47 protein-coding genes (1 of these 47 running past the window's edge) are annotated in these 57,671 nt (G+C 68.5%); 33 read left to right on the top strand and 14 right to left on the bottom strand.

The window, feature by feature from the left end:
• The first annotated feature begins 361 nt into the window (after positions 1-361).
• The 20 genes from ACIRGA_RS27585 to ACIRGA_RS27680 all read left to right on the top strand — a co-directional run bounded on the left by ACIRGA_RS27585 (position 362) and on the right by ACIRGA_RS27680 (position 27,212).
• Positions 362-1,621, top strand: a complete 1,260-nt coding sequence (locus tag ACIRGA_RS27585; protein ID WP_400946011.1) for an ROK family protein — start codon at positions 362-364, stop codon at positions 1,619-1,621.
• Positions 1,618-3,120 (top strand): sugar ABC transporter ATP-binding protein, encoded by a 1,503-nt coding sequence (locus tag ACIRGA_RS27590; protein WP_400946014.1) that lies wholly within the window; start codon positions 1,618-1,620, stop codon positions 3,118-3,120. The genes ACIRGA_RS27585 and ACIRGA_RS27590 overlap by 4 nt, the downstream gene beginning before the upstream one ends.
• Positions 3,117-4,130, top strand: coding sequence for an ABC transporter permease (locus ACIRGA_RS27595; protein ID WP_400946017.1), 1,014 nt, complete (start codon positions 3,117-3,119; stop codon positions 4,128-4,130). Before ACIRGA_RS27590 ends, ACIRGA_RS27595 begins: the two co-directional genes overlap by 4 nt.
• A gap of 22 nt (positions 4,131-4,152) precedes the next feature.
• The gene (locus tag ACIRGA_RS27600; RefSeq protein ID WP_400946020.1) at positions 4,153-5,205 is read left to right on the top strand and encodes a substrate-binding domain-containing protein; all 1,053 of its coding nucleotides are present in this window, start codon (positions 4,153-4,155) and stop codon (positions 5,203-5,205) included.
• A gap of 40 nt (positions 5,206-5,245) precedes the next feature.
• Entirely contained in the window at positions 5,246-6,415 is a 1,170-nt protein-coding gene (locus tag ACIRGA_RS27605; RefSeq protein WP_400946023.1) for a Gfo/Idh/MocA family protein, read from the top strand.
• 109 nt (positions 6,416-6,524) lie between these two features.
• Positions 6,525-7,682: an inositol-3-phosphate synthase gene (locus ACIRGA_RS27610; RefSeq protein ID WP_400946026.1), complete on the top strand. Its 1,158-nt coding sequence runs from the start codon at positions 6,525-6,527 to the stop codon at positions 7,680-7,682.
• Positions 7,679-8,527, top strand: coding sequence for an SCO3242 family prenyltransferase (locus ACIRGA_RS27615; RefSeq protein WP_400946028.1), 849 nt, complete (start codon positions 7,679-7,681; stop codon positions 8,525-8,527). Before ACIRGA_RS27610 ends, ACIRGA_RS27615 begins: the two co-directional genes overlap by 4 nt.
• Positions 8,524-9,939, top strand: a complete 1,416-nt coding sequence (locus ACIRGA_RS27620) for an EboA domain-containing protein (protein ID WP_400946031.1) — start codon at positions 8,524-8,526, stop codon at positions 9,937-9,939. Before ACIRGA_RS27615 ends, ACIRGA_RS27620 begins: the two co-directional genes overlap by 4 nt.
• Before the next feature lie 4 nt (positions 9,940-9,943).
• Positions 9,944-10,807 carry a TatD family hydrolase gene (locus ACIRGA_RS27625; RefSeq protein ID WP_400946033.1) on the top strand — a complete coding sequence of 288 codons (864 nt, stop codon included), beginning with the start codon at positions 9,944-9,946 and terminating at the stop codon, positions 10,805-10,807.
• Positions 10,804-11,874: a metabolite traffic protein EboE gene (gene eboE, locus ACIRGA_RS27630; protein ID WP_400946036.1), complete on the top strand. Its 1,071-nt coding sequence runs from the start codon at positions 10,804-10,806 to the stop codon at positions 11,872-11,874. The genes ACIRGA_RS27625 and eboE overlap by 4 nt, the downstream gene beginning before the upstream one ends.
• Positions 11,871-13,244, top strand: a complete 1,374-nt coding sequence (locus ACIRGA_RS27635) for an alkaline phosphatase family protein (RefSeq protein ID WP_400946038.1) — start codon at positions 11,871-11,873, stop codon at positions 13,242-13,244. Before eboE ends, ACIRGA_RS27635 begins: the two co-directional genes overlap by 4 nt.
• A gap of 180 nt (positions 13,245-13,424) precedes the next feature.
• Positions 13,425-16,520 carry a ThuA domain-containing protein gene (locus ACIRGA_RS27640; RefSeq protein WP_400946041.1) on the top strand — a complete coding sequence of 1,032 codons (3,096 nt, stop codon included), beginning with the start codon at positions 13,425-13,427 and terminating at the stop codon, positions 16,518-16,520.
• Positions 16,520-17,524, top strand: a complete 1,005-nt coding sequence (locus ACIRGA_RS27645; RefSeq protein WP_400946044.1) for a sugar phosphate isomerase/epimerase family protein — start codon at positions 16,520-16,522, stop codon at positions 17,522-17,524. Before ACIRGA_RS27640 ends, ACIRGA_RS27645 begins: the two co-directional genes overlap by 1 nt.
• A 10-nt stretch (positions 17,525-17,534) precedes the next feature.
• A complete protein-coding gene (locus ACIRGA_RS27650) occupies positions 17,535-18,422 on the top strand; it encodes a sugar phosphate isomerase/epimerase family protein (RefSeq protein ID WP_400946047.1) in 888 nt (295 codons plus the stop codon).
• 14 nt (positions 18,423-18,436) lie between these two features.
• Positions 18,437-19,453: a multicopper oxidase domain-containing protein gene (locus ACIRGA_RS27655; RefSeq protein ID WP_063274000.1), complete on the top strand. Its 1,017-nt coding sequence runs from the start codon at positions 18,437-18,439 to the stop codon at positions 19,451-19,453.
• A 19-nt stretch (positions 19,454-19,472) separates the two neighbouring features.
• A complete protein-coding gene (locus ACIRGA_RS27660) occupies positions 19,473-23,438 on the top strand; it encodes a ThuA domain-containing protein (protein ID WP_400946052.1) in 3,966 nt (1,321 codons plus the stop codon).
• A 71-nt stretch (positions 23,439-23,509) separates the two neighbouring features.
• A complete protein-coding gene (locus ACIRGA_RS27665; RefSeq protein WP_400946055.1) occupies positions 23,510-25,405 on the top strand; it encodes an OmpL47-type beta-barrel domain-containing protein in 1,896 nt (631 codons plus the stop codon).
• 73 nt (positions 25,406-25,478) lie between these two features.
• Positions 25,479-26,342 carry a sigma-70 family RNA polymerase sigma factor gene (locus ACIRGA_RS27670; RefSeq protein WP_400946058.1) on the top strand — a complete coding sequence of 288 codons (864 nt, stop codon included), beginning with the start codon at positions 25,479-25,481 and terminating at the stop codon, positions 26,340-26,342.
• A 28-nt stretch (positions 26,343-26,370) separates the two neighbouring features.
• Positions 26,371-26,847 carry a carboxymuconolactone decarboxylase family protein gene (locus tag ACIRGA_RS27675; RefSeq protein WP_400946061.1) on the top strand — a complete coding sequence of 159 codons (477 nt, stop codon included), beginning with the start codon at positions 26,371-26,373 and terminating at the stop codon, positions 26,845-26,847.
• Positions 26,847-27,212, top strand: coding sequence for a DoxX family protein (locus ACIRGA_RS27680; protein WP_400946064.1), 366 nt, complete (start codon positions 26,847-26,849; stop codon positions 27,210-27,212). The genes ACIRGA_RS27675 and ACIRGA_RS27680 overlap by 1 nt, the downstream gene beginning before the upstream one ends.
• Positions 27,213-27,276: 64 nt before the next feature.
• Here ACIRGA_RS27680 and ACIRGA_RS27685 read toward each other — a convergent pair whose 3' ends face one another.
• The 3 genes from ACIRGA_RS27685 to ACIRGA_RS27695 form a co-directional block, all read right to left on the bottom strand.
• On the bottom strand, positions 27,277-29,022 hold the full coding sequence (locus ACIRGA_RS27685; protein WP_400946066.1) for a BCCT family transporter: 1,746 nt from the start codon (positions 29,020-29,022) through the stop codon (positions 27,277-27,279).
• Positions 29,023-29,224: 202 nt separating this feature from the next.
• Complete coding sequence (locus ACIRGA_RS27690) at positions 29,225-29,995, bottom strand: hypothetical protein (RefSeq protein WP_400946069.1); 771 nt, start codon at positions 29,993-29,995, stop codon at positions 29,225-29,227.
• A 23-nt stretch (positions 29,996-30,018) separates the two neighbouring features.
• On the bottom strand, positions 30,019-30,162 hold the full coding sequence (locus ACIRGA_RS27695) for a hypothetical protein (protein ID WP_400946072.1): 144 nt from the start codon (positions 30,160-30,162) through the stop codon (positions 30,019-30,021).
• A gap of 86 nt (positions 30,163-30,248) precedes the next feature.
• Between ACIRGA_RS27695 and ACIRGA_RS27700 the strand changes: the two genes are divergently transcribed.
• Complete coding sequence (locus tag ACIRGA_RS27700; protein ID WP_400946075.1) at positions 30,249-31,205, top strand: GlxA family transcriptional regulator; 957 nt, start codon at positions 30,249-30,251, stop codon at positions 31,203-31,205.
• Between the two features lie 8 nt (positions 31,206-31,213).
• Here ACIRGA_RS27700 and ACIRGA_RS27705 read toward each other — a convergent pair whose 3' ends face one another.
• A complete protein-coding gene (locus ACIRGA_RS27705; RefSeq protein ID WP_400946078.1) occupies positions 31,214-31,402 on the bottom strand; it encodes a hypothetical protein in 189 nt (62 codons plus the stop codon).
• Positions 31,403-31,559: 157 nt separating this feature from the next.
• Between ACIRGA_RS27705 and ACIRGA_RS27710 the strand changes: the two genes are divergently transcribed.
• Positions 31,560-32,129 carry a TetR/AcrR family transcriptional regulator gene (locus tag ACIRGA_RS27710; RefSeq protein ID WP_400946081.1) on the top strand — a complete coding sequence of 190 codons (570 nt, stop codon included), beginning with the start codon at positions 31,560-31,562 and terminating at the stop codon, positions 32,127-32,129.
• A gap of 18 nt (positions 32,130-32,147) precedes the next feature.
• On the top strand, positions 32,148-33,344 hold the full coding sequence (locus ACIRGA_RS27715) for an FAD-dependent monooxygenase (protein WP_400946084.1): 1,197 nt from the start codon (positions 32,148-32,150) through the stop codon (positions 33,342-33,344).
• Between the two features lie 85 nt (positions 33,345-33,429).
• On the opposite strand, the gene ACIRGA_RS27720 is transcribed toward ACIRGA_RS27715, so the two are convergent.
• The 4 genes from ACIRGA_RS27720 to ACIRGA_RS27735 all read right to left on the bottom strand — a co-directional run bounded on the left by ACIRGA_RS27720 (position 33,430) and on the right by ACIRGA_RS27735 (position 38,010).
• The gene (locus ACIRGA_RS27720; protein WP_400946087.1) at positions 33,430-34,686 is read right to left on the bottom strand and encodes a DUF222 domain-containing protein; all 1,257 of its coding nucleotides are present in this window, start codon (positions 34,684-34,686) and stop codon (positions 33,430-33,432) included.
• Between the two features lie 310 nt (positions 34,687-34,996).
• Positions 34,997-35,983, bottom strand: coding sequence for a hypothetical protein (locus ACIRGA_RS27725; RefSeq protein ID WP_400946089.1), 987 nt, complete (start codon positions 35,981-35,983; stop codon positions 34,997-34,999).
• 61 nt (positions 35,984-36,044) lie between these two features.
• Positions 36,045-36,794 carry an SDR family NAD(P)-dependent oxidoreductase gene (locus ACIRGA_RS27730; RefSeq protein WP_400946091.1) on the bottom strand — a complete coding sequence of 250 codons (750 nt, stop codon included), beginning with the start codon at positions 36,792-36,794 and terminating at the stop codon, positions 36,045-36,047.
• A gap of 10 nt (positions 36,795-36,804) precedes the next feature.
• Entirely contained in the window at positions 36,805-38,010 is a 1,206-nt protein-coding gene (locus ACIRGA_RS27735) for a glycosyltransferase 87 family protein (RefSeq protein ID WP_400946094.1), read from the bottom strand.
• Positions 38,011-38,144: 134 nt separating this feature from the next.
• Between ACIRGA_RS27735 and ACIRGA_RS27740 the strand changes: the two genes are divergently transcribed.
• The 4 genes from ACIRGA_RS27740 to ACIRGA_RS27755 all read left to right on the top strand — a co-directional run bounded on the left by ACIRGA_RS27740 (position 38,145) and on the right by ACIRGA_RS27755 (position 42,619).
• Entirely contained in the window at positions 38,145-39,050 is a 906-nt protein-coding gene (locus ACIRGA_RS27740) for an AraC family transcriptional regulator (protein WP_400946096.1), read from the top strand.
• Between the two features lie 78 nt (positions 39,051-39,128).
• The gene (locus ACIRGA_RS27745; protein WP_400946098.1) at positions 39,129-39,977 is read left to right on the top strand and encodes a carbohydrate-binding protein; all 849 of its coding nucleotides are present in this window, start codon (positions 39,129-39,131) and stop codon (positions 39,975-39,977) included.
• A gap of 193 nt (positions 39,978-40,170) precedes the next feature.
• Positions 40,171-41,514 carry an erythromycin esterase family protein gene (locus ACIRGA_RS27750; protein ID WP_400946100.1) on the top strand — a complete coding sequence of 448 codons (1,344 nt, stop codon included), beginning with the start codon at positions 40,171-40,173 and terminating at the stop codon, positions 41,512-41,514.
• Positions 41,515-41,635: 121 nt separating this feature from the next.
• Entirely contained in the window at positions 41,636-42,619 is a 984-nt protein-coding gene (locus ACIRGA_RS27755) for a sporulation protein (RefSeq protein WP_400946102.1), read from the top strand.
• A 39-nt stretch (positions 42,620-42,658) separates the two neighbouring features.
• Here the strand turns inward: ACIRGA_RS27755 and ACIRGA_RS27760 are convergent, their stop codons facing one another.
• The gene (locus ACIRGA_RS27760; RefSeq protein WP_400946104.1) at positions 42,659-43,246 is read right to left on the bottom strand and encodes a TetR/AcrR family transcriptional regulator; all 588 of its coding nucleotides are present in this window, start codon (positions 43,244-43,246) and stop codon (positions 42,659-42,661) included.
• Positions 43,247-43,522: 276 nt separating this feature from the next.
• On the opposite strand from ACIRGA_RS27760, the gene ACIRGA_RS27765 reads away from it, so the two are divergent.
• Entirely contained in the window at positions 43,523-43,774 is a 252-nt protein-coding gene (locus ACIRGA_RS27765) for a dihydrofolate reductase family protein (RefSeq protein WP_400946176.1), read from the top strand.
• Between the two features lies 1 nt (position 43,775).
• On the opposite strand, the gene ACIRGA_RS27770 is transcribed toward ACIRGA_RS27765, so the two are convergent.
• From ACIRGA_RS27770 to ACIRGA_RS27790, 5 genes are all read right to left on the bottom strand, one after another.
• Entirely contained in the window at positions 43,776-44,981 is a 1,206-nt protein-coding gene (locus ACIRGA_RS27770; protein WP_400946106.1) for an acyl-CoA dehydrogenase family protein, read from the bottom strand.
• Positions 44,982-45,176: 195 nt separating this feature from the next.
• Positions 45,177-46,373 carry a GNAT family N-acetyltransferase gene (locus tag ACIRGA_RS27775; RefSeq protein WP_400946109.1) on the bottom strand — a complete coding sequence of 399 codons (1,197 nt, stop codon included), beginning with the start codon at positions 46,371-46,373 and terminating at the stop codon, positions 45,177-45,179.
• A gap of 31 nt (positions 46,374-46,404) precedes the next feature.
• Entirely contained in the window at positions 46,405-48,105 is a 1,701-nt protein-coding gene (locus tag ACIRGA_RS27780; RefSeq protein ID WP_400946111.1) for an ABC transporter ATP-binding protein, read from the bottom strand.
• Positions 48,102-49,844, bottom strand: coding sequence for an ABC transporter ATP-binding protein (locus ACIRGA_RS27785; protein ID WP_400946113.1), 1,743 nt, complete (start codon positions 49,842-49,844; stop codon positions 48,102-48,104). Before ACIRGA_RS27785 ends, ACIRGA_RS27780 begins: the two co-directional genes overlap by 4 nt.
• Positions 49,841-50,743, bottom strand: a complete 903-nt coding sequence (locus tag ACIRGA_RS27790) for an alpha/beta hydrolase (RefSeq protein ID WP_400946115.1) — start codon at positions 50,741-50,743, stop codon at positions 49,841-49,843. The genes ACIRGA_RS27785 and ACIRGA_RS27790 overlap by 4 nt, the downstream gene beginning before the upstream one ends.
• A gap of 96 nt (positions 50,744-50,839) precedes the next feature.
• Here ACIRGA_RS27790 and ACIRGA_RS27795 point away from each other — a divergent pair, with 96 nt between their 5' ends.
• The 5 genes from ACIRGA_RS27795 to fxsT form a co-directional block, all read left to right on the top strand.
• On the top strand, positions 50,840-51,874 hold the full coding sequence (locus ACIRGA_RS27795; protein WP_400946117.1) for a PucR family transcriptional regulator: 1,035 nt from the start codon (positions 50,840-50,842) through the stop codon (positions 51,872-51,874).
• 173 nt (positions 51,875-52,047) lie between these two features.
• Positions 52,048-52,764, top strand: coding sequence for a S1 family peptidase (locus ACIRGA_RS27800; protein ID WP_400946120.1), 717 nt, complete (start codon positions 52,048-52,050; stop codon positions 52,762-52,764).
• A gap of 437 nt (positions 52,765-53,201) precedes the next feature.
• The gene (locus tag ACIRGA_RS27805) at positions 53,202-55,001 is read left to right on the top strand and encodes a hypothetical protein (RefSeq protein ID WP_400946122.1); all 1,800 of its coding nucleotides are present in this window, start codon (positions 53,202-53,204) and stop codon (positions 54,999-55,001) included.
• Positions 55,002-55,014: 13 nt separating this feature from the next.
• Positions 55,015-56,097, top strand: coding sequence for an AAA family ATPase (locus tag ACIRGA_RS27810; RefSeq protein ID WP_400946124.1), 1,083 nt, complete (start codon positions 55,015-55,017; stop codon positions 56,095-56,097).
• A gap of 1 nt (position 56,098) precedes the next feature.
• A protein-coding gene (fxsT, locus tag ACIRGA_RS27815; RefSeq protein WP_400946126.1) for an FxSxx-COOH system tetratricopeptide repeat protein crosses the window boundary here: on the top strand, positions 56,099-57,671 show its 5' end (the start). Its footprint extends 2,813 nt past the window's final position; only the first 1,573 of its 4,386 coding nucleotides appear in the window; its start codon is at positions 56,099-56,101; the stop codon falls past the right edge of the window.

Genomic DNA, 57,671 nt, shown 5'->3' on the forward strand with positions numbered 1-57,671 from the left:
GGGGGGCCGGCCCCGCCCCCCCCCCCCCCCGCCGCGGGGGGGGGGGGGGGGGGGGGGGGGGGCGGGCGCCCCCCCCCCCCCCCCCCCCCCCCCCCCCCCCCACCCACCTGGCCCACGCCTCAAGGCACGTTGGGCATCCACCTGATTCCGATGAGTAACGTCAAGATCGTACAGACTTTCGCTTGAAAAGTGCAAAAGCCTGTACCGATTTGGACGGCTATTCGGGTGATGGTGGGCTTTAGTCGACATTTCTGTCCTGTTGTCACCTTGACGGGTGACAGGCGCCACCCTACTTTCGCTGGCTAAGTAACAAAGTTTGTTACGGCCGATTCGTAAGTGGGGACTCGTCTGATGAGGCAGTGTGGCCGCGACTGAACCCGGGCTCGACCCGGTCAGCCCACGCACCGCGAACGGTGCCGATGGGTTCTCGGCGGGGAAACGTACCTCGAACCTCGCCGCGCTCCTGCGGGCGTTGCGTGCGGGACCGCTCTCGCGTACCCAGCTCGCGGCGCGCTGCGGACTGACCAAGGCGGCCGTCTCCGGGTTGATCACCGAGCTCTCCGAACGCGGTCTCGTCCGCTCCGCCGGACTCCAGGGCGGCGGCAACGGCAGGCCCAGCCAGCTGGTCGAGCTGAACGGCGCCAGCGCCTGCGGGCTCGCGCTCAGCGTCGAGGCCGACCGGTTCGCCGCCGTCGTCACGAACCTCGACGGCCGCGTCGTCGCCGAACGCGCCGAGACCGCCGACGTCGCCGCGCTCGGGCTTCACCGGAGCATGGACGAACTCGCCTTCCTCTCCCGGCAGGTGCTGCTCGACGGCCGTCCGGTCGGGGTCACCGTCTCGGTACCCGGTCTGGTCGATTCGGCCGCCGCCGTCCTCCGGTTCGCGCCGACCCTGCGCTGGCGCGACGCCGAGATCGCCGACCTCCTCGCCGCCCGGCTCGGCCTGCCGGCCGACGCCATCATGGTCGACAACGAAGCCAACCTCGGCGCGGTCGGCGAAGCGGTCGCCGGCGTCGGCCGTGGCGTGCGGGAGCTCTTCTACCTCAGTGGCGGCACGGGCGTCGGCGGCGGACTCGTATCCGGCGGCGCGATCCTGCGCGGTGCCAGGGGTTTCGCGGGCGAGGTCGGGCACATCACCGTCGACCCCTCCGGCGAGCAGTGCCCTTGTGGCCGGGTCGGTTGCCTGGAGACCAAGGCCGGGCTCAACGCCGTGTTGCGCGGCGCCGCCTCGCCCGGTGACCCGTTGCACGATCCCGCGCTCGGCGTCGACGGCCGGGTCGGGCTGCTCAAACATCGCGTGCAGCGCGGTGATCAGCGCGCGGTCGCGGCGGTTTCGGAGCTCGGGGTCGCGCTCGGCGTCGCGGTGTCCACCGTGGTCGACGTACTCGACCCGGACGTCGTCGTGCTCGGCGGTTATTTCGCCGAACTGGGTGAATGGCTGGTCGAGCCGGTGCGCCGCGAACTGTCCGCGCGTCCGCTCGGGCACGAGCCCGCCTGCCGCGTCGAGCCGTCGCCGCTGGGCACCACCGCCCCGCTGCGCGGCGCCGCACATCTTGCCACCGAACGGCTTTTCGCCGACCCGACGCTGGTTCCGTTCGAGACCGAGGAGGCTCCGGCATGACCCTGCTCTCCGTCCGGGGGATCGTGAAGACCTTCCCGGGGGTGCGTGCCCTCGACGGCGTCGATTTCGACGTCGAACCCGGCGAGGTGCACTGTCTCCTCGGCCAGAACGGCGCGGGCAAGTCCACGCTGATCAAGACGCTCGCCGGGGCACACCGTCCCGACGAAGGCGAGATCACCTGGCAGGGCGAGGCGGTCACGCTGCCGTCGCCGGTCGCCGCGCTGAAGATCGGCATCGCGACGATGTACCAGGAACTCGACCTGGTGCCCGGGCTTTCCGTGGCGGACAACATCTTCCTCGGCCGTGAGCGCTCGACCTTCGGGTTCACGCGGATCAGCGAGTCCCGTAACAAGGCAGCCAAACTGATGGCCCGGCTCGGACACCCCGAGATCGCGCCGTCGACCGAGGTCGGCAAGCTCTCCGCCGCGGGTCAGCAGCTGGTCTCGATGGCGCGGGCGCTCGCGTACGACGCGAAGCTGCTGGTGATGGACGAGCCCACGGCGGCGTTGGCGGGCGAAGAGGTCGACAACCTGTTCCGCATCGTCGGCGAGCTGACCGCCGAGGGCGTCGCGATCATCTACATCTCCCACCGGCTCGAAGAACTGCGCCGGATCGGGCACCGCGTGACCGTGCTCAAGGACGGCAAGACCGTCTCCACCGGCCTCGACGCCAAGGAGACGCCGACCTCCGACCTCGTCGCGCTGATGGCGGGCCGCAAGGTCGAGACCGTCTTCGGGCCGCGCCATCAGGAGCACGTGGACCCGGACAACGAGGTCCTCAAGGTGGAGAACCTGACCACCGTCGGCGAGTTCGAGAACGTGAACTTCACCGTGCACGCCGGGGAGGTCGTCGGGATCGCGGGCCTCGTCGGCTCGGGACGCAGCGAACTGCTGGAGACGATTTTCGGCGCGCGCAAGCAGGACACGGGTTCCGTGTCGGTCGACGGCGAGCCGGTCCGGCCGGGCAGCGTGTCCGCGGCGGTCAAGGCCGGGATCGGGCTGGCGCCGGAGGAACGCAAGAGCCAGGGGCTGCTGCTGGACCTGCCCGTGGTGCACAACGTGACCTTGGCGAGCTTGAGCAAGTACGCGACGTTCGGGTTCACCGAGCGAGGCAGGGAGCTCGACGACGCCGGGGAAAGCCTGCGGCGCCTCGATCTCCGGCCCGCCGACCCGCACCGGATCATCCGCACGCTGTCCGGCGGCAACCAGCAGAAGGCGGTGCTCGCGCGCTGGCTGGTCCGCGGCTGCCGGGTCCTGCTGCTGGACGAGCCGACGCGCGGGGTCGACGTCGGCGCGCGGGCGGAGCTGTACCGGCTGATCGAGGAGCTGGCCGCGACAGGGGTCGCGATCGTGCTCGTCAGCAGCGAGATCCCCGAAGTGCTCGGCCTGTCCGACCGGGTGCTGGTGCTGCGTGAAGGACGTGTCCTGGCTGAAAAGCCGTCTGCGGAGCTGACAGAGGCGGATGTGCTCGACGTGATTCTCGAAGGGAGTGCGGCGTGACCGACCAAGCCGAATCGGTGCGTGCGGAGAGCGCCGTGGAACCCTTGCCACCCAAGCAAAAGCGAAACTTCTCGCTCGACACCCGGCTGCTCGGGCTGGCCGGTGTGCTGGTGATCCTGTGCATCGTCGGCCAGGTGACCAGGCCCGACCAGTTCTTCACCGACGGGAACATCTCCACGATCCTGCGGCTCGCCGCGGCCATCGGGGTGGTCAGCGTCGGGATGACGTTCGTGATCATCGCCGGCGGCATCGACCTCTCGGTCGGGTCGATCGTGGCGCTCTCCAGCGTCTGGCTGACCACGCTGGCCACCCAGTCCTACGGCCCGTGGGTGATGATCCTTTGTGGACTCCTGGTCGGCCTCGGCTGCGGGCTGATCAACGGGATATTGGTCTCGTACGGGAAGATCGTGCCGTTCATCGCGACACTGGCGATGTACGTCTCGGCCCGTGGTCTCGCGGAACGCATCAGCGGCCGCCGCACGCAGGTGGTGTCGGAGGCGGGATTCCTGGACTTCTTCCGTGGTGACCTGCTCGGTATCCCGGTGCTGATCTGGATGTTCGCGCTGGTGTTCGCGATCGGCTGGGTGGTGCTGAACCGCACCACGTTCGGCCGCCGTACCTTCGCCGTCGGCGGCAACGCCGAGGCGTCGCGGCTCGCGGGCATCAACGTCAAGCGGCACACCGCGCTCGTCTACGGCGTCGCCGGGCTGTGCTGCGGAATCGCGGCGCTGATGGTCGTCGCCCGCACCACCGCGGGCGCCTCGACCAACGGCATGCTCTACGAGCTCGACGCCATCGCGGCGGTCGTCATCGGCGGCACGCTGCTCACCGGTGGCCGCGGCTCGCTCCTCGGCACCCTGATCGGCGTGCTGATCTTCACCGTGCTGTCCAACATCTTCACGCTCAACAACCTGGACACCGACATCCAGAACATCGCCAAGGGCGTGATCATCGTCCTGGCCGCGCTACTGCAGTTCCGCTCCGTCAAGAAAACAAAGACGAGTACTTGATCACCGTGGATGGAGAGTCGTCATGACCGAACAATCCCTGCAACGCCGCCGTTTCCTGCTGGGAGGCGCGGCCGTCGGAGCGGGTGCGCTGTTGACCGCGTGCACCTCGAACGAGGCGCCGGCGCAGAACAACGCGGCCAACGTGGCCAACGCCGGGGCCAACTCGCAGCCCGGAAGCCCAGTGACGATCGGCTTTTCGGCTCCGGCCGCGGACCACGGCTGGATGGCGGCCATCACCAAGAACGCCCGCGCGCAGGCGCAGAAGTTCAGTGAGGTCACGCTCAACGCGACCGAGGGCACCAACGACGTCAACCAGCAGATCTCCCAGGTGGAGACGCTGATCAACGCCAAGGTGAACGTGCTGGTGATCCTGCCGTTCGACGGCAAGGCGCTGACCGCGGTCGGCCAGCAGGCGATGGACGCCGGTATCCAGGTGATCAACCTGGACCGCGTCTTCGACACCCCGCTCGCGTACCGCACCTGGATCGGTGGCGACAACTACCGCATGGGCGTCAACGCCGGGAACTACATCGCCCAGCAGATGAAGGCGAAGAACATCGCCAGCCCGGTGATCGGCGAGGTCGCGGGCATCGATTCGCTGCCGCTGACCCAGGAACGCAGCAAGGGTTTCAAGGACGCCTTGGTACGTCAGGGTTTCCAGGTCGGGCCGCGCGTCTCGGCGCAGTTCACGCCGGAGTCCGGCGAACAGCAGACGTCGAACCTGCTGCAGTCCGCGCCCAAACTGGACGCGCTGTGGAACCACGACGACGACCAGGGCGTCGGGGTCATCGCGGCGATCAACAACGCCAACCGCAAGAACTTCCTGATGGTCGGCGGCGCGGGTTCGAAGAACGCGATGAACCTGATCAAGTCCGACGCCGAACCGCTGAAGGCGACGGTGCTCTACAGCCCGTCCATGGCGTCCTCGGCGATCTCGCTCGCGCGGCTTCTCGGCCAGGGCAAGGGGGCCGGCGATTTCGCCGAGCACGAGATCCCCGCCGAGATCACCACGTACTCCGCGGTGGTCACCAAGGAGAACGTCGACAAGTACATGGACGTCGGCTTCGACTCGTAAACCCGCGTACCCGACACACGCAAGCGGATCTAGGAGGGGCATGAGCACGGCAAAGGAAACGATCGGGATCGGCATGGTGGGCCACGCGTTCATGGGTGCGGTGCATTCGCACGCGTGGCGCAGTGTGCACCGGTTCTTCAGCCCACCGCTGATCCCGAGACTCGCCGTGCTCGGCGGCCGTGACGAGGTGCGGGCGAAGGCCGCGGCGGAACGGTTCGGCTGGGAAGACGTCGAGACGGACTGGCGAGCGCTGATCGCCCGCGACGACGTCGACCTGGTCGACATCTGCACGCCGGGCGACAGCCACGCCGAGATCGCGATCGCCGCGCTCGAGGCCGGGAAACACGTGCTGTGCGAGAAGCCGTTGGCCAACACCCTCGCCGAGGCCGAAGCGATGGCCGAGGCGGCGGCGAAGGCGCGGGCCAACGGCGTCCGCTCGATGGTGGCGTTCAACTACCGCCGGGTGCCCGCGCTCGCGCACGCCAGGAAACTGGTGGCGAGCGGGGCGCTCGGCGAGATCCGCCACGTGCGGTCGGTGTACCTGCAGGACTGGCTGTCCGACGCGCGGGCGCCGATGACCTGGCGGCTGCACAAGGACAAGGCGGGCTCCGGCGCGCTGGGCGACCTCGGCGCGCACATCGTCGACGCCGCCCAGTTCGTCACCGGCGACACGATCACCGGGGTTTCCGCGCTGACCAACACCTTCGTCAAGGAGCGGCCGGACGGCGACGGCGGCACCGGGCAGGTCACGGTCGACGACACCGCGCTGTTCCTCGGCCGGTTCACCGGCGGCGCGGTGGCGAGTTTCGAGGCGACCCGGTTCGCGCTGGGCCGCAAGAACGCGATGCGGCTGGAGATCAACGGGTCGAAGGCGAGCCTCGCGTTCGACTTCGAGTCGATGAACGAACTGTCCTTCTTCGACGGTGGCCAGCCCGCCACCGAGGCCGGGTTCCGCCGGATCCTGGTCACCGAACCCGACCACCCGTACGTCGGGGTGTGGTGGCCGCCGGGGCACCTCCTCGGCTACGAGCACACCTTCACCAACGAGGTCGCCGATCTGCTCACCGCGATCGGCGACGGCAAGGATCCCGAACCGTCCTTCGAGGACGGGTTGAGGGTTCAGCAGGTCTTGGCCGCGGTCGAGCGCAGCGCGGCTGACGAGGCGCGATGGACGACTGTGCCCGGTGTCACCGCGAAGGGGAGTAACTGAGCAAGAGATCCAGCCGAAAGTCGCATGACGGCTATCACTGCGACTTGGTTCGATCCGAAACATCCGACCATCGGAGGTTGGGGTTCTCGGGTTCTGGAAAGGTGGAGAAATGCCTGCTCACGAGCGTACGGGCATCTGGTTGATCGGGGCGAGGGGGTCAGTGGCCACCACGGCCGCAGTAGGGCTCTTAGCTCTCCGCGCGGGGGTGACCGGCGGTGGCGGCTGCGTCACCGAGCTGCCCGCGTTCGCCGGGGTTCCGTTGCCGGGCTGGGACGATCTGGTCCTCGGCGGGCACGACATCGCGCACACCCCGCTGGAGAAGCGGGCCGAGCAGCTGGCGCACGCCGGCGTGTTCGGGCACGCGGTGTTCTCGGCGGTCCGGTCTGGGCTGGCCGAAGTGGACGCCGAGATCCGCGACGGCTATCACCCGGCGACGCACACCGGGGCGCAGGCCGACGCGGCCGCCCGGCTCACGGCGGACATCCGAGCTTTCGCCGACCGGCACGACCTCGCGCGGGTCGTGGTTCTCAACGTGTCCTCCACCGAGGCGCCGTGTCCCCACCTGCCCGAACACGACGACCTCGACGCGCTCGAAGCGGCTTTGGCGGATCCGGCGCGGGCGGTGCTCCCGTCGAGCTCCCTGTCGGCCTACGCGACTTTGAAGGCGGGAAGCCCGTACGTCGAGTTCACGCCGTCCGCCGGGATCACCCTGCCCGCGCTGCGGCAGCTCGCCGAGCGGGAAGGTCTGCCGTACGCGGGTTGCGACGGCAAGACCGGTGAGACGCTGCTGCGCACGGTCCTCGCGCCGATGTTCAGCGCGCGGGCGTTGAAGGTCCGCTCCTGGGCGGGCACCAACCTGCTCGGCGGCGGCGACGGCGAGACCTTGGCCGACCCGGTGACCGCGAACAGCAAGCTGGAATCCAAGGCGCGCGGGCTCGCGGCGCTGCTCGGCGAGGACGTCACCGCGCCGCTGCACATCGACAACGTGCCCGACCTCGGCGAGATCAAGACCGCGTGGGACCACGTGTCGTTCGAGGGTTTCCTCGGCGCGCGCATGAGCCTGCAGTTCACCTGGACCGGCTACGACTCCGCGCTCGCGGCGCCGCTGATCCTGGATCTCGCCCGGTTGGTCACCGCGGCGCACGCCGGTGGCCAGAGCGGCGCGCTGACCGAACTCGGCTTCTTCTTCAAGGATCCGCTGGGCAGCGACGAACACCGGTTCGCCGAGCAGACCGCCCGCCTGATCACCTGGGCGGCCGACCTGTGAAGGCTTATGTGGAAATCGTGCGGGCGCCCGCCGCGCTGACGGTGCTCGGCGACACGGTCGCCGGATCCGCCGCGGCGGGGCTCAAGATGACCGGGCGACGGCTGCTGCTGCCGCTGTCCTCGGTCGCCTTCTACTGGGCCGGGATGGCCCTCAACGACTGGGCGGACCGGGAGCTCGACGCCGTGGAGCGTCCCGAGCGGCCGATCCCGTCCGGGCGGGTGAGTGCCGGCGCGGCGCTCACCACCGGGGCCGCGCTGACCGTTGCCGGACTTGGCCTGGCGGCGCTCGGCGGCGGCCGCCGGGCGATGCGCGTCGCGGTCCCGCTCGCGGCGTCGGTGTGGGCTTACGACACCGTGCTCAAACCGACCCCGGCCGGACCGGTGGCGATGGCGGCCTGCCGCACGCTCGACGTCCTGCTCGGCTCAGGCGACTCTCCGAAGAAGGCTCTCACCGCCGCGGCCGCGGTCGGCGTCCACACGCTCGGCGTCACGGCGTTGTCCACCGGGGAAGTGCACGGCGCGAACCCGGCGACCGCCCGGGCGGCCTTGGCCACGAGCTGCGCGGCGACAACGTTGGCATTGACCGGACCCGCACGTGGGGGCTGGCATCGCGCCGCCTCGATGGCGGCCGGTTCCGGCTACGCGGGCCTGGTCGGGAAGGCGCAGGCGGACGCCGTCCGCGACCCGTCGGCGAAGTCCGTGCGGTCGGCGACCAAGAGCGGCATCCACGGCATGGTCCCGCTGCAGGCAGCGATCACGGCGAAGGGCTCGGTACTGGGGGCGGCGCTGGTCGCGGCCGCGCTGCCGATCGCCCGCAAGCTGTCGAGGAAGGTGAGCCCCACATGACGGTGTTCTCTTTGGGATACGGCACCAACGGCTTCTCCAACCACCGCCTCGACGACGCGCTCGCGGTGATCGCCGACCTCGGGTACACCGGGGTGGCGCTGACTCTGGACCACGACCACCTCGACCCGTTCGCCGACGATCTGGCGCGCCAGGTCGATCACGTGGCCTCCCGGCTTTCGGCGCTCGGCCTGAACCGGGTCGTCATCGAGACCGGCGCGCGCTACCTGCTCGACCCGTGGCGCAAGCACTCGCCGACGCTGCTGTCGGACGATCCCGCGCTCCGGATCGACTTCCTGGCGCGGGCCTTGCAGATCGCCGGTGACCTCGGTGCGGATTGCGTTTCGTTCTGGTCCGGAGTGTCTACTGTGGACACGGACGTCGCCTGGTCCCGGTTGCGTGAAGGGGTCGCGGCGGTCCTGGAGCACGCCGCGCGGCTGAACGTGCGGCTGGCCATGGAACCCGAACCCGGCCACCTGGTCCAGCATCTCGGCCAGGTCCTGGACCTGCGCAAGGAACTCGGCGAGCCGGAACTGTTCGGAGTCACCCTCGACGTCGGGCATTGCGTCGCGGTCGAGCCGGTGAACGCGGCCGAGTGCGTCCGCCTCGCCGGTCCGCTGCTGTGGAACGTGCAGCTGGACGACATGCTGCCGAGGGTCCATGAGCATCTGGAATTCGGCGACGGGCATCTTGATCTGCCGGGGACGCTCGCCGCGCTGGCGGAGATCGGCTACATCGGGCTGGCCGCGGTAGAACTGCCCCGGCACAGCCACGCCGCACCGGACACGGCTCGGCGGGCTTTCGAAGCCCTCACCGCGGCGATGCCGCAGACCTGGTCGGCCAAGGCGGAACGGCGGATTCGCGAGAAGCCGTCGGTGATCGGCTCGATCTTCCCGGCCGTCGGCCGCGAGGTCGGCCGGGAGGCGCTGCGTCCGGACACCGATCCGCGGGGGCTGGTGCACGGCACCGTCGACGACCGGGCCCGGGTCCGGCTCGTGACGGTCTTGGCCGACGTGCTCGACGACGCCGCGCTGGCCGCGGAACTGCGCGATCTCTACCGCTACGGCGACGACGCCGAGCGGCGCGGGGTCCTGCGGGCGCTCAACGCGCTGGAGTCACCGGGCGCCGAAGTCACCGATACCGGGATCAAACTGGTCGAAGACGCCTTGCGCGCCAACGACATCAGGCTGGTCGCCGCCGCGATGGGTACCTTCGCCCGGTTCCTGGACGACCACACGTGGCGCCACGGCGTCCTCAAATGCGTCTTCGTCGGTGTGCCGCTGGCCGCCGTCGCGGACCTCACTTCCCGCGCGGACGACGAGCTTCGAAGAATGCTCGCCGACTTCGCCGACGAACGCAGGGCGGCCGGACGTGACGTACCCGCCGACGCCCTCGAACTCCTCAAGGAGAACTGAGCCAGTGCGTATCTTCGATCCCCACATCCACATGTCCTCCCGGACCACCGACGACTACGAGGCCATGTACGCGGCCGGTGTCCGCGCGCTGGTCGAGCCCGCGTTCTGGCTGGGGCAGCCGCGCACCAACGTCGGCTCGTACACCGACTACTTCGACGCGCTCATCGGCTGGGAACGGTTCCGCGCCGCCCAGTTCGGCATCCGGCACCACTGCACGATCGCGCTGAACCCCAAGGAGGCCAACGACCCCCGCTGCCGCGAGGTGCTCGACGTGCTCCCGAGGTACCTGGCCAAGGACGGCGTGGTCGCGGTCGGCGAGGTCGGCTACGACTCGATGACCAAGGAAGAGGACGAGGTCTTCTCGCAGCAGCTCGCGATGGCGCTGGAGCACGATCTGCCGGTGCTGGTGCACACCCCGCACCGCGACAAGCTGGAAGGCACCAAGCGCACGCTCGACGTCGTGAGCGAGGCCGGCGTCGCGCCGGAACGTGTCGTCGTCGACCATCTCAACGAGGTCACCGTCAAGCTGGTCAAGGATTCCGGCGCCTGGATGGGTTTCTCCATCTACCCGGACACCAAAATGGACGAGCACCGGATGGTCGAGATCCTGCGCCAGTACGGGCTGGACCAGATGATCGTCAACTCGGCCGCCGACTGGGGCCGGTCCGATCCGCTGAAGACCGCGAAGACCGGTCAGGCGATGCTCGACGGCGGCTTCACCGAGGCGGACGTCGACAAGGTGCTCTGGCAGAACCCTGTCGACTTCTACGGCTTGAGCGGCAGGCTCATGCTCGACCCGCTGCCCGGTTTCACCGGCGAGGCCGTGACTTTCGAGGGCAACTCGGTTCTGCGAGGTGCCCGCAAATGATCTCCTACTGTACGAACGTCCACCCCGCCGAGGACGTCGATGGCATTGTCACGCAGCTGGAGCGGTACGCGCTCCCGGTGCGTGAGCGGCTGGGCGCCGATCGGCTCGGCGTCGGACTGTGGCTCTCCGCGCCGGTCGCGCGCGGGCTCGCCGAAGACGCCGAGGCGCGCAAGCGTTTCCATGCCGAACTCGACGCTCGCGGGCTTTCGGTGTACACGCTCAACGCCTTCCCGTACGGCGGTTTCCACGACGACGTCGTCAAGCACGCGGTCTACCGTCCTGAGTGGACACACCCGGACCGGGTCGCGTACACGATCGACTGCGTGAACGTGCTGTCCGGACTGCTCGCCGACGATGCTTCTTACGGCAGCATATCGACGCTGCCGTTGGCTTGGCGTGAACCGTGGGACGAACAGGACGACCGCCGGGCGGCCGAGGCTTTCGGTCAGGTCGTCCGCGCGATCGGTGACCGGCCGATCAAACTGGCCGTCGAACCCGAACCCGGCTGCGTGCTCGACACCGTGGCCGACGCGCTGGGCTGGCTGTCCGGCCGCGTCGACCCGGAGTACGTCGGGCTGTGCCTGGACACCTGCCACCTCGCGGTCTCGTTCGCCGACCCGGCGGAGACGCTCAAGGCGATCGCGGAGTCCGATGTGGACATCGTGAAGGTGCAAGCCTCAGCCGCATTGCATGTCGAAGACCCGGCCGAAGCCCGTGACGCGCTGGCGGCGTTCGCCGAACCTCGCTACCTGCACCAGGTTCGCGAGTTTTCGGGAGGCGTCGTGCGCAAGGCCGATGACCTGCCCGAGGCGTGGACCGATCTGCCGGGAGAGGGGCCGTGGCGCGTGCACTTCCACATGCCGCTGCACCAGGCTCCGGCCGCGCCGCTGTCCACCACGACCGACGTCCTGCGCACCGTCGCCGCCGGGCTGCCCGGCGAACAGCATATCGAAGTCGAGACCTACACCTGGAGCGTGCTCCCGGACGCGGGCGACCTCGTCGGCGGGATCGCCGCGGAACTCGAATGGGCACAGGCGAATCTCGTCAAGGAAGGGGCGTCCGCGTGAAACCCTTGGTCGTCATCGACGTCGTCGGGCTGACCCCGAAAGCGTTGCGGGACATGCCGAAACTGTCCGCCGTCGCCCGCGACGGCTGGCAGGCCGAACTCGGCACGGTGCTGCCCGCCGTCACCTGCAGCGCGCAATCGACGTTCCTCACCGGGCTCATGCCCGCACAGCACGGGATCGTCGGCAACGGCTGGTACTTCCGCGAACTCGGCGAGATCTTCCTGTGGCGCCAGCACAACCGGCTCGTCGGCGGCGAGAAGCTGTGGGAGACCGCGCGGGCCGCGCACCCCGGCTACACGTCGGCGAACGTCTGCTGGTGGTACGCGATGGGGATGAGCACCGACGTCACGGTGACCCCGCGGCCGATCTACCACGCCGACGGCCGCAAGTCGCCGGACGCCTACGTGCGCCCGCCGGAACTGCACGATCAGCTGACCGGTGCGCTGGGGGAGTTCCCGCTGTTCCAGTACTGGGGCCCGACGGCTTCGCTCAAGTCGAGCAAGTGGGTCATCGGGGCGTCGCGGCAGATCCTGCGCGAGAAGCGGCCGGATCTGCTGCTGACCTACGTTCCGCATCTCGACTACGACCTGCAGCGCTTCGGCCCCGACGCGCCGCAGGCACGCAAGGCCGCGCGGGAATTGGACAACGCGTTGTCGCCGCTGCTCGACGACGCCCGCAACGCCGGGGCGACCGTGGTCGCGCTCAGCGAGTACGGGATCACGAACGTGCACCGGCCGGTCGACATCAACCGGGCGCTGCGGCGCGCGGGCCTGCTGGAGGTCTACACCCAGGCGGGCATGGAGTACCTCGACCCGTGGGCGTCGCGTGCGTTCGCCGTCGCCGACCACCAGGTCGCGCACGTCTACGTCCGCGATCAGTCCGATGTGGAGCGAGTGCGGTCGATCGTCGGCGAGCTGACCGGCGTCGACGAGGTGCTCGACCGCGAGGCGCAGGCCAAGTACGGGATCGACCACGAACGCGCCGGCGAACTCGTCGCGGTCGCCGAGCCGGACTCGTGGTTCACCTACTACTACTGGCTCGACGACGAGCGGAAGCCCGACTTCGCGCGCGGCGTCGAGATCCACCGCAAACCGGGTTACGACCCCGCCGAGCTGTTCTTCGACCCGGAGGACAAGTTCGCCAAGGCGCGGGCCGGGCTGAACCTGGCGAAGAAGTTCGCCGGGCTCCGGTATGCGATGGACGTCGTGCCGACCGATCCGCGCTGGGTGCGCGGCTCGCACGGACGGCTCCCGGATTCCACAGAGGACGGTCCGGTGCTGTTGTGCTCCGACCCGGCCTTCCAGCCGTCCGGCCGCGTCGGCGCGACGGACGTCCACCCGCTGTTGTTGGCATTGCAAGGATTGAAGTGAGAGGAGCGCTTCGGTACAGGGGGTCGGGGGGGGGGGGGGGGGGGGGGGGGGCCCCCCCCCCCCCCCCCCCCCCCCCCCCCCCCCCCACCACCGCAAGTCCTTCCTTGATCGCCGCCGCTCATCGAAAGGATCGCTACTGCTATGTCTTTGAAACGACGATTGGGTGTGCTCGTCACATCCATGGTCACGGCTCTGACAGGCGTCGCGCTACCGATGCAAACCGCATCGGCGCATGAAGCGGCGACCGTGCTCGTGTTCTCCAAGACCGCGGGCTTCCGGCACGACTCGATCCCCGACGGCGTCAAAGCGATCAAGGAATTGGGTGCGCAGAACCACTTCGCGGTGGAGGCCACCGAGGACGCGGCGGCCTTCACTGACGCGAATCTCAAGCGCTTCAACGCGGTGATCTGGCTTTCCACCACCGGTGACGTGCTGAACGCGGACCAGCAGGCCGCGTTCGAGAGGTACGTGAAGGGAGGCGGCGGGTACGTGGGCGTGCACGCCGCCTCCGACACCGAGTACGACTGGCCCTGGTACGGCGAGCTGGTCGGGGCGTATTTCAAGTCCCACCCGCAGATCCAGCAGGCGAACGTCAAGGTCGAAGACCACGAGCACGTGTCCACTGTGGATCTTCCGGGGACCTGGCCGCGTACCGACGAGTGGTACAACTACCGCGAGAACCCGCGCAGCGACGTCCACGTGCTCGCGAGCCTGGACGAGAAGAGCTACCAGCCCGGTGACGGCGCGATGGGCGACCACCCGATCGCCTGGTGCCACGAGAACTCCGGCGGCCGCTCCTGGTACACCGGCGGCGGGCACACCAAGGAGTCCTACACCGAACCGGCCTTCCTCAAGCATTTGGCGGGCGGCATCAAGTACGCCACCAAGCTGAGCGAGGCGGGCTGCGCCAAGCAGTCCGAGGAGCCCCCGGTCGACGCGGACTTCGACCAGATCACCCTGGCCAAGGGCGAGGAGAAGACCGGCGAGCCGATCGCGCTTTCCGTGCTGCCCAACCGCGACGTCCTGCACACTTCGCGCGACGGCCGCGTCTGGTACACCAGCTCGTCGGCGACGACCTCGCTGGCCGGGCAGATCCCCGTCTACAACCACGACGAGGACGGCCTCCAGGGTGTCGCGATCGACCCGGACTTCGCCAAGAACCGCTGGGTCTACCTCTACTACGCGCCCAAACTGAACACCCCGGCCGGTGACGCGCCGGAGAACGGCACCCCGGCCGACTTCGAGCCGTTCAAGGGCTACAACCAGCTCTCGCGGTTCAAACTGGGCACCGACAACAAACTCGACCTCGCGAGCGAGCAGAAGATCCTCCAGGTCCCGGCCGAACGCGGCATCTGCTGCCATGCCGGCGGCGAGATCGACTTCGACGCGCAGGGCAACCTCTATCTGTCCACAGGGGACGATTCCAACCCGTTCTCCTCCGACGGCTTCACGCCGATCGACGAGCGCGCCGACCGTAACCCGGTGTACGACGCGCAGCGCACTTCCGGCAACACCAACGACCTGCGCGGCAAGGTGCTGCGGATCAAGGTCGGCGCGAACGGCAAGTACACCGTCCCCAAGGGCAACCTCTTCCCGAAGGGCAAGGCCAAGACCAAGCCCGAGATCTACGCGATGGGCTTCCGCAACCCGTTCCGGTTCGCCGTCGACCGCAAGACCGGCTGGATCCACCTCGCCGACTACGGTCCCGATGCCGGCGCGGCCGACCCCAAGCGTGGCCCCGGCGGCACGGTCGAGTTCAACCTGATCAAGAAGCCCGGCAACTTCGGCTGGCCGTACTGCATCGGCGACAACCAGCCGTTCATCGACTACGACTTCGCCACCAAGCAATCCGGCGCCGCCTTCGACTGCGCCAAGCCGAAGAACACGAGCCCGCGCAACACCGGCCTGACCGATCTGCCGCCGGTGGAGAAGGCGTGGATCCCCTACGACGGCGGTTCGCTGCCCGAGTTCGGGACCGGCCCCGAGTCGCCGATGGGCGGCCCGGTCTACCAGTTCGACGCGAAGAACCCGTCGCAGACCAAGTTCCCGGAGTACTTCGACGGCAAGACCTTCGCCTACGAATGGGAACGCGGCTGGATCAAGGAGATCACCGTCGGCCCGAACGGTGAACGCGGCGCCATCAAGCCGTTCTTCGACTCGATGGACCTCGTCCGCCCGATGAACGTCGAGTTCGGCCCGGACGGCGCGATGTACGTCCTCGACTACGGCACCGGCTACTTCGGCGGCTCCAAGGAATCCGCCGTCTACCGCATCGACTACACCAAGGGACGCCGGACGCCGGTCGCCCAGGTGGCCGCGGACAAGACGTCCGGTCAGGCGCCGCTGACGGTCAAGTTCGACCCGGCGGGGACCAACGACCCCGACGGCGGAGCGCTCACCTACGCCTGGGACTTCGACGGGAACGGCACGACCGATTCCACCGAGGCCAACCCGGTTTCGCACACCTACGCCACGAACGGCCAGTACACGGCGAAGCTCTCGGTCACCGACTCCACCGGGCTGACCGGTTCGGCGAGCGTGGTGGTCACTGTCGGCAACACCGCGCCGGTGGTCACGCTGAAGACCCCGGTCAACGGCAGCGTGTTCAGCTTCGGGGACATGGTCCCGTTCAAGGTCGAGGTGACCGACGCCGAGGACAACCCGATCGACTGCTCGAAGGTGACCGTCGAATACATCCTCGGGCACGAGGGCCACGGGCATCCGTTGAGCCGCGCGACCGGCTGTGAAGGCACCATCGCCACGCCCGCGGACGAAGGACACGGCGCGGACGCCAACGTCTTCGGCGTCATCAACGCCAGCTACACCGACAACGGGGGCGGCAACGGCGTGCCCGCGCTCACCGGTGAAGCGGAGTCCATTCTGCAGCCGAAGCTGAAGCAGGCCGAGTTCTACACCCAGTCCAGCGGGATCGAGGTCGTCGCACAGGCCGGCGCCAGCGGCGGCAAACGCGTCGGCCACATCGAATCCGGTGACTGGATCAAATTCGACCCGGTGAACCTCACCGGCGTCAGCGGCATCGGCTACCGGGTCTCCTCCGGCGGCGCGGGCGGCACGATCGAGGTGCGCTCGGGCGCGGTGGACGGGCCGCTGGTCCAGACGGTCGCCGTCGCCAACACCGGCGGCTGGGACACCTATGCCGACATCCCGGCCTCCGCCATCACCGACCCCGGCGGCACCGGCCCGTTGTTCCTCGTGTTCAAGGGCGGTACCGGCGGCTTGTTCGACGTCGACGCGATCACTTTCGAGGAGAACTGATGAGCCGTCCGATCACCCTGTTCACCGGCCAGTGGGCGGATCTCCCGTTCACCGAGGTGTGCAGGCTGGCCAGCGAATGGGGCTACGACGGCCTCGAGATCGCGTGTTCCGGCGACCATTTCGAGGTCGATCGCGCACTGTCCGAAGAGGACTACGTGCCCGGCCGTCTCAAGCTGCTCGCCGACCACGGCCTCAAGGTGTGGGCCATCTCCAACCACCTCGTCGGCCAGGCCGTCTGTGACGACCCGATCGACGAACGCCACCAGGCCATCATCCCCTCCCGGGTCTGGGGGGACGGTGAGCCGGAAGGAGTCCGGCAGCGGGCGGCGAAGGAGATGGCCGACACCGCCCGCGCGGCGGCGAAACTCGGAGTGGACACGGTGATCGGCTTCACCGGTTCGAAGACGTGGAAGTACGTCGCGATGTTCCCGCCGGTTTCGCAGGCGGTCATCGACGACGGCTACACCGACTTCGCGGACCGGTGGAACCCGATCCTCGACGTCTTCGACGAGGTGGGCGTGCGGTTCGCCCACGAGGTCCACCCGTCGGAGATCGCTTACGACTACTGGACCACGAAACGTGCGCTCGAAGCTGTCGGCGATCGTCCGGCATTCGGGCTGAATTGGGATCCTTCGCATTTCATCTGGCAGGACCTCGACCCGGTCGGCTTCATCCTCGATTTCGCCGACCGGATCTACCACGTGGACTGCAAGGACACCAGGAAGCGGTTCGACGGACGGAACGGACGGCTCGGCTCGCATCTCCCCTGGGGAGATCCCCGACGCGGCTGGGACTTCGTTTCGACCGGGCACGGCGACGTGCCCTGGGAGGACTGTTTCCGCGCACTGAATTCGATCGGCTACGCCGGTCCGATCTCGGTGGAGTGGGAGGACGCCGGCATGGACCGGCTCCGGGGCGCGGCGGAAGCCGTGACCTATCTGCGGGGGCTCCTGTTCGACAAGCCGTCGGCGGCCTTCGACGCGGCTTTCAGCAACCAGAAGTGAGGGCGGTTTCATGTGCGGTGAAGAAGCTGAGCGGTTCCACTCTCGACGGACGCTCCTGCGAGGCGCGGCGACGGCGGCGGTCGCGGTCGGCGCGGCGGTAGCCCTGCCGAGCGTGGCCAGTGCCGCCACCGAGGCGGAGACACAGGGGGCCGGCCACCACGGTCGGGGCCGGGTCCCGGTGGACAAGATCAGCATCCAGCTCTACTCCCTGCGCACCGCGCTGCAGGCCGATCTGCCGGGAACCCTGTCCGCGCTGGCGGACATCGGCTACCGGAAGGTCGAACTGGCGGGCACCTACGGCCGCACGGCCGAGGAGTTCCGCGGTCTGCTGGACAAGAACCACATCAAGGCGACGTCCACGCACGTCGGCATCGACGGTGACCTCGACAAGACCATCGCGGACGCGAAGATCCTCGGGAACACCCGCGCCAACGTGCCGTGGGCGAACTTCGACACCCTCGACGGCTGGAAGCAGTTCGCCGGGCGGATGGACACGGCAGCAAGGCTTTTCCACAAGTTTAAAATCCCGCTGGGGTACCACAACCACGCGCACGAGTTCGCGCCCATCGACGGCGTTCGCCCGTATGACGTGCTCACCAGGAACACGAACCCGCGTTACGTGCACCTGGAGATCGACCTGTTCTGGGCGGTGGAAGGCGGGATGGACCCGGTTTCGCTGTACCGGCGGCACTGTCCGCGCGTGGTGCAGTACCACGTCAAGGACCGGACCGCGGCCGGCGAGATGGTCGACCCCGGCAAGGGCGTCATCGACTTCCCGGACATTTTCCGCCACACCCGTCCCCATCTCGCCGAATACATCGTCGAGCACGACAACCCCACGGATCCCCTGAGCACCGCCCAGACCGGATTCACCTATCTCCGTAACGTCCGCTTCTAGCCGGGGAATCCACAATGGACAACAAGAAACGCGGGCTGTCCCGCAGATCGATGCTCGCGGGCACCGCGGCCGGGGTGATCGCCCCGGTCGTGGTGTCGGCGAGCGCCGGCTCGGCACCGGCCGCCGCGGCGGGGATGACCCGCAACATCACCGTCTACGCCGACTACGTTCCCGGCTCGACCCGGGTCGGTTACGGGCTCGAGCCCGGCAAGCCGACGATCCCCGGGCCGCTCCTGGAGTGCTACGAGGGTGACACGCTGGTGATCGAGCTGGTCAACAACACCGACCAGCGCCTCTCGATCCACCCGCACGGCGTCAACTACGACACCAAATCCGACGGCTCGCCGTTCAACGATTCCTTCAACAAGCCCTACGAGACCAAGACCTACACCTGGAAGACCCGGACGGCGTATCAGGCGGCCAACGGTTTCTGGATGCCCGGCAGCGCGGGGTACTGGCACTACCACGATCACGCGTTCGGCGGCGACCATGGCACGGCAGGCCTGATGAAGGGCCTTTACGGTGGCTTGATCGTGCGTAAGCGCGGGGATCTGTTGCCCAGCAAGCAGTTCACCGTGGTGTTCACCGAAATGTGGATCAACCACCAGGTCGCCCCGAACACACCGATCTTCGAGGCGAACCTCGGCGAACGCGTCGAGTTCATCTGCATCGGGCACGGCAACCTGATGCACACCTTCCACCTGCACGCGCACCGCTGGGCGGACACCCGCACCGGCATGCTCACCAGCGCGACCGACAACGCCCCGATCCTCGACAACAAGACCCTGGACCCCGGCAACTCCTTCGGGTTCCAGGTGATCGCCGGTGACGGCGTCGGGCCGGGCGCGTGGATGTACCACTGCCACGTCCAGCAGCATTCGGATGACGGCATGTCCGGGGTGTTCCTGGTCCGCAACGCCGACGGCGGGATGCCCGCGGGTGCCCAGGAGGCGATCGACCGCTTCAAGGGACATCAGCACACCACCACGTCCACGCCGAACGCCACCGGCGCCTCGGCCCACCACCACTAGTCTTGAAAGGAGCGAGAACTTGAGACGAGTCTTTTCGCAACGTCGGCTCCGCAGACGTTCGCTGGCCGCGCTCGCGGTCGGCGCCGTCGTCACCTCCGGGCTTCCGCTGGCCATCGCACCGGTGACCGCCGAAGCCGCGACGAACGTCCCGGTCAACGTCCTGGTCTTCCACGGCACCGCCGCGGACCAGAAGGACCCCGTCCTGCGCGCCACGGACGCGATCGCGAGCCTGGGGCAGGCCAACGGGATCTCCGTTTCGTCCTCTTCGGACCCCGCGGTGTTCACGCAGGCGAACCTCGCGAAGTACCGCGGCGTCGTTTTCCTTTCCGCGCAGGGCATCACGCTCAACCGTGACCAGGAAACGTCGCTGCAGAACTACATGAAGGCGGGCGGCGGCTTCCTCGGCCTGTCGGACGCCGCGCGGGCCCAGGACGGTTCGCAGTGGTTCTCCGGACTGATCGGCGCCCGTCCGGTCGGGGCGCGTCCCACCCCGGAGGCGGTCGCCTCGGTCACCGCGAGCGCGGAGAACGCGCCCAACGAGAGCAAGGAAAAGCTCGCCGACAACAACGAGAACACCAAGTGGCTGGCGTTCCAGCCGACCGGCTGGGTCGCCTACAAGATGGCCGCCCCGGTCGCCGTGAGCAGCTACGACCTCGTGTCGGCGAACGACTTCCCCGGGCGTGACCCCAAGAGCTGGACCCTGCAGGGCTCGAACGACGGGACGACGTGGACCGATCTGGACACTCGCACCAACGAGACGTTCGCCGACCGGTTCGTGAGCCGCAAGTTCACCTTCGCCAACACCACGGCGTACGCGAATTACCGGCTGAACATCACCGCCAACGCGGGTGAACCGCTCATCCAGCTGGCGGATTTCAAGCTGTACAAGGACAACTCGACCACCCCGCCGCCCCCAGAGCCCGACCCGGCCCAGGCCACGGTCGACGTCCTCGACAAGGCGAACCCCGCCACGGCGGGCCTCCCGCAGAAGTGGGTCCGCACCGACCGGTGGCTCAACTGGGAGGTCAACCCGGTCGGCACGGTGCACACCGTCGCCCAGGTCGAGGAATCGACCTACAAGCCGGGCGTCGGCGCGAACGGCGCCTTCCACCCGATCTCGTGGTGCCGTGACTACGACGGCGGCCGCTCCTTCTACACCGGCATGGGCCGGACCGAGGCGAGCTACGGCGAAGCCCAGTTCCGCAGCCATATCCTCGGCGCGCTGAAGTGGACCACCGGCATGGTGCGCGGTGACTGCAAGGCGGGCATCGCGGCCAACTACAAGGTCGAACGCCTGACCGGGATCAACCAGCCCGGCCAGCTCGACCAGATGGGCGAGCCGCACGGGCTCACCATCGCGCCGAACGGCCGCGTCTTCTACATCGGCCGCGCCGCCTGCGCCGGCAACGTCGTGCCCGCGCCGAACGACTGGACCAACCCCGAGATCGGCGCCGGCTGCGGCACGATCCACCAGTGGGATCCGGTCACCAAGAAGCCGAAGCTGCTCACCACGCTGAAGGTGATGGGCAACCGCGGCAGCGGCGACGAACTGGTGAAGAACGAGGAAGGCCTCCTCGGTCTCGTTCTGGACCCGAAGTTCAGCGAGAACGGCTTCATGTACGCCTACTGGATGCCGCACGAGTCGGTCGACATCGACAAGCGGATCGGCAAGCGCACGGTCTCGCGGTTCACCTACGACCTGAAGAACCAGACGCTGGACCAGGCGACCCGCAAGGACCTGCTGTCGTGGGACGTCCAGGTCCACAGCTGCTGCCACGCCGGCGGCGGGATGGACTTCGACAAGGACGGGAACCTCTACATCGGTTCCGGCGACAGCAACTCGTCGCAGGGCTCCAACGGGTACTCCGGCAACAACTGGACCCAGGACTACAAGGGCGTCTCGTTCCAGGACGCGCGCCGCACCGCCGGTAACACCAACGACCTCAACGGCAAGATCCTGCGGATCCACCCGGAGCCGGACGGTACCTACACCAACCCGGCGGGCAACCTGTTCCCCGAGGCGAACGACCCCGGGAACAAGACCAGGCCCGAGATCTACGTGATGGGCGTGCGGAACATCTCGCGTCTGCAAGTCGACAAGAAGACCAACTGGCTGACCGCCGCGTGGGTCGGCCCGGACGCGACCTCGCCGAGCCCGGAACTCGGCCCGGCCAAGTACGAGACGGCCACGGTCATCACCGAGGCGGGTAACCACGGCTGGCCGTACTGCATGGGCAACAAGCAGCCGTACCGCGACCGCAGCAGCACGGACGCCGCGGTGCTCACCGGCTGGTACGACTGCGACAACCCGGTCAACACCTCGCCGCGCAACACCGGCCTGGTGAACCTGCCGCCGATCAAGAAGAACATGATCTGGTACGCGCCGGACGGCGGCGGACCGGTGTTCCCCAACCGGCCCAACAGCTCCGTCCCGACGTACAACGCGGCCGAGGCGACCTACACGCAGCCCTACCTCAAGGGCGGCGGCCAGGCGGTCATGACCGGGCCGACGTATCACCGCGAACTGGTCAACACCAACAGCGGTGTCGCGTGGCCTTCCTACTGGAACGACAAGTGGTTCATCGGTGACCAGAGCAACGGGCAGAACCGGATCGCGGTCACCCTCGACCCGAACGGCGTCGCGAAGCAGGATCCGCCGGTGTTCGCCGAGACCGTGCGGCAGATCATCCCGACCGGCGGTGGCGACACCAAGCTGAACCAGTGGATGGACGCCAAATTCGGTCCGGACGGCGCGCTGTACGTGCTCGACTACGGCGGCGGCTTCTTCACCCTGACCAACAACCAGAAGCTGCTGAAGATCAGCTACACCGGCGGCGAGGCGACCCCGTCCGCGGCCGCGATGTCGACGATGGTGCAGAACAAGCCGCTCACCGCGGCCTTCACCGGGTCGAAGTCCGGCGGCGTCTCCTACAAGTGGGAGTTCGGCGACGGCACGATCTCGACCCAGCCCGACCCGCGGCACACCTACCCGCGCACGGGGCTGTACACCGCCAAGCTGACCGTGACCTACGCGGACGGCGAGACGGTGACCACGCGGAACTCGGTCAGCGTCGGCTGTCTCGTGGCGGATTCCAGCCCCACGGTGACCATCGGCGACACCGATACCGGGGTGACCAACCGGAACGCGGGTGGCGGCTGCACGGTCGACGACATGATCGACGACGAGAGCACGTGGACCTCCCACGCCGGTTTCGTCAACCACGTCACCCAGGCCGTGGACCGGCTGGGCGATCTCGGGGTGCTGAACGCGGCCGAGTCGGACAAGATCAACGCCGCGGCCGCCGCGTCGCCCATCGGCAACAAGGGCGTCACCGGCTACGACGCGATCTACGACGGCACGCAGGAATCGTTCCGCAACTGGTCGCAGGCGCCGTCCGGGCAGTTCGCCATCCAGCCGGACGGGTCACTGCGACCGTCGGGCGGGCTCGGCATGCTGTGGTACTCGGCACGGCAGTTCGGCAACTTCTCGGTGAAGCTGCAGTTCAAGGACATCGCGCCGAGCGGCAGTGCCAACAGCGGTGTGTTCGTCCGGTTCCCGGATCCGCGGACCCCGCTGGAGCAGCGTCCGCCGGGCAGCTGTGGCACGGTCGGGTCGGCGAGGACGTCGCAGGCCTGGGTCGCGATCTACTGTGGACACGAAGTCCAGCTGTACGACGGGGCCACCGGTGAACCGCAGAAGACCGGGTCGATCTACAACTTCGACCCGCGTCCGCTGGACCAGGCGGGTGTGAAGCCGAAGGGGACCTGGAACGAGTACGAGGTCAAGGTCGTCGGGCAGAAGTACACGATCATCCGCAACGGCGTCGTGATCAACGAGTTCGAGAACGCGCCGGGTATCCAGTCGACGCGGGCGGGCGATCCGTCCACCGACTTCCGGCAGTTCGTCAGCGGGTTCATCGGTCTGCAGAACCACAGTGACAACGACCTGATGGAGTTCCGCAACGTCCGGGTGCGGCAGCTGTAGCGCGAAAGCCGGCCGGGCGCGCGGGTTTCGCGTGCCCGGCCGGTCTCCCTTGTACGGAAGGTTTCCCTGCGATGTCCCCAAGAACCCTCGTCGTGGCCCTGGTGGCCGCGACACTCGCGCTGGCGGGCCTGGTGTTACCGGGCTCGTCCGCCCCCGCCTCCGCCGCCCCCGTCCAGACCCTGGAATGGACCGCGGGCGACAGCACCGACCAGTACCTCAGCGCGCCCACCACCGCGGTGGCCGGTGAGACCACGATCGTCTTCAAGAACACCGAAGAACTCGGCTCGACGATGTCGCACACGCTGACGTTCGACACCGAGACCCCGGGCTACAACCACGACGTCAACCTCAACATCCTCGCCAACCCCTACGACGACAAGAACGGCGTGCACGAGGCCACGGTCACGCTGACCCCGGGCAAGTACCGGTACCACTGCACGATCCAGGGCCACACCAAGATGGTCGGCGAGTTCGTCGTCACCGACGGCGGCGGAGCCGACACCACTCCGCCGACCGTGACCGCGAACGTGACCGGCACCAAGGACACCGCCGGGAACTACGTCGGTTCCGCGACGGTGAACCTCGCCGCTTCGGACAGTCAGTCCGGTGTGGACAAGGTCGAGTACCAGCTCGACGGCGGTGCCTGGACCGCGTACACGGCTCCCGTGGTGGTCTCCGCCGCCGGCTCGCACATGGTCCACCACCGGGCTTCGGACAAGGCCGGAAACGTTTCCCCGGAAGGGATGTCGTCGTTCACCGTCGTCACCGGACAGCCCGGCGACACGACACCGCCGACGGTGACTTCCGAGGTGACGGGGACCAAGGACGGCGCGGGCAACTACCTCGACACCGCCACGGTGAAGCTCACCGCCACCGACGCGGGCTCCGGCGTCGACAAGGTCGAGTACAAAGTGGACGAAGGCGCGTGGACCGCGTACACCGCTCCGGTCGCGGTCTCCGCGCCCGGGATGCACATGGTGTCCTATCGCGCTTCGGACAAGGCGGGCAACGTCTCGCCGGAGGGCATGGCACATTTCACGATCATCAGCAGTGACACCACCGCGCCGACGGTGACTTCCGAGGTGACCGGGACCAAGGACACCGCCGGGAACTACGTCGGCAAGGCGACCGTGACCCTCACGGCGACCGACGCCGGTTCGGGTGTCGGCAAGGTCGAGTACCAGTTGGACGGTGGCCCGTGGCTGACGTACTCCGCGCCGCTCGCGCTGACCGTCGTCGGCGCGCACACGGTGAAGTACCGCGCCACCGACAAGGCGGGCAACGTCTCGGCCGAAGGCACGGCGACGTTCACCATCGTCGAAGGCGACGACAGCACCGCGCCGGTCGTCTCGGTGGTGGTGAGCGGTGATCTGGACGGAAGCTGGTCGTACATCGAGGACGCGACCATCAACCTGACCGCGACGGACACCGGGTCCGGAGTGGACAAGATCGAGTACAAACTGGACGGTGGGGCCTGGACGGTCTACACCGCGCCGGTGAAGGTGACCGCGCTCGGCACGCACACGCTGACCTACCGCGCGTCGGACAAGGCGGGCAACGTCTCGGCGGAACAGGGCGGCGCGTTCACCATCGTCGCCGCGCCGCCGGGCCCGGACGCCTGCCCGGACTCCGACGTCCGGGACACCGTGATCCTCGGCACGGCGGACAGCCAGGTCGAGAACCGGGACACCGGTGACGGCTGCACGATCAACGACGTGATCGACGACGAGTCGGACTACTCGTCGAACGACCAGTTCGTGACCTACGTGCGGGCCGTGACCCAGGAACTCCTCGACGGCGAGCTCATCTCGTCCGACGAGCGGAACCTGATCGTCACGGCGGCCATCGACTCCGGCATCGGCGGCTCGACAGCGGAACCGGAGCCGGAGCCCGGCAAGACGAAGAAGCCGGAGACGAAGAACCCCGGCATGAAGAAGACCGTGAAGACGCCGATCCGGGACGTCTGAGCGAAAGTCGGTTACCTTTCTCGCGTCGCGCTCGTCATGTCCATGACGGGTTCGGCGCGAGAAAGGTATCCACATGACCGGCGAAGCCCTGGCCAGCGCGTTCGAGGAGCAGCGCGGCCGTCTGGTGGCCGTGGCCCAGCGGATGCTCGGCTCCCGCACGGACGCCGAGGACGCGGTCCAGGAGGCATGGCTGCGCCTCGCCCGCCAGGACGCCGGCACGATCGACAACCTGTCCGGCTGGCTGACCACCGTCGTCGGCCGCGTCTGCATCGACGTCCTGCGCTCCCGCAAGACGCGTCCCGAAGAGTCCTACGACGAGCCGCCCGAGCTGCTGGTGCTCGAAGACTCGCCGGAAGAAGACGCGCTGCTCGCCGAATCGGTCGGGGTGGCGCTGGTCGTGGTGCTCGACACCCTCGGCCCGGCCGAGCGGCTGGCGTTCGTGCTGCACGACCTGTTCGCGGTCTCGTTCGCCGAGATCGGCGAGATCCTCGGAAAGTCCGCGGACGCGGCCAAGATGCTCGCCAGCCGGGCTCGCCGGAAGGTGCGGGGACAGCGTCCGGCCGACGAGCCGCGCCAGCGAGCCGTCGTCGACGCGTTCCTCGCGGCCGCGCGCGAAGGGGACTTCGAGGGACTGCTGGAGATGCTCGACCCCGACGTGACGTGGCGCTCGCAGAGCCGGCACGGCGAGATCGTGCGGCTGGGCGCGGCCGAGGTCGCCACCCGGGTCCAGCGGGGCGCCCGCGCCGTGGCGACCGTGCGCCCCGCGCTGGTCGGCGGCAAACCCGGCGTCGTGACCTGGGACAAGCGCGGCAGGCTGGGTGGCGTGATGGCGTGCACGATCGTCGACGGGCGCATCGTCGCGATCGATTCCGTGAGTGACCCGCGTCGCCTCGCGGCCATGGGTGTTACCTCTCTCGAGGCTCCCTCGTCGAAGTAAGTGAACACCGACGAGAAGGAGAAAACCCATGCAGGCAAGGCTGGAAGTCTTCAAGACCGCTCTCGCGCCGAAGCTGGTGAAGCACCTCGTCGCGGCGGGAAGGGTCCTCGAAGGCAGTGAACTCCCTGCTGCGACAAGGGAACTGGTGAACATCCGGGCCAGCCAGATCAACGGTTGCGCCGGTTGTCTCGACATGCACACCAAGGACGCCGCGGCGGCGGGGGAGACGACCGTCCGGTTGAACCTGGTCGCGTGTTGGCGGGAGGCGACGGTCTTCACCGAGGCCGAGCGCGCCGCGCTGGAACTCACCGAGGCGGGCTGCCGGATCGCCGACAGCGGCGGTGTCACCGACGAGGTGTGGCAGGCCGCCGCCAAGCACTACGACGACGAGCAGCTCATGGCGCTGGTGACCCAGATCGCGCTCATCAACGCCTTCAACCGGCTGAACGTCATCACCCGGCAGCCGGCGGGTGACTACACGCCGGGCCAGTTCGCGGGGCATTGATGGAGACCGCGCTGTGGATCGTCGCCGGTCTGCTGGCCGTCATGTATCTCGTGTCCGGCGTTGGGAAACTGTTCCTGCGAAGGGAAACGATCGCCGGAGTGGCTTCGGCCGCGGGATGGGTGCTGGATTTCGGCCCCGGCACGGTGAAGTTCATCGGGGTGGTCGAGATCCTGGGCGCGATCGGCCTGGTCGTCCCCGCGCTGCTCGACATCGCGCCGGGACTCGTGCCGCTGGCCGCGCTGGGGCTGGCGCTGGTGATGGCGGGCGCCGTGGTCGTGCGGCTGCGTCGCCGCGAGCCCATGGTCGCGTTGCTGGACCTGGGATACCTCGCGCTGTGCGCTTTCGTCGCCATCGGACGCGCCTGAAGTACATGAAGGCCCCCATCCTTGCGCCTGGGTACAGGATGGGGGCCTTCAGGTACTTACGAGATCAGGTGCGCTGTTTCGCCCGTCCGAGGATGCGGCGACGACCGTGGCCGTTGGTGCGTTCCTCGTGCAGTTCCTTCAGCGACAACATCATCGCGTCTTCCTGCTTCATCAGCGGGTCGTTGCGCAGGTCCTTCCAGACCGACACGCACAACCCGACCATCACGAACACGAACGGCACCGCGATCAGGATGGTGAGATTCTGCAACCCGGTCAGCGCCTTGTCCCCGCCGACCAGCAGCATCACCGCCGCGACGGCGCCCATCAGCACGCCCCAGAAGATGACGACACCCTTCTTCGGGTGCACGCTTCCGCGCTGGGACAAGGTGCCCATGACCACCGACGCCGCGTCCGCACCGGAGACGAAGAAGATGGACACCAGGATCATCACCAGGATCGCGATCGGGACGAACCACGGCAGGGTCTCGAGCAGTTCGAACGTCGCCGACTGGGCACTGCCCGCGCCCGCGATGTCCGTCCCGGCCCGCTGCCTGCTGATCGCCGCGCCGCCGAAGATCGCGAACCAGATCAGGCTCACGATGCTCGGGATCGCGATGACACCGAAGATGAACTGCCGGATGGTGCGGCCGCGCGAGATCCGCGCGATGAACATGCCGACGAAGGGCGTCCACGAGATCCACCACGCCCAGTAGAAGACCGTCCAGCCGCCGAGCCAGGTCTGCATCTCCTCGCCACCGGTCATCCCGGTACGGCCGGACATCTCCGCCAGCTCGCGGAAGTAGTCGCCGATCGCGCCGGGCACGATGTTGAGGATCAGCACGGTCGGCCCGACCACCAGCACGAACACCGCGAGCACCGCGGCGAGCACCATGTTGATGTTGGACAGCCACTGGATTCCCTTGGCCACCCCGGACACCGCCGACGCGATGAACGCGATGGTGAGGATCGCGATGATCGCGACCAGCAGGCCCTTGCCCGGGTCGTCGATCCAGCCGACGGCGCCCATGCCGCCACCGACCTGGAGCGCGCCGAGGCCCAGCGAAGCGGCCGAACCGAACAGGGTCGCGAAGATCGCCATGATGTCGATCGCCTTGCCCAGCGGGCCTTCCGTGCGCCGCTTGCCGATCAGCGGCGCGAACACCGAACTGATCAGCTGGCTGCGGCCCTTGCGGAAGGTGCTGTAGGCGATCGCGAGGCCGACGACGGCGTAGATCGCCCACGGGTGCACGGTCCAGTGGAACAACGTCGTCGCCATCGCGGTGTGGACGGCTTCGTCGGAGTTCGGTGCCGCGGTGCCCGGGGGCGGGCTCGCGAGGTGGGAGACCGGTTCGTACACACCGAAGAACATCAGGCCGATGCCCATGCCCGCGCTGAACATCATCGCGATCCACGACGACGTCCGGAATTCGGGCAGTTCCTTGTCTCCGCCCAGCGGGATCCGGCCGTAGCGGCTTATGGCCAGACAGACCGCGAAGAGCACGAAACCGCTCGCGGTCAGTACGAAAGCCCAACCGCCGTAAGGGATCACGGCGTCGTTCAGCAGGGTCGACGCGACACTCGCCAGGTTTTCCGGGGCCAGCACGCCCCAGACGATGATCGCGAGCGCGAGCACCGCCGCGACACCGAACACGGTCCGGTCGGTCTCCGCGGGTCGGTCGGCGGCGAGGTCGAGCGGGACGTGCTCATCGGGCGGATGCCCCGGACCCGTCGTGTCCGGCGCGTGGGCGAGGTCCGACGCGGTCTCCGCGACGACCTCTTCTTCCGCTTGTTTACCGTCCTGCGAACTCATGTTCAGACACGCGCCGACGACGGCGCGATCTCCTTCCGCCCGAGTTAACCCGTTTGCACCACTGCACCCTAACCAGAAAACTGGTAACCGGCAGAAAATGCGGGCGAAGAGGTTTAAACCGGTGATTGCGGGCCTGACCTGGGTGGATGGAGGCCTTCGCCGTCGATCTCGGCGGGGAACGTGTCGCTCGTGACACCGGTGGTCAGGAGCTCGGGCCGAGTTTCTCGCAGAGAGCCCTGCTGAACTGCGGTTCCTTGGCGAGGATTTCCTCGCAGCCCTCGGTTTCGACGCTCGTCACCGCCTGCCATCCCTCGGGCACCCAGCGGTAGAGCACGCGCAAGGACGGGCTTCGGTAGAAGTTCGTGCGGTCGACGACGAGCCACTGCTGGTCGCAGGCGCGCGTGTTGGTGTCGACGGCCTCGCCGCGGGTCTGCGCGATCCAGGCGGGCCCGCAGTGATCGGCGGGCGGGTCGCAGCCCAGCGCGCCGCAGTGACCCCAGGTGCCGTCCCGCAGTTTGTTCCAGGGGGCGTCTCCCGAGTTGAGCATCAGCGTCCGGCTCGCGATCGGGGCCGAGGCGGTGAGCTTGATCTCGGACGGCACGGTGTCCCGGCAGTCGGCGGCTCCGGCAGTGACGACGACGTTCGCGTAGATGGTGCTGTTCTCTTCGATCAGGCCTTCGATCCGCGGCTCATGGCCGCAGTTCGGGAGCCGCACCTGGAGCAGGAGGGTGCGGTCGTCCGGGCCCGTGCGGACGCCCGTGGTCGTGACGGTCAAGGTCGCCTCGGGGAGCACCGCTTCGGCGGAAGGACGCGGTGCCGGGTTCTTCGGTACAGAGCTCGTCGGTACGGGGCTCGTCGGCGCCGGAGCCGTGTCCGCGTAAGGAATGTCGGCCGCCAGCACGGTGGCGAAGAGTGCTCCGCCGCCGAGCAGTACGGCCGCGCTCCACAGGACAAGACGTCGTCTGCCGGCCATCAAACCCCCAGTTTCGAGGGAGTTTAGACCGCGGCGCCCCCTCTCCAGAAGGGCCGGCCGAGCGGATCGCCGCCGGCGTTGTCCGGGCGGCCCTGCCGCGCGTGATTGCGCTCCAGCAGGTAGGTGACGAGGGCGATCAGGGCGAGGGTGACGATGAGTGCGGTCATGGCAGTAAGTTTGCGCCGCTCGACATCCTGCCAAAAGTGGCAGTTCTGTCGTTGTGCGACAAAATCCTGCCAGCTATGCTCCGGGCATGCTGAAAAGCGTCGCTGTGGTGCTGCTGGACGACTTCGCCCCCTTCGAATTCGGCGTCGTCTGCGAGGTGTTCGGCTACGACCGCACCGATGACGGAGTGCCACTGCTCGACTTCCGCGTGTGCGGGGAGCGGGCAGGGGAGCCGCTCAGCCTCGGCCACGGTGTCAAGGTCACCCCGGAACACGGTCTCGAAGCGACCGGGGACGCGGACCTCGTCGTCGTCCCCGCTTGCGACGTGCGCGACGAATACCCGCCGGCGGTGCTCGAAGCGCTCCGTGCGGTTTCGGCGCGGGGAGCGACGCTGCTTTCGGTCTGCACCGGCGCGTTCGTTCTCGGCGCCGCGGGCCTGCTCGACGGGCGGCGGTGCACGAACCACTGGCGGCACAGCACGAGGTTCCGGAAGCGCTTCCCGCAGGCTCAGCTGGATCCGGACGTCCTCTTCGTCGACGACGGCGACATCATCACCAGCGCCGGAACGGCCGCCGGCATCGACGCGTGCCTCCATCTGATCCGGCGCGAACTCGGCTCCGCCGCGGCCACCGCGATCGCCCGGCACATGGTGGTGCCGCCGCAACGGGAAGGCGGGCAACGCCAGTTCGTCGAGGTGCCGATCCCGGAGTGCACCGGGGACAGCCTGCAGCCGGTGCTCACCTGGATGCTCGACACCATCGACCACGAACATCCCGTCGCCGACCTGGCCCGCCGGGCCCGGATGTCCGAGCGCACCTTCGCCCGCAAGTTCGTCGCGGAGACGGGCACCACGCCGCACCGATGGCTTTCGACGCAACGGGTTCTGCACGCGAGGTCCCTGCTGGAGGAGACGTCGATGAGCATCGACGAGGTCGCGCGCCGCTGCGGCTTCGGCTCAGGAGCCTTGCTGCGTCACCATTTCCACAAGGTCGTCGGTGTTTCCCCGCAGGACTATCGCCGAACCTTCGCGCCGCAGCGCGTTTGACGCTCGCCCTACTCCTTCGGCGCCTTGTTGAACAGGCCGAGGGATTGTGCGAAGGCCGCACCGCCCGCCAGCAAGACGAGCGGCAACGTCTTGGCCCAGAACGCGCCGACGTCGAGCGAGATGAGCAACGCGAGCAGCCCGCCCGCCAGTGCGGCCAGGACGAGCATTCCGAGTGCGAGGCGGGGTTTCGAGACCATGTGTCCTCCAAGACGGGTTCGGAAGAGCAAGCCTCGTGAGGGTTTCGATCGGAAACGAGGTCATTTTTGCCGCGTGGTCGAAGCCGGCGCGAGTTTGCGCCGCGGCCGGATCCGGGCATAGGATCAGGGCAGTCGTACAGGACGAACGCCCTAGGAGATGACGGTGGCAGGATCCCCGGCCGCGGCGCGTGGCAGGCTCGTTCGGCAACGGTTGCTCGAAGCGGCTGTCGCGCTCGTGCCCGAACTCGGCTGGTCCGCGGTCAGTACGCGGATCCTGGCCGAGCGCGCGGGGGTCACACCGAGCGTCGTGCACTACCACTTCCCGTCGCTGCAGGCATTGATGATCGAGGCCGTGCTCGGTGCGATGCGCGAAGTCGCGGTCGCTTTCGAGCCGGCGCTGGAAACCGTCGAGACGCCCGTGGACGCGGTGGACGCGCTGCTGGCGTCGGTCGGCGAATACTCCGGCACCGACCCGATGTCGTTGCTGTTCGCCGAGGCCTACCTCGCCGCGACCCGCGACGACACCTTGCGCCAAGGCATCCGTGACCTGCTCGCCGACCTGCGCACGAGGTTCGGCGGCTGGCTGGCGGAGCGGGGGGTGGCCGACGCCGAAGACACGGCGGCGGTGCTCCTCGCCGCGGTGGACGGGCTGCTGTTGCATCGGGCGCTCGGACCGGAGTCCGGCCGGATCGTCTCTCCGGCCGTCCTGCGCAGGCTGGTCGGCTGAACGAACGGGAGGAACCCCATGAAGGTGGCGATCTGCGGTGCCGGGATCACCGGCCTGGCGCTGGCGCACCGGCTCGCGACGCTGGACGTCGAGGTCGTGGTGCTGGAACGGGCCGCGGGCCCACGGGAGCAGGGCTACATGATCGACTTCTTCGGCCCCGGCTTCGACGCGGTCGAGGAGATGGGCCTGCTGCCACAGGTCGAGGAGTCGGCGTATCAGGTGGACGAGGCGAGCTTGCTGGACGAGCGCGGCCGTCGCCGGGCGGCGATCGACTACGTCCAGTTCGCCAAATCGGTGCGGGGGCGGCTCTGCAGCATCATGCGTCCGGATCTGGAACGTGTCCTGCGCACCGGGCTTCCGTCCACGGTGGACGTCAGATTCGGTGCCGGGGTCACCGGAGTAGAGGACCTCGGCGACCGGGTGCGGGTCACGCTGGCGGACGGCGAGACGCTCGAAGCCGATCTGCTGGTCGGGGCGGACGGGATCCATTCGACCGTGCGGCGGCTGGTGTTCGGTGAAGAGAGCCTGTTCTTGCATCATCTCGGGTTCCATACGGCGGCCTTCGTTTTCGAGGACGAGGAGATTCGTGCGCGGGTGGGGGAGCGGTTCTGCCTGACCGACACCATCGGGATGCAGATGGGTTTCTACGGTCTCCGCGACGGCAAGCTCGCTGCGTTCGCCGTGCACCGCACGACGGATCCGGCCCTGCCGGCCGACGCGCGAGCGGCGCTGCGCGAGACCTACGGCTCGCTCGGCTGGGCGGTGCCGAAAGCGCTCGATCTGTGTCCGCCTTCCGACGAGGTGTACTACGACCAGGTCGCGCAGATCGAGATGCCTTCCTGGAGCCGTGGGCGGGTCGTGCTCGTCGGCGATTCCTGTTACGCCGTCTCCCTTCTCGCCGGGCAGGGTGCTTCGCTGGGGATCGCGGGCGCCTTCGTGCTGGCCGAACAGCTCACCCGGGCACCCTCGATCGAGACCGCGCTCGCGGAGTACGAGCGCCTGGTCCGCCCGGTGGTGACCGAGAAGCAGCAAGTCGCCCGCCGGGGCGCGCGATGGTTCCTGCCCGCCAACCGTTTCCTGCTCCTGGCGCGCCGGGCGTTCCTGCACATGGCTCGGCTTCCGGGACTCGAACGAACGCTCGCGGCCGCCGTCACGGGGAAGTCGACGGCGTTGGTGACGAACTTGAAGCGCGGGGCCGAGATCCGGAGCCGGTGACTTTTGGGCACGGCGCTGCATGGTTCGGCGACGTTCTGTCGCGTCGAGGACCGGCGACTCGGTTTCGGAAGGTGCATGGGCTGGCCTATGTCCGTAGGTGCATGGTGTTGCGCCTCGGTGTCCCGGTCGGGTCGAGGTAAGCGGGCGGAGTGAATTCCGGTAGCCCGTCTTGGGAGATCCGGACCTTCCAATCACTGCGGTGGATCAGCCGGTGATGCCTCGTGCATAACAGCACGAGATTGTCGATCTTCGTTTCGCCGTGGTGCCGCCAAAAAACAATGTGATGAGCCGTGCACCGGGGCACGGGCATGTCACAGCCCGGGAACGCGCAGCCGCCATCGCGGATGGTCAACGCGTACTTCTGCGCCAGCGACACGGTCCGTTTCGACCGGCCGATGTCCAACGGCTCGCCCGCCGTGCCGAGAACACCGGGCCGCACGCGGGCGTCGCAGGCAAGGATGCGGGCATCAGTGGCACTGATCGGCCCCACCAGGTCCAGGTGGGCTTCACCGATGTCCCGCATCAGGTCGTCGTAGGACATGGTGATGAGGATGTGCGTCGCCTCACCCGCTTGGCCGGGAAGATTACGGCTGGTGGTCTTCAACCGCACGTAGTCGGTGAAAGCATCCCCGAAGCGCTCATCCTGAGTACGGGGGTCCCGCACCCCGTCGATGGCCTTGTGCGGTTTGGCCATCGGGTCCAGGTCGGACTTCAACCGAGCGTAGGTTTCCAGGTCAAGCCTCGCCTTGAGACCCAAGGTGCCGTCGCGGTGCTTCACGAACCGCAACTCCGGCCGGGTCTCTTTCGGATCCTCGTTACGGGGCTCTTTCCCGTCGGGGTCGAGTTTGTCCAGCAGGCGGCGTCCGGCACGGGCGATCTGCTTCGGCCCCGCACGCCGGGCCAGCTCGACCAGGATTTTCTCCCCGCCCCGCACCTTCTCGTCCGGCACGGTCGACGGAATCCGCGCGAGCGTCGTGATGATCGCGTCGATCTGGCCACCGCCGATCGCACCCTCCGCCGCAGCCTCGGCCGTCAACGGCGCCAAGGGTGGTTCGGGGTCCCCACCAATAGACGGACTGGGATGCAGCGCCAGCACGCGGTCGGCGCGGGCACTGGCTTCTTTGTCCGAGACCAGGAAGTCTTCGAGAATCAGGCCGGTCAACGTCGCATGTCCCGAACAGCCGCGCACGCCGCGGGAATTGATTTCCGCGAGGATCGCGTTCTGCTCGGCATCCAGTTGGCGTTTCAGGACTTCGAGTTCCTGTTTACGGGCGTGCAGCGTGGCCGTGTCGACGCGCCACCACTCGGTGCGTGTCGTCGGGGAGGTGTTGTCGCTGGCCACGGGATCAACGTTACGCCGTGTCGAACACCTGTGCTATAGCATATTCAGACTATAGGCGGCTTCAAGTGGTCAGTGAGCCATCCGGGCCAGGTAAAAGCTTGTTGAAGACTTCGGTGGGTATGAGTCAACCGAGTGTTTTCGCGTGATACTTGCCGATGATGAGGTCGCATTCCCTTAAGCCGGCGCCGATCGGTCGTCAGCCTCGGCGCTTCGCCTGCGGGAACAGCGTCTGCCAGATCGTTTCGAAACGGCGTCTCAACAGAAGGAGAGGCCTGCGCCTTTGCGATAACCGAAAATCGGTCGTCCAGCGCTAACCCGAGCACCTTCGCGTGAACGTCGCGATAACGCCGGTGTAGTCGTACGAAACCGCGATAACGCCATCATCGGTGACCACCGGCCTCCCGAACGCCCCGTCGGGGTCGGTGAGCAGCGTGTGCGTGAGCGCGCCGTTTTCCCAGACACCGACCGCGTACTGCTTGTCGGCGGTCCGGTAGGTGCCGGAGGTCAGCGTGCCCGAATCGACCACGGATTCCCGCGCCCGCACGTCCAGCCTGCGCACGAGCTGCCCGGCGGTGTCCCATTCGACCGTCACGAACTTGCCGTCCTCATAGACCTCGCCGGAGATGCGGCCGCCGCGGAAGGCGTCCACGTAGTCGGTCTTCAACGACAGCTCGGTCAGCGACCCGCCGGCTTCGCGGACGAAGTAGGCGCGTCGCTGCCCTTCGGCGCGGATGAGGATCCGGCCCTGCTCGTCGATGTCGACGGGGCTCACGTACGAGTAGACCGCCGGGTCGGGATTGATCACCAGCGCCGTGCCGGGGGCGGAAGCGGGCCACAGCACCAGTTCGAAGGTGTCCGCGAATCTCGAGGCCATGCCGACGATGTCGCCTGCGTCGTTGATCGCCTTGGCCCGCCCGGCCCGATATCCCTGCGGCAGCGGCAACTGTTCGTACCGCCCGTTCCGGTGGACGACGGCGCCGTTCTCGAACGAGTCGACGATCGTGGTGCCGACCGACACTCCCGAAGCGTTGATGTCCTTCAACATGGTCTGGTGGCCGAACGCCTGACCCAGGACCTCGGCGGTCCCGCCATGCCATCGGACGCCGTCGGTGGTCGAGCCGCTGCCGACGAACCAGCCGCCGTTCGCGGCGCCGCTGATGTATCCCGTGGTGCTCCCGGCGGGCAGCGGCAGGGTGCCCGGTGTCCAGGCGCAGCCGGTGTCCGCACTCGCGGTGCCGGTGCTCAGGCCGGCGAACACCAGGGCCGCGGTCAGGATGATCTTGGTCGTGCGCGTCATGTGCGGAACGCTAGGCGCGGAGAGCGCCGGTGTTCCACGTCAGATGACACACAACCCGTGATCACCAGGTGGGACGCGCGGAGACGCCTCCGTCCACGGTGAGGTTGTGCCCGGTGATCCACGACGCGAGCGGCGAGGCGAGGAACAGGCAGGCGTTCGCGACGTCGCCGGGGGTGCCGAGCCTGGTCAAGGGCGCGGCCTGTCGCCAGCGGCGGACGCCCTCGGGCCAGGCGTCGCCGAGGCCGGGGCGGTCGATCAGGCCGGGGGACACGGCGTTGACGCGGAGGCCTCGCGGGCCGTATTCGAGTGCGGCGGCGCGGGCGTGCATGACCAGGGCGGCTTTCGCGCTGCTGTAGTGCGCGTGCCCCGGCGCGGGCTGGGCCGCTTCGATCGAGGCGATGTGGATGACGCTCCCGCCGTCCATCACTTCGGCCGCGGCTTGGGTACACGAGAACGCGCTGGTGAGGTTCGCGTCGAGGACGGCGCGCCAGCTCTCCGCCGACACCTCCGGCAGGGGTTCGATCGGCTGGATACCGGCGTTGTTGACCAGGGTGTCCAGCCGGCCGGTCCAGGCGGCGACGGCGGCCACGAGCCGCCGGCATTCGCCGTCGTCGGTGAGGTCGGCGGCGAACGTCCGGGCGGTGCCGCCCACCTCCTGGATCCGCTCGGCGACGGCGAGCGCCGAGGCCTCGTCGCGGTGGTAGTGCACGGCGACGGCGCTCCCCGCCTCGGCGAAGCGCACGGCGATGCCGCGGCCGATCCCGCCGCCGGCCCCGGTGACGAGGGTGGTGGTGCCGGTCAGGTCGAGCATCGAGGTCCTTTCAGGCGGGCCGATCCGCAGGTACGGCGTCAGGGCGCTTCCTCAGCGCCAGCACACCCGCGACGGCGATGAAGGTCAGACCCACGAGGACATAGCAGTTTCCGAGCCACTGCTGAGCGGTCGACCAGGTCTGGCCGGGCCGGTCGAAGGCCGGGAAGTACCGGAACGGTGCCGCGACGAAGATCGTGGCGACGACGCCGGTGACGGCGAGCCAGGCCGCCGCCCGGCGTCGATCCCGGCGATGGAGCACCACGCAGGCGGCCGTGGTGAACAGTGCCGGGGCGATCCACACCCAGTGATGTGACCACGACGTCGGCGAGATGAGCAGGGCGAACGTCGCGTTCAGCAGCAGCGCCCGCACCGGCGCCGAGCGGTACATGGTCACCGTCACCAGCACCAGCAGCACGCCGGTGAGGACGATCCACAGCGGTTTCGCCGCGGACTCGAAGCCGAACCGCGCCAGCACGGCCTGCAGGGTCTGGTTGGTGTGGAACGAGGTGCCGCTGATCCCGGACGCGCCGGCGAGCCCGCCGAACCAGTAGCGCGCGGAGGCCTCCGGCGCGACCGCGAACGCGACGGCCGAGGCGGCCACGAACGTGCCCAACGCGGTCAGCGCGCCGCGGAAGTCCTTGCGCACCAGGAAGAACAGCAGGAACGCCATCGGTGTCAGCTTGATCGCGGCCGCGAGACCGACGCCGATACCCCGGTAGCGGCCCCGTGCCAGCAGGCAGTCTGCGGCGACCAGGCCCATCAGCAGGAGATTGATCTGGCCGAAGCCGAGTGTCTGGCGCACCGGCTCGAGGAAGAGCGCCGGGGTGATCGCCAGCGACGCGACGAGCAGTGCCTTCCGCCGGTCTCCCGACGGCCACAACGATCGAGTGATCCCGTAGAAGGTGATCCCCAGCGCGGCAAGGCTGAGCGCGAACAGCAGGAGCACGGCGCCGCTCCATGGCAATAGTGCCAACGGGGTGAGCACCAGCGCGGCGAACGGCGGATAGATGAACAGCAGGGGGATGCCGGCCTCGGAAAGCGGCAAGGCGCCGTAGAGGTCGCCGCCGTTCCACAGGGTGTCGACGCCGAAGCGGTAGATTTCGAGGTCGCTGTGGGAATCGCCCGTCGTCGCCCAGGCCACGAGACAGGCCAGCGCCACTGCGGCGAACGCGCCGAGCGACCACCGGGCCCGACCGCGCGACTTGGTGGGAGACATCGCGTGGTGACCCTTCGGACGTGCGTCGATGATCTCGACTGTACCGGGCGGGCGAGAAGCGACTTCCGTCGGCAGTCACCGCACCCGCATTGGTCTAGACTTTTCTTTCCCAGCGTGGTGAAAGGGACCGGTCCATGCGCGGAACGACGGTGTTGCCGAGGACGCCTTGCCTGAAACCGAAGGCGGGGGAATTGCCACTGCATCGGCTGGAGGTCCGCGCGCCGGACGCCCTGCCGTTCACGGTCGGCACCTTCGACACGATCGGGCCGATGTCGCGGGCGGCGTTCCCGCATCGGCACACCTTCTACGAAATCGTCCATGTCACCGGCGGTACCGGCGACCACGTCATCGATTTCACCCGCTGGGAATTGGGGCCGCCACAACTCGCGGTCATAACGCCGGGGCAGGTGCATCATTGGGATGCCCGTGATCTCAGCGGATTCGTCGTGTTGTTCACCGACGATTTCCTGCTCGAACATCCGTCGGATCGCGAAACCCTGCGAAGGCTCAGCCAGCAGCCGTGGCGGCTCGACGAACGCGCGGCCGAGGAGACGGCACGGCTGGTCGCCGAACTCGACGAGGAATTCCGTTGCGGCGGCCAGGGTACCGATTCGGTGCTGCGCTCCCTGATGCACGTGCTGATCGTGCGGGCGGGACGGCTGCCGGGCCTGGCGGATCCGCGTCCGCCCGCCAGGGCGCAGGCGGTGGGCACGGAATTCGCCCGGTTGCTCGGCCGTCCCGATCTCGGATTGTGGTCGGTCGGCGCGCTCGCGGAACGTATCGGGGTCACGCCGGGATATCTCACCGACGCGGTGAAAACGGCGACCGGCCGCACCGCGGCACAACTGATGCGCGAGGCGCGGACAAGAGAGGCGAAACGGTTCCTGCTCGGCACGGATCTCACCGTGCGGCAGGTCGCCAGCCGCGTCGGTTTCGCGGATCCCGCGTATTTCTGCCGGTTCTTCCGGCGGGAAACGGGGTTGAGCCCCGGTGATTACCGCCGGACCGGAGACGCGCCCCCGGAGATTCACCACGACTGACCAAGTCAGTCCATCGTCCGCCGCTGATCTTCTCCATACCGTCGAGGGTGATTCCCGAAGCCCCCACGAGGAGCAGGTATGGACGAAGAAAACAAGCTCAGCCGCAAGACTGTGCTGAAGGCCGCGATCGCCGCGGGTGTGGCGGCTCCGGTCGCGTTGATCGGCGGTCCCGCGCTCGCGCGCACCACCGTCGCGACCGGTCAGGCACCCGCGCTGACCCCGTACTGTGACGACGGGGACGACCCGACCATTCCGCAGACCGAAGGTCCTTACTTCAAGCCGAATTCCCCGCAGCGCACCTCGCTCGTCACGCCGGGTACGCCGGGAACGAGGCTCACCGTGTCCGGCTACGTGTTCGGGCTCGGCTGTCTGCCGATCGCGCGGGCGCTGCTGGACTTCTGGCAGGCGGACGTCAACGGCGCCTACGACAACGTGGGGTACACCTTCCGCGGTCACCAGTTCACGAACGACCAGGGCGCCTTCTCGCTGAGCACGATCGTGCCCGGCCTGTACCCCGGCCGTACGCGGCACATCCACGTCAAGGTCCAGGCCCCCGGCAGGCCGGTGCTGACCACGCAGCTCTACTTCCCCAACGAGCCGCGCAACAACACCGACACGATCTTCGACCCGCGGCTGCTGATGACCGTGCGGGACGCGGGCACGGCCAAGGAGGCAGCGTTCGACTTCGTGCTGAACGTGCCGCAGACGCCGACGTCGACCCGGCCGACGACCTCGAATCCGACGACCTCCAACCCGCCCACTTCGACCTCCAACCCGCCCGGCGGGACGACCTGGGCGGCGGGAACCGGCTATTCCGCGGGCGCCCGGGTCACCTACAGCGGCCGCGGTTACGTGTGCTTGCAGGCGCATACGGCCCAGCCCGGCTGGGAGCCGCCGTCGACACCCGCGTTGTGGCGCGCGGAGTGACGAGCAGCCGCTGCGGAGGGAGATAAGAGGCGGGTGGACTCCCGCCGCCGGGACCCACACTCCGGCGGCGGGGTCCACCCGCTTTTCGCGGGGTGGGGAAAACCCCACCCCAAGTAGGAGCTTTACTGCAGCGCGCCGACCCCCGGCCGCGGACGATGATCGACTTCGACATCGGAGCGAAGGGGTGAGCGGTATGAAGGACAGCCGGAAGCGGTGGGGGAGACGGGGAGTGGTCGCCGCCGCGGTGGTGATGGCGGGAGCGGTGCTCGCTCCCATGGCGAGTCCGGCGTTCGCGGCGGAGACGACGTCGGCCTGGTGGGATCCGGTGCGGTCGCTGGACCGGGCGGCGTATCCGCTGCGCTCGACCGAGCCCGGCCGGAACACCGCCGATCTCCGGGCGCTGGGCGGGATGATCGGCGGCGCGAAGGTGGTCGGCCTCGGCGAGGCGACCCACGGCTCCCACGAGTTCTTCACCATGAAGGAGCGGGTGTTCCGCTATCTCGTCGAGGAGAAGGGGTTCCGGGCGTTCGCGCTGGAGCTCAGCTGGTCCGCCGGCCTGGAGATCGACGAGTACATCCAGACCGGGCGCGGCGACGCCCGTGAGATCGCGAAGCGCACGCTGGCCGGGTCCCCGTGGGACCGCGAGGAGTTCGTCAGCCTGATCCGGTGGATGCGAGATCACAACCGCGCGCATCCGGATCGCACGGTGCACTTCGTCGGCGACGACCTCGGCGCGCCTTCGGTGAACGACGCGTTCTTCGCGCGGATCACCGACTACGTGCGCCAACATCACCCGGAGGCGCTGCCCCGGCTCAACGAGCTGTACACGGGGCTGCGCCCGATCGACGACGCGTTCGTCTACCTGCGCAAGCCCCTCGACGAGCGGCTGCGGCTCGCGACACAGGCGGAGAAGGCCTTCGAGCTGGTCAAGGGCCTGACCGGTGCGGACGCCTACGGCTGGACCGAGCAGCACGCCCGGTTCGTCGCGCAGACCGCCCGCTTCCTCGCCGTCGACCTCACGGATCCGAAGGGGCTGCCCACCTCTCAGATCCTGCGCGACCAGGCCATGGCGCAGAACGTCGCCTGGTGGCAGCGGCGGACCGGCCACAAGATCCTGCTCTCCGCGCACAACGCCCACGTCGCGTACGTTCCCGACCTCCCGGAGAGCTACCCGAAGACCCAAGGCGCGTTCCTGCGCGAGACGCTGGGCCGGGACTACCTGCCGATCGGGTTCAGCTTCGACCGCGGTTCCTTCCTGTCGAGGGACAAGGCGCTCGAGGGCGATTGGAAGCCCTTCTCCGTCCCCGCCGCGCCGTCCGGCTCGAACGAGCACACCCTCGACCAGGTCCGTTTCGAAGACTTCTATCTCGACGTCCGCACCGCTCCGCCGTCCGCCCGGACCTGGCTGGACACCGCCCGGCCCACCCGCACCATCGGCACGGTGTTCCCCGTCGATCTCGCGGCCATCTCGCTCGGGCGCTCCTACGACGTCGTCATCCACCTGCACGACGTCCGCCAGGCCGATCTGAGAAGGTAGTGACGTCGCGCCCGTTTAGGGGTTTTTAACCCGGTTTTCCTGGCGTGCCGCGGCGGATCTCGGTAGTAGTCGAAGTGTTCCGGTACCCCCTGTTCCAGTACCCAGCGGAGGAAAATCCCTGATGTTCAAACGGATGCTCAGCGCCTTCGGGGTCGGCGGCCCGTCCGTCGACACCGTGCTCGACTCGCCGCACGCCGTGCCCGGCGAGGTGATCACCGGCCAGGTCCGCATCCAGGGCGGTTCGAGCGACGCCCAGATCGAGGAGATCCTGCTTTCGCTGGTCACCCGGGTCGAGGTCGAGCGCGGCGATCACGAGCGCGCCGGGACCGCGGAGTTCCTGCGGGTCAGCGCGGGCCACAAGGTGAAGGTGACGGCGGGACAGCTGACGACGATCCCGTTCCGGATCGCCCTGCCGTGGGAGACGCCGATCAGCGCGGTGGGCGGGCGTGAGCTGCCGGGCATGGTCGTCGGCGTGCGCACCGAACTCGTCATCGCCGGCGCGCCGGACAAGGGCGACCTCGACCCGGTGCTCGTCGGGCCGCTGGAATCGCAGGACCGGGTGCTGGAGGCGTTCGGCGAGCTGGGCTTCTCCTTCCGCAGCGCCGACGTCGAAGCCGGGCAGTTGCACGGTGTCCGGCAGGAGCTCGGGTTCTTCCAGGAGATCGAGTTCTTCCCGCCCTCGCGCTACGCCGGCCGCGTCAGCCAGGTGGAGCTGACGTTCGTCGCGAGCCCGGACGACCTCGTGGTGGTGCTGGAGGCGGACCGGCGTGGCGGCATGTTCCGCTCCGGCGGTGACTCCTTCGGCCGCTTCCACGTCTCGCACGAGGAGGCGCTGCGCACCGACTGGGCCGCGGCCATCGACGGCTGGCTGGCCAAGGTCGCCGAATCCGGCGGTGGGCACGCCATGTTCGGCGGGCACCAGGAGCACTACGGCCACGACTACGAGCACCACGGACATCACGGACAGCACGGCCACCACGGCAGGCGCGGTCCGGGGATGGGCGGCATGGTCGCCGGCGCCGCGGCCGGGGTGGTCGGCGGCATGATCCTCGGCGAGGTCATGGAGGACGTCTTCGACGGTGGCGACGAGGGCTTCGAGGAGTGATCCGGCTCCTGGGCACACCGGCTCCGGCGTGCCCAGGAGTCACTTCGCGGTCAAGGGAGACAAAGCGGCGTCGACCGCGTCGGTGAGCCGGCGTGGATCCTTCTCCGCCCTGGCCACCACGTGCAGGCCCTGCATGACGACGAGCAGGAGCCGTGCCTGCGCCCCGCAGTCGATGTCGGGGCGGACCTCTCCGGAGCGCTGGGCGGCTTCGAGTCCTTGCGCGATACCGGTTTCCAGCGCCTCGAATCCACTGTGGACGATCTTTTCGGCGGCTTCGTCGGCGGGTAGCAGTTCGGCGGCGGTGTTGCCCAGCAGGCAGCCGCGTCCCGGGTGCTCCCGCGCCGCTTCCAGGACGCTGAGCAGAAGTTCGCGCAGATGCGTGAGAACGGGACCTTCGGTGAGCGTGGCCGCCTGACTTTCGGCACCGCCCGCGTAGCGTTCCAGTGCCCGCAGGAAAAGGGCGTGCTTGTCGCCGTACGCGGCGTACAGGCTTCCCGGCAGGATCCCGAGTTCCTCCTTCAGATCCCGCATCGACGTGGCCGTGTAGCCCCGCCGCCAGAAGACCTCGAGCGCTCCTCCGATCACCTGGTCCTCATCGAAGGACCGCGGCCTTCCCGTGCGTGACATGGTCGCATCCTACGACTTCTTGACAGTGCGTTCAAGAAGTGTACGTTGACTTCTTGTCCAAGCGTTCAATAAGTCCATCCGAGGAGTTTCCGTGGGGCGTCTCTTCTTGCACATCAACGTTTCGCTGGACGGCTACATCGCCGACAGCGCGGGCGATATCGACTGGGGGTTCGCCGACGACGAGTTTCAGACGCACATCGACGAATTGCTGGAGTCGATCTGCCGAAGTACGTCCTGTCACGCACGCTCCGTGCCACCTCCTGGCACAACTCGCACCTGGTCGAAGACGCCTCCGCGCTCGCCGATCTCGAAGGCGACATCGCCCTCTTCGCTGGGGGAGGGGCCGCGACTGCCGCTGCCCGGCTCGGGTTGCTCGACGAAGTCCGGCTCGTGGTGAACCCGGTGCTCCTCGGCGGTGGGACGCGACTCTTCGATGGTGAGTACGCGAAGACGGCTTTCACGCTCGTCGATGATCGCCGGTTCGCTTCGGGTGCGCTGCTGCTCACCTACGCCGTCGAGGCGGGGTAGCTCAGGTGTACCAAGTGGGTTCCGGGAGTTCGTTCAGCAGCGCGTAAGCGCCGACTTCGCGCCGTTTGTAGGCGACCGGGTCGTGCAGCGAATGCGTGCGCAGGTTCCGCCAGAAGCGGTCCAGGCCGTATTTCGTGGCGCTCGCACGGGCGCCGGTCAGCTCGAAGATCTTCGTGCCGATCTCGAGCCCCGTTTCGATCACGCGCTGTTTGGCGGCGGCGATGAGGACCGCGATCTCGCCGCGTGCTTCGGGGGTCAGGTCTTCACGCGGCGCGTGCAGCACGGCCGAAATCGCGGTCCCGGCCTTGTCCACCAGCGCTTCGGCGGCCCACAGCTTCGCTTGGAGGTCGCCGTAGCCGTCGAGGATGTACCACTCCTCGCCGGCGGACGTCTTGTCGTCGCCGCCGTACGGCCACGCACGCGTGTGCTCGCGCGTGTACGCCAGCGCGGTTTCGAGGGCTCCCTGCGCGATACCGAGGTAGAAGTTGGCGAACACCAGCTGGATCGCCGGGACGTTGAGCGTGTTGTAGGTCAGGGGGTGGAACTTCTTGTCGACGTAGCCCGCCGCGCTAGCCCACGGGACGCGTACGCCGGCGATGGTCACGCTTCCCGATTCGGTGAGCCGCTGGCCGACGTTGTCCCAGTCGTCGTGGAAGACGATACCGTCCTGTGTGGACGGAACGATGGCGAAGACGTGGTCTTCGGTGCCATCCAAGACGCCTTCGAGCACGGTCAGGTCGGAGACCTTGCCGCCGGTGGAGAACGACTTGTGTCCGTTGTAGACGATCTCGTCGCCGTCCTCGGTGATCTTCAGGTCGGAGTCGCGGGGGTTGACCGCCCCACCGAAGAAGAAGCTGTTCCGCGTATACAGTTCTTCGACCGCGGCGACCTGGTCTTCGGTCGCGACCAGCCGCGCGGCCCATGCCCAGAGATAGTGGTAGCCGAGCAGCTGGCCGATCGAGCCGTCGCCGCGCGCGACCTCGCGGGTCACGCGGTAGGCGGTCTCCCAGCTTTGGCCGCCACCGCCGTGCTCGACCGGGCCGAGCAGTGTCACCAGGCCGGAATCCTTGAGCAGCTGGACTTCCGCGTAGGGTGTTTCGTTCTTCCGGTCGCGCTCGGCCGCGTCCACCGCCAGTTCGGCGGCGACCTTTTTCGCCGCGGTCAGCCATTCACTGGCGGATCGGACCCGGTTCTCGGTCGTGGTCATGGGTGAATTCCGTTCTGTGCGAGGGCGAACGGGAATTCCGGGCAGGGCGGAGTGCCCGGAATTCCCGGGTGGTTCTCAGAGTGGGCGCGGAGACTTTTTCAGGCCGGACAGAGGATGCCTTCCATGCGTCCGAGTAGAGCAGTGGCACTACGGGGTGTCAACGAACGTCCGCGCTCTGAGATCGCGCCCCCGCGATCAGAACCAGTGCAGGCAGTGCGGAGCACGCTCCGTCCGGAAAAGAGCGTCGGCGAGCGCGGCCGCCTCCGGGCGGTGGGCGCGGATGTGCCCCGCCCGCACGAGCGTGCTCGGCACCGTGCCGCCGAGGTAGATCGAGCCCAGGTCGCTCACGTCCAGGGACAGGCCGGGTTCCCGCTCCGTCGGGACACAGTCCGCCTCACCGTTCCGGACGGTGAGCAGGTAACGGCCGTGCTCGCCGAGCGCCGGGTCGTCGACGTCGAGGACGAGTTCGCCGTCCGTGGACCAGCGGCGGGCGGTGAGCGCGCGGGGGACGTCGAGCAGCCGCACCCAGAGCCAGTCCGTGTCGCCGCCTGCTTCGCCGGCGCGGAAGTCTTCGAGCTGCCATCGCAGCGGATGGTCGGGCGGGCAGTGCTTGAACACGATCTCGGTGACGAGGTCGTGTCCGAGCAGGAACCTGGCCAGCGCGGTGGACACCGCGTCGTCGGTGGCGATGGTCTCGTCGACGGTCAGGGTGCCGGGTTCGGTGAGCGAGTAGGAGGCGTACCCGTCCGGGACGCCGTCGGCGTCGCGATGAACGGCGATGTAGCGCGACGCCCGGGAGATCGGCGGCTGTCCCGCTCCCAAGGACCACCAGCGGTGCGGGCGCGACAGCGCGCCGGGCCGGGCGCGGCGATACCGGTCGTAGATCTCTTCCAGGATTTCGCCGCATTCGGCCCGGCGCAGCAGTTCGACCGAGCCGGTGGTCACCTCGCCCGCCCGGGGGACGGCGAGGGCGGCCTGATGGCGTGGCACCGTCAGACGCCGGGTGTAGGTCGCCGGTCCGTAGCCGAACCGGCGGTAGATCAGGGCCTCCGACGCCAGCAGGACGGAGAGGAATTCGCCCCTGGCCCGGAATTCGGCGAGCTGGTGCCGCATCATCGCGCTCAGCACGCCTTGCCGCCGGTGCGAGGGAAGGACACCGACGGCGGTCACCCCGGCGGCCGGGACGACGACCTCGCCGGGCAGCGTGAGCTCGAAGGAATACGCGGCGGCCGTGCCGACGGGCCGCCCCTCCTCGGTCACCGCGAGCAGGCCTCGGTCCATTTCGAGCGCGGACCAGGTCTCGCCCGCGGCGTCCGGGAACCGGGCGAACGCGCTGAACATGGTGTCGACGAAGACGGTGCGGTCGTCGGCGGTCGTGGAACGGATCTTCATCGGCACAGTGCATTGCCGTTCCCCGGCGGCGTCAAGCGATTTGCGGTTCGAGGAACCCGGCGTACCGGCCGCCGAGCCGGGCCAGTTCGCCGTGGCTTCCTTCTTCCGCGATCCGGCCGCCGTCCAGGAAGACCACGTGGTCCGCCCGTTCGACGGTCCGCAGCCGGTGCGCCACCATCACCACGGTCCGGCCGGCCATGAGCCGTTCGATCCCGTCGTGGACGGCCGCTTCGTTGACCGGATCGAGTGCGGAAGTCACCTCGTCGAGCAGCACGATGGGCGCGTCCTTCAGCAGTGCGCGCGCGATCGACACCCGCTGGCGTTCCCCGCCGGACAGCAGCGCGCCGCCCTCGCCGACGTTCGCGGACCAGCCGCCGGGCAGCCGATCGATCACCTCGTCCAGCCGCGCCGCCGTCGCGGCGGCCCGCACTTCGGCGTCACCGGCGTCCGGGCGCCCGAGCCGGACGTTCTCTTCGATCGTGCCGTCGAAAAGGTAGACGTCCTGGAAGACGATCGCGATCCGCGACATCAGGTCCTCGGTGCCCATCGCGCGGACGTCCACCCCACCGACGCGCACCGCTCCCGAATCCACGTCGTGGAACCGGGCGAGCAGCTGCAGCACCGTGCTCTTCCCGGCGCCCGAAGGCCCGACGACGGCCAGCGTCTGTCCTTCGTGGACGGTCAGCGACACACCATCGAGTACCGTGCGGTCGCCGCGGGTGAAGACGACCGACTCGAGCTCCAGATCGTGCCGCTCCGGCCGGACGGGTTGTGGTGGTTCCGGCAGCGGTTCGGTCCGCAGCAGCGCGTCGAGCCTCGCCAGCACCGAACGCGCGCCGCGGAGCTTGCCGCCGATGTCCGTCAGCGAGAGCAGCGGATCGGCGCAGCGCGCGGCCAGGACGAGGATCGCCACGACCTCGGCCGCCCCGATCTCCCCACCGACCGCGAGGAAGGCACCCAGCGTCAGCAGGACGGTGAACATCGCCTGCACCGTGAACGTCAGCCCCACGACGCCGGGCAGCGCCGACAACGTGGACCGGCGGTTCGCCCGTTGGAGGTCCTGTAGCGAGTCGTCGAGCGACCGGAATCGTTCCGCGGTCCGGCCGCCGGCCCGTAGCACCGGCTGCGCCTGCAGATACTCGATCACCCGGCCGGTGGCCTCGGTGCCGCGTTCGGCGGCCTTGTCGTCGGCGGCGGCCATCGACCGGCCCGTCCAGATCTGGATCGCCGCCACGACCGGGACGGCCACCAGCGCGGCCAGCCCCAGCCGCCAGTCGAAGACGAGGATCACGAACACGATCGTCAGCGGCGTGACGCACGCGGAAACGAAGGGCGCCAGCAGATGCGCGATCACGCTCATCGCTCGCAGGACACCGGGGCCGGCCAGCGCCGACACCTCGCCGACCCGGTTCCCCCGGTACCAGCCCATCGGCAACCGGGCGAGATGGTCGCCGAGCCGGTGGTACATCCCGCGCAGCAACGTCGTCCCGGTACGGAAGCCGGAGAGATCGGCGCGGTAGCGCAGGATCGCGAACACCGAGAAGGCCGCGCCGAACGTGATCAGCCACGGGACGGCGTCGCCCGGAGTGCTCCCGAGCAGCGCCCGCAGCAAGGGGACCAGCAACGCGTAGGACAGTCCTTCGACGACCCCGGTCGCCGTCATCAGCGCCACGGTCCGCCGCACGGGCGGGGCGTGGCCGGGTCCGAGGACACTCAGCAACATCCGGATCATCGTGGTTCCCCCTGTGCTTCGGCGGACTGCCGGGAACGCCAGAAGGCGGCGAATTTCCCGTTCTGTGCCAGCAGATCCGCGGGCTTGCCGCGTTCGGTGACGGTGCCGTTCTCCAGCAGTACGACGGTGTCGGCGTCGACGACCGTCTCCAGGCGGTGGGCGATGACCAGCACCGTCCGGTCGGCCCGTGTCGTCGCGAGCGCCCTTCGCACGGCCAGTTCGGTCTGCGGGTCGGCGAACGCGGTGGCCTCGTCGAGCACCAGTACCGGCGTGTCGGCGAGCAACGCGCGGGCCAGCGAGATCCGCTGAGCTTCGCCACCCGACAGCCCGGTTTCCTCCTGCAGCACCGTTTCGTAGCCACGCGGCAGTTCGAGGATCCGGTCGTGGATGTTCGCCAGCCGGGCGGCGCGGACGACGTCGTCGAGACCGGCGTCCGGCACGGCCAGCGCGATGTTGTCCGCGACCGACGCGCGCAACAGGCGGACGTCCTGGAACACGAAGGAGACTTTGCGATACAGCTCCTGGCTGCCGACTTCGCGCAGGTCGACGCCGCCCAGCAGAACCGATCCTTCGACCGGGTCGAAGAACCGCGGCAGCAAAGTGACCAAAGTGGACTTCCCGCCGCCCGAGGGCCCGACGAGCGCGGTGACGGTACCCGGTTCGAGCACCAGGTCGATTCCGCGCAGGACTTCGCGATCGGCCTCGTAGCCGAAACGGACGTCTCGCAGTTCCACGCGATGTCCTTGCGGCGCAAGGGGATTCTCCGGTTCCGGCAGCGGCGGCACGCCGAGCACGTCGCGGATCCGGCCGGTCGCGCGCCAGGCCGCCTGCAGTTCGTCGAAACCGTGACCGAGCGCGGCGACGGGGGCGGTCAAACCCAGCCCCAGTACCAGAAAAGGCAGGAGATCGACCGGGGCGAGACCGCCACCGATGATCAGGAACGTGCCACCGATCAGGACCACCAGCAGGACGAACGGCGGCGACAGCGCGAGCTGCATCCCCGCCGCCGGCCCGGCCATCCCCCGCACCCACCGGGTGAAGGTGGCGACGAAGGCGTCCGCGGCGGTGCGGAACCGGCGATGGGCGCGGCCCGCTCCGCCGAACGCCTTGACCACGGCGATGCCCTGGACGAATTCGACGACCGAATCCGAGATCCCCGCCATGCCGCGGTCGAACTCCTCCTGCTCGCGCAGCCGGGCTGGAGTCATCATCAACGGGACCACCGCGACCGCCAGCACGACCGGGATCAGCGTGATCAGGGTGAGCCGCCAGTCGATGGTGAGCAGGTAGACCAGCGACACCAGCGGGACGACGAAGGCGGAGACGAGTTCGCCCGGCGCGTGGGCGATGAACGGGTGCACGGCGCCGACGTCCTCGCCGACGACCTTGGCCAGCTCACCGGTGCGGCGCCCCGAAAACCAGCCGATCGGCACGCGTCCCAGCCGTTCGGCCAGCAACCGGCGGAACGTGAGCTGGACCCGGCCGTCGAGAAGATGCCCGATGCCGGACGACGCGGCCGTGAGCACCAGCCGGACGAACATCCCGGCCGCGCCCACGGCCACGGCCGTCCACACGCGGCTTTCGTCGACCGGACCGGGCGCCAGTAGCGTCCTGCCCAGCTCGACGACGGCCAGCAGCGGTGCCAACCCCGAGATGGCGCCGATGATCTGCAGGAGCAAGACGGCGGCGAAACTCCCGGCGAAGGGGCGAAGCAGCTTGCCTGTCGTGGGTGCGGTCATGACCCGGCCAGTGCGCGGCGCAGGACGTCGCCCAGTTCGGCGAGCTGGCGGCGCGACACCTCGGCGGTCAGGATCGCCTGAGATCCGTGGAAGGTTCCCGCCCACTGGTGCAGCTCGACCGAAACCCCCGCCCGCAGCAAACGGACCGCGTAGTCGATGTTCTCGTCGCGGTTGGGGCACAGCTCGGCGCTGGCCATGTACACGGGAGGCAGTCCGGAGAGATCGGTAGCCCGCGAAGGTGCGGCATACGGCGAAGGTGCGGGCTTTCCGTCCAAGTAGTGCCGCCACATCGCGGCCACCTTGTCGCGGTTCATCCACGGCGTATCGGTGAAGTTCCGCGCCGACCACGAGTCCCGCCGGTCGTCGAGTCCCGGCTGGTTGAGCAGCTGGAAGCAGATCCGCGGGCCGCCTTCGTCGCGTGCCCGCAACGCCGTCGCCGCCGCCAGCCCGCCGCCCGCGCTGTGCCCGCCGATCGCGATCCGATCCGGCGAGACGCCGAGTTCCGCCGCGTGGTCCGCCGTCCAGTTCAGTACCGCGTAGACGTCGTCGAGCGCGGCCGGGAACGGGTTCTCGGGAGCCAGCCGGTAGCCGACCGAGATCACCACCGCGCCGGAGCCCTCGGCGAGCCGGGCGGCCCACGGGTGTTCGGTCTCCAGATCACCCATGACCCAGCCGCCGCCATGCAGCCAGATGATGGCGCCCTGGGCTTCGTGCGGCCGGTAGATCCGGATCGGTACCTCGGGTTCGCCGGGCACCATCCGGTCTTCGACCTCCATCGCCGACGTGTCCGGCCGTGGCACCGAGGTGGCCAGTTTCGCGTAGTTCGCGCGTTCGCCGATCGGATCGTCGAGTTTCGCCGGCGGGAAGAGGGCGATGAAGGCTTCGAGTTCGGGATCCATGACGACGATCCTTCCGGCTCCCGGCCCGGAAGGCGGCCGCCATCCGTCGCGCGTGAGCGCCCCTTCGCGCGACGATCGCCGCGTACGCTCGCGGACATGGAGGCACTGGCCGCGCGGTTGTCGCATCTGGATCCCGACGTCGAGAGCACGATCCGGATCGTGATGTTCTACGACACCCTGATGCGGCGACGGGTCGATCTCCCCGCGCTCGCCAGGGCCACCGCGGGCCTGTCCGAATGCGTCGCCGGCATCCGGGTGCACAGCACGGGACACGCCATCCGCATGGCGCCCGACGGCCGCGAAGCCGCTCCCACGTCCGTGCCCGTGTCCACGACGACGCCGGTCACCCTCGACGACGAAGAGATCGGCACGGTCTGGCTGGAACGCGAGGGGGAGCCCGTCGCCCTCGACGAAGCGGTGCTGGACCGCCTCGCGATCGCCGTGGCGACGGTCGTCGAACGGTACGGGCCCGCGCGCACCACCATGGCCGACCCGGCGCTCGTGGAACTCGTGATCAGCTCCGCCAGCGACGAGGCCGCGCGGAACCGGGCCCTGCGGCTGCTGGGTTTCCCCGGCGACGCGCCGATCCGTGTGGTCGCCGTCCGGTCCGAGCGCCCGCTGGAGAAGATCGGGGGCCTGATCTGCCCCGGCCGCCCGGTCAAGGCCGCGTCACTCGCCGACGTCGGCATCATCCTGGCCGCCGCGGTGGATCCGGCCCGGTTCCCGGAAAACGTCCGGGCGGGGATCGGGGACACCGAGTGCCCGCATCGGTCCTGGCAGGACGCGAGGACCGCGCTGCGGTTCACGACCGCGCGCCGTCCGGTGATCCACTACCGCGACCTCGGAGCCCTGGCGCTGCTCGCGCGGATCCCGGAGGAGGACACGAGGGCCAACGCCGACGTCGTCGCGATCACGGACCTTGCCGCGGATCCGGAGGACCTGCGGACGCTGGACGCCTACTGCGCCACGGGTTCCGTGCGCCAGGCCGCGGATTCCCTGCACCTGCACCACAGCAGTGTCGCGCGACGGCTGACCCAGATCGGCAAATGCCTGGCCATCGATCTGACCGACCCGCTCGGCCTGACCCGGGCGAGGCTCGCGCTCACCGCCTGGCGCCTGCTCGGCGAGTGACTACCTAATGATCTTCGCCGAGTACTCAAAAATCCGTTCCGGCCGTCATGGAAATAAATAGGTAGCCCGCGCGAACTTTCGTCGGTTTCCGGCTTCCCTTGGCACGACACAGAATCAGCGCGTTCGTCCCCACTTCGAGCGGCCGGGACCCGGCCGCGGAAATGAGCCGGAACATGCGACTGCGCTCCCTCGTCCTGCTGGCCGGCACCGCCTTCATGGCGCTGCTCGGCTCGACCGCTCCCGCCGCGACCGCCGCCGAACCCTCGGGCGTGCAGCCGATGATCATCGGCGGCCAGTACGCGCAGAGCGGCCCCTGGGCGGCCCGGCTGTTCGTGAACGGCCAGCAGAACTGCACCGCCACGATCATCGCGCCGCAGTACATCCTCACCGCCAAGCATTGTGTGGCCAGCAGTGGCAGCTACACGTTCCGGATCGGCAGCCTCGATCAGCAGAGCGGCGGCACCATGGCCACCGCGGCGAGCATCACCCGCCACTCGGGCGCGGACCTCGCCATCGTGCGGCTGACCAGTTCGGTCAACGCCACCTACGCGCCGCTCGGCACCACGAGCAACGTCGCGGTCGGCCAGAACGTCCAGGTCTACGGCTGGGGCGCGACCAGCCAGTGCGGTTCGGAGATCAACTGCCAGTCCCGTTACCTGAAGGTCGCCACCGTCCGGGTGAACTCGGTCAGTTGCAGTGACTACAACGGCGGGGTCGCGGTCTGCGCGAACCGCGTCGACGGCATCACCGCCGGCGGTGACTCGGGCGGCCCGATGTTCTCCGGCGGCCGCCAGGTCGGTGTCGCCTCGACCAGCGACCGGTCGAACAACACCGCCTACACCAACATCACTCGCTACCGCAGCTGGATCCAGCAGGTCGCCGGCGTCTGACCCCCCTCGTGAGTGGTACATGATGGCCCCCTTCGTTGCGCCTGGCGCAAGGAAGGGGGCCTTCATGTACTTGGGGAAGGTGTGGAGGTCGAGTTTCCTCGGCTGAGCCGAGGGAAGGGGGCCTTCACGCGCAGCCGCTGTGACTGCTGGGGCTGGTGGTGTTGCTGAGGCTGAGGTGGCGATCGTGGAGTCCGTGAAGGCCTCCTTCCCTACCTTCAGGGTAGGCAAGGAGGCCTTCACGGACCCGCGACCGTCTGGCCGCCACATTCAGCAGGTACCTAAGACACCCTTGGTCCCAACCGTCCTTACCACTCACGAGCCTTAACACCGATCCGCCACCCGCTATTTGTCAATTGACACTCAACTCCGGGCCGATCGACGCGATAATGTGGCGGTCGGCGCCGTGGGTCGGCGCCGTGGACCTTGGGAGGGGGCCAGTGGCGCGACCGACGCGGGCTTTCGACCGCACGATCGTCGTGGTGGACGTCGTGGGTTTCACCGCGCCGGACCGCAACCGCCTCGACCGGCTCGCCGTGCACCAGGGCATGTACGAGGTTTTGAAGATCGCGTTCGCCGAAAGCGGTGTCGACTTCGATTCGTGCTCTCACGAGGACCGCGGCGACGGCGTCTTGGTCCTGCTTCCGCCCGGAACGACCAAAAGCCTGGTCGCCGACCTGCTGCCGGATCGCCTCGCGGTCGCCCTCCGCCGGTACAACCACACGCGGACACCGCAGGCGCAGATGCGGCTGCGGGTGAGTCTCAACTCCGGCGAGGTGATCGACGACGGCAACGGCTGGGTCGGGGACGCGGTCGATATCGCTTTCCGCATTCTCGACGCGCCACCGGTGAAAGAAGCCTTCGCGGAATCCCATCGGATGATCGCGTTCATCTCATCGGAGCGGTTTTTCGCGGACGTCATCGAGAAGGACCCGGGCCTGTTGCCCGAGTTGTACCGTCCGCTACCTGTTTCGGTGAAGACTTTCACCGGAATGGCTTATTTACGACTGCACGGGGAAGTCAACGCGGCGGCCGATTCGGTGGTGGTGCGCGCCGAAGAACTCTTTCCGGCCGACCTGGAAGGCCCCGTTCTGGAGTTGATCCCCCGCAAGGATCTGGTGGGCCTGCGCCGTCATCTGACCGGAATGGAAGTCCCGAACCCGGCGATCATGGTGAGCCGGGCGCTCGGTCCCGCGATCCCGGCGCCTCCGCTGGACGGCGTCACCGACGCGTGGGAGGTCTTTCGGCTGCTCACCGACTTCAACGCGGGACCGGACGGGATCCCGCCCGCGCTGACTTTTCTCGGGCTGCTGGCCGAAAACTCGGGAGACCGGCCCGACGCGATGATCGAGGGCTGGATGACCGGCCAAGCCCGGTCACTGCGGCTCGGCCCCGCTCTCGGACATCAGCGACTGACCAGGACGCCCATTCCGGATCGCCCGCATCTGCATTTGATGATCATGCTCGAACCGGTTTCCGCAGATCCGACGCGGTGCACGCTCGCATTCTGGAGACAGGACGATCCGGACGTCTGGCCGCCGCCGCTCGGCGGCGTACGCGAAATCGGAATCGAAGAGGTCGAACTCAGGGTCGATGACGTCATCCTGGAGACCGAGGGCGTCTGGTCGGGCCAGAGCATGTCCGCGTCGGTGGAATTCCTGCTGCCCAGGACCTTGATCAATTTGCCGGTGCAGCGCTGGGCGAAGGAGCACGAGACCGGTCAGCCCCAGCCTTTGCGCTACGGGTACCGTCTCGGAATACGCTCTTTGGAGAGGATGCGGGCGAGGCATTGGCATCGCGCATGGCACGTTCGCTGGGATTCGATGGTCAAGGACCCCGCCGCCGACCGGCTGCACTATTCCGGCTGCGCGGAGGTCGGGGAGCATCCGATCGACGCCATCCTGAGCGACGAGCATTGGGTCGGCCTGGTCTTGGCGAAACCCCCGTCACCCCAAGCGAAACCCGGTGGTGTGCCGGACGAATTGACGAGCGCGCTCCGCAGTGGCCTCCCGGTCGTGCTGTGGCATCCCGACGCCGAGCCGGAGACCCTGCGCGAGTTGCTCGACTGGGTATTGGCCGCGGAGAGCGGTTTCATCGAGCTTCCGGATCGCCGCAAACTGGCGAATTCCGGGATGGCGGTACCGTTCAAGAATTCTCTGGCTCACGATCTGGTGGTAATGTGGGACGACCCCAAACGCGTGATCGTTCTGGACCAGCCGTTGATCCCGACTCGACTGTAAGGGGATGCCGCGGATGAGCGGGAACGATCAGGACGCGGCCGTGGACGGCCGGACTCCTCGGCTCGACGCACCCGATTGGTGGATCTACCGGGGCACCGGTATGCCCATGCACGACATCGACCTCGCGCAGTTGTTGCCCGCGCCGCCGCCGTGGCGTTCTTATCGTGGTGACCCGCCACCGGAGAACGACGTGCCGCCGCCGGACGACGGCGAGGCGGAACGTCGTCTCGGTACCGCGTTCACGCTTTCGGAGCAGGACGCCGACTCCGGCGAACTGAACATGGTGAACGCCGCCCTCTATCTGAGGCGTCCGTTGCTGGTCACCGGGAACCCGGGGACCGGGAAGTCCAGCCTCGCGTACCGGATCGCCAGGGAGCTCGGCCTCGGCCGGGTGCTGCGCTGGGCGATCACCAGTCATACCGCGCTGAGTTCCGGGTTGTACGGCTACGACGCCATCGGCCGGGTCCAGGCGGCGGCGACCAGCCAGGCCCAGCGCGGCGGCGAGGCCGAAGAACCCCCGATCGGCGATTTCGTCCGGCTCGGCCCGCTGGGCACCGCTTTCCTGCCCAGCAGGCTGCCGCGGGTCCTGTTGATCGACGAGCTGGACAAGTCCGAGGCGGATCTGCCCAACGATCTGCTGTCGATCTTCGAGGACGGCGAATTCTCCATCGAGGAATTGGCTCGCGTGCGCAACCGGCACCCCGAAGTCACCGTGCACACCGCCGATCCGCAGCGCACCGCCGTGGTCCGTGACGGCCGGATCGCCTGCCACGCCTTCCCGATCGTCATCATGAGCAGTAATGGGGAACGGGAGTTCCCGCCCGCGTTCCTCCGCCGCTGCCTGCAGTTGCGGATCGAGAATCCGGACGAGGAGCACCTGGCCGCGATCGTGGCCGGGCATCTGGTCGGCGAGAACGGCGAACACCGGGACAAGCTCATCCGGGATTTCGCCGAACGGAGCAAGGCGGAAGGCGGTCTCCCCACCGACAGGCTGCTCGACGCCGTCTATCTCGCGACGTCGGGCGCGTACCAGCCGGATCAGGAGGCATGGCCGCGGCTGGTGGACGCTCTGTGGCAACGACTGACGGTGCGGTGACATGGCCGGGCCGGGCGGTGTGTCCGACTCGCGTTCCGCCCCGGCGGCGGAGCGGCGGGACACCGGTTTTCCCCCAGGGGGCAAGCGATTCGGATTCGAGGACCTGAACTGGACCGACGTCGCCGACATCGTGTGGCTGGCCGCGGCCATCTCGCCGCCGCGGGCCGGCGGCGGCTCCGCCCCGGCCGAGGAGCCGGAGCGGACACCCGAGGGCGGGCGGATCCGTAACGCGCCCGCCGAGCGCGGGGAGATCCCGGAACTTCCCGAGCCGCGGCCGACCCGGCTCGTCGACGCCCCGGCGGAGGACGCGGAAGACGGTCAGGTCGTCGCGATCGAGGCCGTACCCCATGAGCTGCCGGAACCCGCGGTGGACGGCGACGGGCCCGGGGGAGCGGTACTCCTCGAATCGTTGGAGTACTTCCGCGCGTTGAGAACCCTGAAACGAGAGATGGCCTCGCGGCGACACAACAACGTGGTCCTGGACGAAGTGGCGACCGCCGTCCGGGTAGCGGAGACCGGCCGGTGGTGGCCGGTCACCCGATCGAGAAAAGAGCGCTGGCTGGACCTGACGCTCGTCCTCGACAACGGTCCGTCGATGGCCTTGTGGCGCCCCAGGGTGTCCGCGTTCGTCGAATTACTCCGGCAAGTGGGCGCTTTCCGTACCATCCAGGTCCGTCTGTTGGAAACCGCCAAGGACGCCGAAGAGGATTTCGTTCTTCGTGGTGGCACGCCCGGCGCGCCCGCCCGCGATCCGGACGAGATCATGGATTCGTCGGGACGGCGCGTGGTTTTGCTGCTGACCGATGGGGTGGGTGACGCCTGGCAGAAGAAGGACGCGCTGTACCCGATGCTGGCGCGGTGGGGCAGGAGGATGCCGGTGAGCATCGTGCACCTGCTCCCGCAATGGTTGTGGGGCCGGTGCGGGATGAGCCCGCACAAGGCACGGTTGAGGATCCCGAACGCGGTGGCGCCCAACGGCCGGTGGAAATGCGACCTCGCGGACGCCTGGCTCGAACCCGGCTCGAAGGTGCCCGGCCATCTCGTCCCGGTGCCGGTGCTCGAACTGCGGCCGAGGTCGCTGGGCTGGTGGGCCGGACTGATGACCGGCGAAAACGACGACACCGTGGAAGGAACCGTCGTCCTCGCCACGGAACGGATTTCCCAGTCCGATTTCGATGACCGGCCGGTAACTTTGTCACCCGCCGAACGAGTACAACGATTCCGCAGTGTTGCGTCGCCGCCAGCGCTACGCTTGGCGCAGTTACTCGCGGCGGTACCGGTCCGTCTCGATGTGGCGAAGCTGGTGGGACAACGATTCGTGCCGGAAGCGGGGCCGGAACACCTCCTCGAGCTTTTGCTTTCGGGGATGATGTACGCTCCCGCACTCAGGGAGGGCGAGTCCACTTGGGACACAGACGGGGTCTTCGCTTTTCCCGAGGCAGTCCGGGAATTGCTGCTCAGCGGCGCGCGGCGGTCGGAAACGGCCAATGTCGTCCGAGTGGCCGCCACCCATTTCGGTGACCGGATCCGGTTGATCGGCCACCTCCGAGACGCCATCGCCGACCCGAACAACA

The sequence above is a fragment of the Amycolatopsis sp. NPDC102389 genome, assembly GCF_044765885.1.
Classification (GTDB): domain Bacteria; phylum Actinomycetota; class Actinomycetes; order Mycobacteriales; family Pseudonocardiaceae; genus Amycolatopsis.

Coding starts and splice junctions, on each gene's coding strand:
- ACIRGA_RS27795 (WP_400946117.1), top strand. CDS start 50,840: ATGGAGGCACTGGCCGCGCGGTTGTCGCATCTGGATCCCGACGTCGAG.
- ACIRGA_RS27780 (WP_400946111.1), bottom strand. CDS start 48,105: ATGATCCGGATGTTGCTGAGTGTCCTCGGACCCGGCCACGCCCCGCCC.
- ACIRGA_RS27790 (WP_400946115.1), bottom strand. CDS start 50,743: ATGGATCCCGAACTCGAAGCCTTCATCGCCCTCTTCCCGCCGGCGAAA.
- ACIRGA_RS27755 (WP_400946102.1), top strand. CDS start 41,636: ATGTTCAAACGGATGCTCAGCGCCTTCGGGGTCGGCGGCCCGTCCGTC.
- ACIRGA_RS27605 (WP_400946023.1), top strand. CDS start 5,246: ATGAGCACGGCAAAGGAAACGATCGGGATCGGCATGGTGGGCCACGCG.
- ACIRGA_RS27730 (WP_400946091.1), bottom strand. CDS start 36,794: ATGCTCGACCTGACCGGCACCACCACCCTCGTCACCGGGGCCGGCGGC.
- ACIRGA_RS27770 (WP_400946106.1), bottom strand. CDS start 44,981: ATGACCACGACCGAGAACCGGGTCCGATCCGCCAGTGAATGGCTGACC.
- ACIRGA_RS27665 (WP_400946055.1), top strand. CDS start 23,510: ATGTCCCCAAGAACCCTCGTCGTGGCCCTGGTGGCCGCGACACTCGCG.
- ACIRGA_RS27725 (WP_400946089.1), bottom strand. CDS start 35,983: ATGACGCGCACGACCAAGATCATCCTGACCGCGGCCCTGGTGTTCGCC.
- ACIRGA_RS27750 (WP_400946100.1), top strand. CDS start 40,171: ATGAAGGACAGCCGGAAGCGGTGGGGGAGACGGGGAGTGGTCGCCGCC.
- ACIRGA_RS27695 (WP_400946072.1), bottom strand. CDS start 30,162: ATGACCGCACTCATCGTCACCCTCGCCCTGATCGCCCTCGTCACCTAC.
- ACIRGA_RS27740 (WP_400946096.1), top strand. CDS start 38,145: ATGCGCGGAACGACGGTGTTGCCGAGGACGCCTTGCCTGAAACCGAAG.
- ACIRGA_RS27685 (WP_400946066.1), bottom strand. CDS start 29,022: ATGAGTTCGCAGGACGGTAAACAAGCGGAAGAAGAGGTCGTCGCGGAG.
- ACIRGA_RS27760 (WP_400946104.1), bottom strand. CDS start 43,246: ATGTCACGCACGGGAAGGCCGCGGTCCTTCGATGAGGACCAGGTGATC.
- ACIRGA_RS27785 (WP_400946113.1), bottom strand. CDS start 49,844: ATGACCGCACCCACGACAGGCAAGCTGCTTCGCCCCTTCGCCGGGAGT.
- ACIRGA_RS27690 (WP_400946069.1), bottom strand. CDS start 29,995: ATGGCCGGCAGACGACGTCTTGTCCTGTGGAGCGCGGCCGTACTGCTC.
- ACIRGA_RS27715 (WP_400946084.1), top strand. CDS start 32,148: ATGAAGGTGGCGATCTGCGGTGCCGGGATCACCGGCCTGGCGCTGGCG.
- ACIRGA_RS27645 (WP_400946044.1), top strand. CDS start 16,520: ATGAGCCGTCCGATCACCCTGTTCACCGGCCAGTGGGCGGATCTCCCG.
- ACIRGA_RS27640 (WP_400946041.1), top strand. CDS start 13,425: ATGGTCACGGCTCTGACAGGCGTCGCGCTACCGATGCAAACCGCATCG.
- ACIRGA_RS27600 (WP_400946020.1), top strand. CDS start 4,153: ATGACCGAACAATCCCTGCAACGCCGCCGTTTCCTGCTGGGAGGCGCG.
- ACIRGA_RS27810 (WP_400946124.1), top strand. CDS start 55,015: ATGAGCGGGAACGATCAGGACGCGGCCGTGGACGGCCGGACTCCTCGG.
- ACIRGA_RS27610 (WP_400946026.1), top strand. CDS start 6,525: ATGCCTGCTCACGAGCGTACGGGCATCTGGTTGATCGGGGCGAGGGGG.
- ACIRGA_RS27590 (WP_400946014.1), top strand. CDS start 1,618: ATGACCCTGCTCTCCGTCCGGGGGATCGTGAAGACCTTCCCGGGGGTG.
- ACIRGA_RS27800 (WP_400946120.1), top strand. CDS start 52,048: ATGCGACTGCGCTCCCTCGTCCTGCTGGCCGGCACCGCCTTCATGGCG.
- ACIRGA_RS27650 (WP_400946047.1), top strand. CDS start 17,535: ATGTGCGGTGAAGAAGCTGAGCGGTTCCACTCTCGACGGACGCTCCTG.
- ACIRGA_RS27735 (WP_400946094.1), bottom strand. CDS start 38,010: ATGTCTCCCACCAAGTCGCGCGGTCGGGCCCGGTGGTCGCTCGGCGCG.
- ACIRGA_RS27675 (WP_400946061.1), top strand. CDS start 26,371: ATGCAGGCAAGGCTGGAAGTCTTCAAGACCGCTCTCGCGCCGAAGCTG.
- ACIRGA_RS27700 (WP_400946075.1), top strand. CDS start 30,249: ATGCTGAAAAGCGTCGCTGTGGTGCTGCTGGACGACTTCGCCCCCTTC.
- ACIRGA_RS27670 (WP_400946058.1), top strand. CDS start 25,479: ATGACCGGCGAAGCCCTGGCCAGCGCGTTCGAGGAGCAGCGCGGCCGT.
- ACIRGA_RS27775 (WP_400946109.1), bottom strand. CDS start 46,373: ATGAAGATCCGTTCCACGACCGCCGACGACCGCACCGTCTTCGTCGAC.
- ACIRGA_RS27710 (WP_400946081.1), top strand. CDS start 31,560: ATGACGGTGGCAGGATCCCCGGCCGCGGCGCGTGGCAGGCTCGTTCGG.
- eboE (WP_400946036.1), top strand. CDS start 10,804: ATGATCTCCTACTGTACGAACGTCCACCCCGCCGAGGACGTCGATGGC.
- ACIRGA_RS27655 (WP_063274000.1), top strand. CDS start 18,437: ATGGACAACAAGAAACGCGGGCTGTCCCGCAGATCGATGCTCGCGGGC.
- ACIRGA_RS27705 (WP_400946078.1), bottom strand. CDS start 31,402: ATGGTCTCGAAACCCCGCCTCGCACTCGGAATGCTCGTCCTGGCCGCA.
- ACIRGA_RS27680 (WP_400946064.1), top strand. CDS start 26,847: ATGGAGACCGCGCTGTGGATCGTCGCCGGTCTGCTGGCCGTCATGTAT.
- ACIRGA_RS27620 (WP_400946031.1), top strand. CDS start 8,524: ATGACGGTGTTCTCTTTGGGATACGGCACCAACGGCTTCTCCAACCAC.
- ACIRGA_RS27745 (WP_400946098.1), top strand. CDS start 39,129: ATGGACGAAGAAAACAAGCTCAGCCGCAAGACTGTGCTGAAGGCCGCG.